We start from the raw sequence: 57671 nt of genomic DNA, 5'->3' as shown, positions 1-57671 counted from the left end.
AGGCAAAACCGATCCCCTGGTTCCTTACGAAGAGTCGTTTCGATCGTTTCAAATGCCGCTGCATTCCCGGGATTTTGCCGTCATTTTGTTTGTTATCGAGAATGAGGATCGTCTCTATGACAAGCTGCCCGGTGTGGGCCTGAACGAACGGAGTAAACTGATTCAGCTCATCATTTCCAACGTAGTGGAGGAGCTCGTCGTAAGTCGCGGGCATGCCGGATACGTTGCAGAGGCGGATGAGATGATGGTGTGCCTGGTGAATCTGAGGGCGGATTCCTCCCGATGGAGTCAGGAATTAAGCGAGATCGCGACGGAAGCACAGAGGTTTCTGGAACGGTATGAGATGGAGTTGACCATCTCGATCAGCGGTCGTCATCCATCCTGGATCGGCATTCACGAAGCGTTTCAAGAAGCGGTGGACGCGATGGAGTACAAGATGGTTTTGGGCAAAAAAGGCATCATTGCCTATGGAGATATCCGTCAAGAGTCAGCGGAAGGTCCGTACGGGTACGATTATCCGCTGCAAGCCGAGCAGCAGCTTATCAATTTCATCAAAGCCGGCGATGCTGAGCAGGCCGGCGGCTACATGAACGAGATTATGAAACGTAATTTGGAACAGCCGGTGATGTCGCTCAACGTTGCGAAATGCCTCATGTTTAATCTGGTGAGCACCATGATCAAAGTCATTCATGAATTAGGCGGTCACGATGATGATTACCGTCTGGCCGGTTATCCGCTCTGGATCGACGATGTGCTGGCCAGCGATACTGTTCAAGAAATGCAAAGCGCATTGCATCGCTTGTTGGAAGAGGTCTGTGCGTTTGCCGCCGCTAAACGCGTTAGCCATCTCTCAAGGGAGCGAGAGGATTCGCTCCGTAGCCTGACTGAGCAAGTGACCACTTATATTGCGGCTCGTTACAGCGACGTGAATTTGAATGTGAATGCGATTGGGGACCATTTTGGCATGAAGGGGAGTTATCTGTCTAAGCTTTATAAGAATCAGACGGGCGAAGGGTTGCTGGACAGCATCCATCGATGCCGGATCGAGAAGGCGAAGGAGCTTATGCGGTCTCAAACCGATTCGATCAGCGAGCTCTCCAAGGTCGTGGGTTATAATGATGCGGCCACATTTATTCGGGTGTTCAAGAAATATGAAGGGATCACGCCCGGCAGATATAAAGAGATCAGCGGAATGAATGGGAAGGAGGCTACGGGATGAATCGGACGGGTAAGCGAAACCGGGGGTTAGCAGTGACGCTGATGTTGACGATGCTAATCGTTCTGCTAGGGGCCTACGAATCTTACGAAAGGTTACCTCGTGTGAACTCAACCGCCTCCGAAGGAAATTCGCGGATGTTGTGGCCAAGCGAGGACAAAGCTCGCGACAAACCACAGCTCTCGTTTACCTACTGGGCAGAACTGAACGGAAATGCGGCCAGCATTAAATCCAAATTCGAGGAAGTGCCCTTCTTCCAAGAATGGCAGCAGAGAACCGGGGTCAATTTGGATTTCATCCAGCCCCCTGGCAATCAAGGGAAGGAAGCGCTCAGCGTGTTGCTGGCTTCCGGCGAGCTGCCGGATTTGATCGAATATGAATGGATCCATTATCCGGGCGGTCCTGAGAAAGCGATCAACGATGGATATATCCTGAGACTGAACGAGGTCATGGATCAATACGCTCCTCATCTGAAAAAATACCTCAGCGAGCATCCCGACATCGATCTGCAGGTTCGCACGGCCAACGGAAGTTATTACGCTTTCCCATTCATTCAAGGCGATAGACGGCTCCGCACTTACCAGGGGCCCATTATTCGTAAGGATTGGCTGGATGAGCTTGGACTTGCGGTGCCGGAGACGATTGCGGAATGGCATGACGTGTTGAAAGCGTTCAAGGATCATAAGGGGGCCCAAGCACCGCTGACCTTTCTTGGCGTACCAAATCCACTGTTCGGCATAGAAGGTGGCGGATTTGTTGGCGCTTTTGGAATCAAGAAGGACTTCTATCAGGAGCAGGGGAAGGTGAAATTCGGGGCGGTCGAGCCGGAGTATAAGACGTTTCTAGCCTTGTTCCGCGACTGGTTCCAGGAAGGGCTGATCGATCCCAATCTCGCAGCCGTTGATTCGGAAACCCAGGACACCAGCATGATTCTCGGACGCAGCGGCGCAAGTATTTGGAATGCCGGGGCGGGGATCGGGACCTGGCTGCCTCTGATGCAAGCGAAGGACCCCTCTGTAGAGCTGGCGCCGGCGCCGTATCCGGTACTGAACAAAGGCGATCGTCCGAAATTCGGCCAGTTCGCCCCCGCCGTTGGCGCTAGCGGCGGCGTTGCGATCTCGACAAGCAACCCGCATGTGGAGGAAGCGGCTCGGATGCTGGATTACGGCTATAGTCAGGAAGGTCATCTGTTGTTCAACTTCGGGGTGGAGGGAGTCAGCTACGAAATGAAGGACGGGTATCCCACCTATACGGAGCTCATCTTGAAAAATCCGAACCAATGGGCTCCGTCACAAGCCCTGGCGATGTACACCCGAGCCAGTTATTTCGGTCCATTCGTGCAGGATGTGCGTTATATGGAGCAGTATTATACGCTGCGGGAACAGCAGGAGGCGACCCGGATCTGGTCCGATACGGATGCCGCGCTCCATACTTTGCCATCCCTGCCTAAAACCGAGGAGGAGAGCACGGAATTCTCTTTGATTATGCAGGACGTGAACCGAATCGTGGATGAGATGTCGCTTAAGATCATCTATGGAATCGAACCGCTCGATGCGTTTGAAGGTTATGTGGAGCAAATTCATACCCTGGGGATTGACCGGGCGCTCCAAATCCAGCAGCGTTCCTTGGACCGATTCAATGAAGGGCTGTCGGCCAAATGAATGGCTGAATAGCCCAATAATCAGGCCCTGACTCCCTCCACTTTGGGTCAAATTGATCATTCGTTGGCCTTCCTTTTTGTGTTAATCTCATTCTGAATCGAATAATCCTGTGAGAGGGATGTAAACTCCCTTAACCAGAGTGGGAGAAATACGAGAAGGAATGGAGTGTAGAGGAACGAGATGAACCGAGTGAAGAACAAGGCGGTGCTGCTGTTACTGGCGATCTGTCTGACGTTGGCAAGCGGAGTTTCCTCTCCCGTCCACGCGGAGGAGCAGAAAACCAAGGCGATTTGGGCATGGGATTTTTATGAAGCAGCTTCGAACTCGAACAAAATTACGGTGTTATTGAAGTTCTTGAAGGAACAGGACATCAATCTGTTGTTTATCGGAACGAGCAAGACTTTGCCCGATCAACCCGCTACTTACGAAGAGTTGATCCTCAGAGCGCATGAAGAAGGAATCCGTGTCTTTGCGCTGGTTGGAAGAGCGGAATGGGCCTTGGAGGGACGCCATCGTGAGGCGTTAGCGGAGCTAGAGCAGGTGCTGTCGTTTAATGAAACCCATCCGGCTAGCGTCTTTGACGGGATTCAATATGATATCGAACCTCACACTTTGGCGGAATACAAAACGAAGCGAGGTTCGGTCAACTATCAATACATCCAGGTGTTAAAGAAAATTGCACATGAAATCAAAGCAAGCGGCGATCCATTGGAATTTAACGCAGCGATTCCCTGTTGGTATGCGTCGGGGGAGAAACCCGTGATTGTTGAAACCGGTGGACAACGAAAGCCGCTCAGTTACTTCGTGTTGGATATCGTGGATACCGCATCCTTGATGGCCTATCGTGATACGGCCGAGCGGCAAATTCGCGCATCGCTGGCGGAAGCGGATTACGCTGCCAAATTGGGGAAGAAGGTGTACGTCGGTGCGGAAACCAGTGCGCCAAACGGGTCTACAATTCCGAACGAGATTACGTATTATAACAAAGGTTCGGTCTACATGAACAAGCAGATCAAAGCGATCAACGCCTATTATGCCCGGCACGAAGGATTTGGCGGAGTTGCGATTCATCAGTATCCTGCTTTCAAAAAATTGATGCAGGGGCGCTAAGATCAAGGTCGATCAGGAGAGAGAAATCCTGATCGACTTTTTTTGTATGGAATAAGAAGCGGCTTTCTCTGCTTTACAGAAGATTAACATGCGGATGATACCGGCTTGATGTTTGGAATATACCATAAGAGACATGTGGGACCGTTCCCAGTCGGGAAGATATCCTAATGCAGTTACTAAATAAGAGGACGGTGAGCCAATTTGCATTTACCGGTTCTAGATGTGAAGGGACGCGTCACGCCGGAGGATTCGAAGACGCATATCCGCATTCCGTTTCAAATAGATCAGGACTGCAGTCTGCTGCAAGTGCGGTTTGAGTATGCACCGAAAGTGTTGGAGGACCGTGACCGGTCGCTCATGCTGCTTACGCAAAGCTTCGAGACCTACCTACTGCCGGAACAAAGAGAACGGGCGTTAAACCAAGTAGACAGTTACTTCCCTCTGAATAACCTTATTACGCTCTCGCTGGACGATCCGAACGGTTACCGAGGGGCATGTCATCGCCATGACGCGTCGTTAGAACTCCAGCTGTCGGCGGAGCAGGCCTCACCAGGGTTGATGCCTGGCCGGCTGCCTGCCGGAGACTGGCAAGTCACATTGAGCATTCACTGTATCGTGATGGACTCGTGTGAATATCGGTTACAAATTGGGGTGGAAAGGAGCTGAGGGTGAGGTGAGATGGTTAGCTTGCGAGCTGCATACGCATACACTGCATAGCGACGGCGTCCAAACGCTGGAAGAATTGGCGGCAGGCGCTGCCGAACTTGGCTTTGATGCGATCGCCCTGACGGACCATAATACGATGTCTGGACTCGCCGGGAAGGAATCCATCTCTAATAAATACGGGCTCTTCATTCTCCCTGGTATGGAGTGGACGACGTTTTACGGGCATATGGTCACATTAGGGTTAAGCGAGTATGCCGATTGGCGAAGAGCCGATCGAAGCCGAATCGTGGAAGGGATTCAGGCGGTGCATCGCCTTGGCGGTATTGCTGGCTTGGCCCATCCGTTTCGGATCGGGAGTCCGGCTTGTACGGGATGTTATTGGGAATATGAGGTGAAGGATTGGTCCGTCGTTGATTATATCGAGGTCTGGTCCGGCACGTTCGCTTCCATCCACACTAACAACCGGCGAGCTTATGCTCTCTGGACCGACAAGCTGAACGAAGGTTTGCGGATATCCGCTACTTCGGGACGAGATTGGCACGCGCAGAAGACAACGGATGAACCGCTGTCGATCACGTATCTCGGTATCCCGGAAGGCGAGGAGACGACAGAGGAACATCTCATTGATTCGCTGCGGAAAGGGCAGGCCACCGTTACAATCGGGCCGCTGCTAACCCTTGCGATCAGTGCCAACGGCCACAATTTCGAGCTGGGCTCTGTGGTCTCGTCACAGTTACATGCGAAGGATCTGGGTGCGTTGAAAGCCAGCGTAACCCTCGACTTTACGGTGAGATCCGGATTATGGATCTTGCCCGATCAAGCCTTCAAGCTAATTCTCTGCTCCGATCGGGGCCAGGAATTAGAGAGGGAGGTCATGTGGAGCCGAAGCAATCCGAAGGATCCGATCCGTCTATCCGGATTGCCGCTTACACCTGAGCCCAGAAAATGGCTGCGAGCCGAGCTTTGGGGCATCGTGCATGGGGTTCACGCTTTAATCGCTTTTACCAATCCGGTTTATTTTGATTAAGGAGGTCCTTTACAGTATGAAGCAATTTCCATTCGTAACAGCCCATACCGGATGCATGGGCCATCCGGATCATTCCCTGGCCTCCTTGCGCGCCGCGTTGACGCTAGGGGCGGACGTTTATGAAGATGACATCCGGGTGACCCGCGATGGGGGACTTGTACTAGCTCACGACGATGAAGTATCTTTGGCGGGCGGGCTCTCCGGGAGATTATCAGACATGACCGTAGCGGAGTTGGATGAACTAACGGTTGAAGCGCGGCTTCCCTTAGAGTCGGTTCTATGGCGGATCAAGGAAGCCGGTATCACGATGAACCTAGACATTAAATCTGCGGCTTGTCTGGAACCTACAACTGCGTTGCTCACCAGAATGGAGATGACCGATCAAGCCTTCTTTAGCGGTTGCGAGTACCAAGTTGCGCTGGAAGCCGATCGCAGCGCCCCACATATCCGCAAGCTGTTGAACGTGAACGTCGACAGCTTCCTGACTAGCTCTTATGCCGAAGCCGTTGCCAGAGCCTGTGAAGAAGGCCGCGCGGCTGGATGTTTCGGTTTGAACGTCCCGTACCAACTCATTCGACCAGAGTTCATGGATGCAGCGAAACGAGCAGGGCTAGCCATATATGTATGGACTGTTTCGGAACCGGCAGATATGCAGCGAATGGCCGATATGGGTGTGGATTCGATCACGACACGTGACGTTGCTGCGCTTCTAGCGGTGAAAGCGGAAGCGATAAACGGAGAAGGAGAGAACGTACGTTGACGAATAAGCCAAACCATGGCCTTCGGGAGTTAGCCCAGCTGGCCGGGGTGTCGAAATCCACGGCGTCCCGGGTCATCTCCGGCAACGGATATGCCAGTCCTGAGGTGAAGGAACGCGTTCTGCAAGCAGCGGAGGCACTCCGCTACAAGCCGAACGCCGTAGCCCGGGCTATGGTCACGAAACGAACAAATAACCTAGGGGTGATCGTATTCCGCGAGAATCCGCCGATCGTCTCGCATCCGCTGTATGGCAAGATCATTGACGAAATTCTAGTTGCCTCCGAAGCTCGCGGATATTCCGTTTTCCTGAAGACGGATCGGGAGATGAGCTTGCGTTCTACGGATTATTTGCTGGAACAGCGGGTAGACGGATTGATTCTGGTCAGCCGTCTGCAGAAGAATGTGATCGATTACGTCAAGAAATTCAATCTGCCATACCTGATGGTCAACGGTTCGACCGATGATCCCGATGTCATTCATTTGGTCAGCAACGATGAGACCGGAGGTGCCCGGGCTGCCGATTATTTGCACGGATTGGGGCATCGTAAATTTTTCGTCATTGCTGGTCCAGTCGAGCACCGCAGCCATTCCCTTCGCTTAGCGGGGTTCACCCGGCGGCTGGAGCAACTCGGCATCTCCCCGCAATCCGGGGCCGTGCAAATCGTCCCTTCTCCGGAGTCCAGTTTTGCATACGGGATGAAGCTGATGGAAGAGCACTACGCGACGTTTCGGAATCAAGGTTATACCGCTTTATTTACAACCAACGATATGCTGGCGCTGGGGGCCATGAAGCTGCTGCTGGACCGCGGGGTTCGTATTCCACAAGAGACGGCGGTGATGGGCTACGACGACATCGAGCTCGGGAGTATGTATTCGCCGTCACTGTCCACGGTCAGCGTCGATGCATCTGGGATCGGCAGAGACGCTGTGGAGTTGCTCGATAAGCTGATTCGAGGTGAAATGGATTTGCCGAAGCTGGTGGAATACAACAGCAATGTCGTCATACGCCAGTCTACAGAAAGAAGGGAGTGATTGAAATGCTCTGGTATTGGAAAAAGGTCGGGGTAAAGAGAATCATCGAGTTTGTGTTGCTGACGGTGTTTGCGATATTTTTTGCCGGGCCGCTCTTGAATTTGCTTGTGCTCGCGTTTTGTGAGAAATGGAACTACCCGGACGTGCTGCCGGAAGCCTGGGGATTCAAGTGGTGGAACTTCGTCCTGGCTAAGGATGATATCGTCTCCTCGATCTCGTTGTCGTTCTTCATCGCGGCAATCGTGACGGCCTTATCCATTGTGATCTGTATTCCCGCAGCTTACGCATTTGCAAGAATCCAGTTTCCGCTAAAGCGAATGTTCCTGTTCTCGTTCCTGCTGACGCATGCGTTCCCAAAGATGGGGTTGTATGTCTCGATTGCGGTATTGTTCTACCGGATTGGATTAATGAACACCTTGCTGGGGGTCGTATTGATTCACATGATCAACGTGCTGATGTTCATGACCTGGATTCCGACGGCATCCTTCCGCAACGTGCATCGAGCCCAGGAGGAATCGGCACGGGATGTCGGAGCTAGTCCGTTCCGGGTGTTCCGCAGCATCACGTTACCGATGGCGATGCCTGGGATTATGGTTGCTTCGGTCTTTACGTTTCTGAACTCGTTGGATGAAGCGCAAGGGACGTTTCTTGTCGGCATTCCCGATTTCAAGACAATGCCGATCGTCATGTATTCCATTATTTCGGACTTTCCTAGCAGCGCCGGTGCGGTCTTCTCCATCATTTTGACCTTACCTACGATCCTCTTGCTTCTCGCCGCGCAGCGGTTGGTTAGCGCCGATGTGCTGGCAAGCGGGTTCCAAACGAAATAAGCCGACCACACGAGAAAGGGGCAGTATCTAACATGATATTAGCGGTACGCGGTTTGACAAAACGCTACAAGACAGGAGACGGGGTCAGCGATATCAACTTAACGGTGGAACAAGGCGAGTTGGTGACGTTGTTAGGTCCTTCGGGTTGCGGTAAAACGACGGTGTTGCGGAGCATTGGCGGTTTTCTCGAGCCGGATTCGGGCGACATTCGGATTGAAGGTCAAAGTGTCATCGGGCTGCCGCCCGAAAAACGGCCGACCTCGATGGTCTTTCAGAGCTACAATTTATGGTCGCATATGTCCGTGTACGATAATTTAGCTTTTGGCCTTAAGATCCGCAAAGTTCCCAAAGCGGAAATTCGTGCAGCGGTCGCCGATGCGCTTAAGCTGGTCCGACTCTCGGGTTATGAGAAGAAGTATCCGGCCGAATTGTCGGGCGGTCAACAGCAACGCGTTGCTTTGGCTCGGTCTTTGCTGCTCAAGCCGTCCGTGCTGTTGTTGGACGAGCCTTTCTCAGCGCTGGACGCGAAGCTGCGTCATGAGATGCGCGAGGAGCTTCGCGAAATCCAGATGCAAACCGGACTTACGATGGTATTCGTTACGCATGATCAGGAGGAGGCCTTGTCGCTCTCTGACCGGATCGTTGTTATGAATCACGGGCGTATTGAACAGATTGCCGGTCCACAACAGATTTATGATGCGCCCGAGTCTTTATATGTTGCCGGATTCATCGGCAAAATGAACTTTTTGGAGGGGGTGGCGGATGAAGGGTGCATCCGGATCGGCGCGCTTCATTTTCCGAACGAGAAGCGGCTCAGCGGTAAAATCACCGCGGCAATCCGGCCGGAGGACGTAGTCTTAAGTGATGTTATCGAGAATGGCGAGAGGTTGGAAGGGAAGATCAAGCAGGTGATGGTCCTCGGTCATTACGCTGAGGTCACCGTTGAATTGGCCGGATGGGGGATTCTGCGGACGTTTCAGTCGAAGGAAGCCACTCAGCATCTCTTCATCGGGAAAGAAGTTAGCGTACAGATCGTTAAATTGATCGGGTTTCCGACAGGCGAACCCAACTAAGGGAGGATAAACGAAAATGCGATCCAAAAAACCATGGTTAACCCTATTATCTACGGTGTTATTATCGATGACGGTACTCTCCGCATGCGGCGGTGGCGGCGGAAACGGAGCGGCGTCGAATACGTCAACCCAAGGTGAATCAACGGCGGCACCTGCAGCAGCCAGCACGCCGGTCAAGTTTAACTTCTATTTTACGGGTTCGCAGAACGTCAAAGATCTGTGGGACACGCTCGTTCCGATGTTTGAGGAGAAAAACGATCAGGTAGATGTGAACCTGGTTTACATTCCGTCCGGAACCGGCGCAGAGCCAACCTACGACCGCATTCTGGCTGCGAAGCAAGCCGGCAAAGGTTCGGGCGACATCGATTTGTACGAGGACGGAATCGGCGTCGTTGCCCAGGGCACCAAAGATGGGGTATGGAAGCAATTAGATACCAATGCGATCCCTAACCTGGCCAATGTCAATTCTGACACAATGAAGGACGTGGACAATTACGCGATACCTTATCGCTCTTCCGCCGTTGTCTTAGCTTATGACAGTACGAAAGTGACGAATCCGCCAAAAACATTAGACGAGCTGCTGGCTTGGATCAAAGCAAATCCGGGGCAATTCGCTTATAATGACCCGTCCACCGGCGGTTCGGGGAGTTCGTTCGTGCAGACGGTGATCTACAAGGATCTTCCCGAAGAGGATATTCACAATTCCGATCCATCGGTAATGGATAAATGGGGTCCGGGGTTCCAAACGCTGAAGGAGCTTGGCCAATATGTTTACGGAGACGGCATTTACCCCAAGAAAAACCAGGGCACGCTGGATCTGTTGATGAACGGCGAGGTTTCACTTATTCCGGCATGGTCGGATATGGTATTGCAACAACTTAATGAAGGGCTGCTTCCCGATACGGTCAAAATGCAGCAAATTACACCTGGCTTTAACGGGGGGCCAACTTATCTGATGGTGAACGGGGAATCGGATAAGCAAGAGGCGATTTATCAGTTCCTGGACTTCGTTCTATCGCCGGAAGCTCAAGCGGTTATCGTTGAGAAAATGAATGGGTTCCCGGGCATCGAATTGGCCAATATGCCGCAGGAAACCCAGGATAAATTTAAGGGCGTTGCCGAAGGCTTCCGTACCTTTAACATCGGGGATTTGGGTACAGAAATCAACAAACGCTGGCAGAGCGACGTTGCTGCGCAATGAGTAAAGAGTGGAAACAAGCGTTGGCGGGGCTGGCGATGGTCCTCCCCTCCTTCGCGATTTTATTGGTCGTCGTCATTATTCCGATCCTTCAATCCCTGATGTTAAGCCTCACCAACGAGACGGGCGGATATGACCTGAGCCGATACCACGTTCTGTTTACCGATAAGGGGATGCGGGCGAACATCTTGTTTACGCTTCGTATCACCGTAATCACCTGTGCGTTGGTGCTGCTGATCAGCTATAGCTTGGCGGTATACATGCGCTTCAATCAAGGACCGATCGTCGAGTTGATTCGGAAAACCTATATGATCCCTTTGTTCATACCGGGGGTCATTGCCACCTACGGATTAATCAATCTTCTCGGCAACCACGGGTGGCTGGCACGCCTGCTAGAGCATATCGGAGTCACGCTGCCGCGTATCATTTTCGATGAGAAAGGGATCATTATCGCGAATCTCTGGTTCAACATTCCGTTTACGACGATGTTGCTCAGCTCCGCGTTGGCCGGGATTCCCTCGTCGGTCATCGAAAGCGCCAAAGACGTTGGGGCAGGGAGGTATAGATTGTTTGCGAGGTTTATTTTCCCGCTGTCTTATAAAACGTTCTTGGTTGCCCTGACCTTTGTATTCATGGGGGTGATCGGTTCGTTTACGGCCCCGTTCTTGCTGGGCGCAAACTCCCCGCAAATGCTGGGGGCCTCGATGCAGCAGGTGTTCAGTGTTTTCCAGGAACGTGAGCAAGCGGCGGCGATGGCTTTTTTTACTTTCCTGCTTTGTTCGGTGCTTGGGGCATTTTACATTCGCTCCATGGCCAAAGAGGAAAACGTCAGAATGTAACGATCTTAATCTTCTGCCTAACCCCGGCGAACGGGGTTATTTTTTTTATAGTCATCTATTCCATTGTTTGGGGAATCAGGTTCGATTAAAGTATAATAATACCTAAATGAATGAATTGGAAGGGGATGGCCGTGAATAACGCAGACAGGTCAATTCAATCGGCACCGAAGGAACAGTGGAGAAGGAATATTGTTCTCTTTCTGAGCAGTCAAACTATCTCGTTGTTTGGTTCTTCGCTAGTGCAGTATGCCATCATGTGGTACATTACGCTGAATACTAAATCGGGGATCATGATGACCCTATACATTCTATGCGGTTTCATCCCGACGTTTCTATTATCTCCTGTGGCGGGGGTCTGGGCAGACCGATACAACCGGAAAGTCTTGATCATGCTGGCGGATGGCATGATTGCAATGTCCACGCTGGTGATGGCAATCCTGTTTCTTTTTGGCTACAAAGAGGCTTGGTTGTTGTTCGCGATCGCCGCAATCCGGGCGCTTGGTTCGGGCGTGCAGACACCGGCAGTTGGGGCCATTTTGCCGCAGATCGTACCTGCTGACCGGTTGACCAAGGTGAACGGGATCAACGGAAGCATCCAGGCGGTAATTATGTTTGTCTCCCCGATCGTCAGTGCCGCGCTGCTTACCATAGCGACAATCGAAGCGATCTTCTTCATCGATGTGGTTACGGCGGCGATTGCGATACTGACGTTGCTGCTTTATTTTCGGATACCGTCTCATCCCAAAGCCTCCGACCAACCCTCGACCAGTTACTTCAACGATCTTAAAGAAGGTTTGGCATACATAGGTCGACAAGCTTATTTGAAATCCTTCTTTAAGTTTATGGCAGTCTTCTTTATTTTGATGGCCCCGGCCGCCTTCTTAACCCCGCTTCAGGTCACTCGGAGCTTTGGCGATGAGGTTTGGCGGCTCACGGCGATCGAAATCGCCTTTTCCGTGGGGATGATGGCAGGAGGGGGGCTGATTGCGGCATGGGGAGGTTTTCGGAACAAGGTCCATACAATGACCTTAGCTACCGTTCTCATGGGCGTGTGCACGTTCTTGCTAGGTATCGTCCCTGTCTTTTGGATCTACTTGGCGTTTATGGCCTTGTTTGGCGTGGCGATGCCGGCTTTTAATACCCCGACGATGACGATGATTCAGGAAAAAGTCGATGAGAACTATATGGGCCGAATTTTTGGCGTATTCAGTATGATCTCCACGTCGATGATGCCGATAGGAATGCTGATCTTCGGCCCGATCGCCGATGCGGTTGATATCGAGTGGCTGTTAATCGGCACCGGCGTTCTAATTCTGTTCCTATCCATCTTTCTCGGACGCAACCAACCGCTGCTGGAAGCTGGCAAACCGGCTGTGCAGGAATCTTCGGCTTCCTCATGATATCAAGCAGGCCCGTAAGGGGCCTGCATTTTTAATTGAGCTAGGCATTCCGCAAGGAGGATCTTGGTGATCAAGTCGAATTATGGGGAATAAACCGGATTTTTGGCGGGCAACATGTAACCACAAAGGCGTTCAGGACTAGGAAAGAAGGGGAATATGTGAAGCTGAACCTTCTGTTGAATCCGCTGTTAATCAAACAAGTGCAGGGGGAGGTTGAACTGGACATCAGCGGAATCGAAATCGATTCGCGGCAAGTGATGCAAGGGTGTTTGTTTGTATGCTTGCCAGGTACCGTCCATGATGGGCACGAGTTTGCTATTCAGGCGGTTCATGCCGGCGCAATCGCGTTGATCACAGAGAAGGAGCTGACAGATATCCCTTCTCACATTACGATCGTGCAGGTTCCAGATGCGCGGCGGGCATTGGCCATTCTGGCGGATGTATTCTATGGCCAGCCGACAAGCCGGTTAAAGCTAATTGGGGTTACAGGCACAAACGGAAAAACGACGACAACCCATTTGGTCGAACATATCTTTAATGAAAATAATAAACGAACCGGACTAATTGGTACGTTGTATATGCGAATCGGGAACTACAGGGAACAGACCGTAAATACCACGCCGGAGTCCCACATGTTGCAGCGAAATTTCCGCACGATGTTGGAACATGGCGCGGAGTATGCGGTGGTTGAGGTGTCTTCTCACGCCCTGGATATGGGCAGGGTAAGGGGGTGCCAATTCCGCACGGCGGTTTTGACAAACGTCACGCATGACCATTTGGATTATCACGCATCGATGGAACGATACAGCGATACGAAATCACTGCTGTTCTCACAGCTGGGCAGCGCCTACGGGGATGAGTCGAAGGTTGCAATTCTCAATGCGGATGATCCGGTATCCCCCTTGTATGCCCGCAAAACCGCTGCCCAGGTCATCACATATGGAATTCAGAACGACGCTGACATTCGTGCGAGTGAAATCCAGATGAAGCCGGATGGAACGTCACTACGGGTGGATACCTTTCAGGGATGGACCCATCTAGATTTGAAGCTGCTGGGGATGTTTAATGTATATAACGTTCTGGCGGCCATCGCGGTAAGCTTGGCGGAGAGAATACCGCTTCAGCAGGTGAAACAGAGCCTGGAAATGTTTGAAGGGGTGACGGGGCGATTCGAACCGATTTACGCCGGACAAGATTTTACCATTATCCTGGATTACGCCCATAATCCGGACGGATTGGAGAATGTGCTGCAAACCGCTAAGACGATGACACAAGGCAGATTGTTCTGTGTATGCGGGTGCGAAGGGGACAAGGACCGGATGAAACGCCCGATCATGGCCCGAGTAGCGGCATCTTACGCAGATTTCGCAATCTTTACGTCGGACAATACCCGTTCGGAAGAACCCGACTCAATTCTAAGCGATATGTTGGAAGGGGTGAAGGGAGGACCGATCCCCAGTAACGGTTATACGGCCGTCGTGGACCGTCGGGAGGCTATTTCGCAGGTCATTGAACTTGCACGTCCCGGAGACTGCGTCGTTATTGCGGGCAGAGGACATGAGACTCATCTGATCGTAAAGGACCAGCGGATCCCGTTTGACGATCGCGAGGTCATTTTGGAATTGTTGGGATCCAAGACCAATCCAGCGTTGTACCCGGAGAAGTGGGTTGACGACGATGTCGGAGTCCGCGCACCGGAAGCCTCCTTGTGAGATTATCGCATGTTGATTTGAGAAGGACGTGAAAGTGAAGGGTCTTTATGCTAAAATGAAGGGGATTTATGGAAAGGTTGGTGTTATCCATGATTTATCTCCAAAATGGCAAACTCGTTAGGGAACTTCGCTCCGTACACATGTTCAGGATGAAGCATTGTGCGGAGCTTAATCGGGAAGCTTAGCTTCCTGCATTCATCGATCTAAAGCTAGGCGCGGATTGCATAGGGAGAAGAACCTACGCTTATTCAAGTGCGGCTTTAAATCGATCTATGCATGAATTAAGGACCAAGGACAATGTTTTGTCCTTGGTCCTTTGTGTTTTTTTGGGGTTCCCCAGAGCAGAGGACTGGCGCCGTTAGGCGCTTGTTTCTCTGCTTTTTTTATTCCTACAGAAGAGAGGTCTTTGACATGAGTTTATTAGAAATGAGCGGCATTACCCATCATTACGCGGACAAGGAACTTTACCGTGAGGTATCGTTGGAATTACATGCAGGAGAACATATGGGACTCGTCGGACAGAATGGTGCGGGAAAAAGCACATTGATTCGCATGCTAACCGGCGAATTGATACCCGATCAAGGCCTCATCAAATGGCAACCGCGTCTACGTCTGGGGCATCTCGATCAATATGCCCGAATTCCGGGAAACATCACGATCCGCAGCTATATGCAAACCGCCTTCGAAGAGCTGTACGCGTTGGAACGGAAGATGACCGAAATTTATCGGGAGGTTGCGAACACGGGGGATGAAAGCAAGCTGAAGCAGGCGGCGTCATGTCAGGAGAAGCTGGAGGCCGGCGATTTCTACGGGATCGACAGCCGAATTGAACAGACCGCCATGGGCCTAGGCATTCATGCGATGGGGATAGAGCGAACGATGTCGGAGTTAAGTGGCGGGCAAAGGGCCCGTGTCATTTTAGCTAAGCTGCTGCTCAGTGAGCCGGATGTATTGCTGCTCGATGAGCCAACCAATTTCCTGGACCGGGAACATGTGGAATGGCTGGCCGACGCGTTGGTTGCATTCCGGGGCGCCTACGTCATTGTTTCTCACGATGCTTCGTTCCTCCAGAAGGTCACGAACTGCATCTGTGATATTGAGTTTGGTTCAATCCGGAAATACCCGGGAAGTTACAATGAATTTGTACGGCAGAAGGAACATTTGCGGCGCGATTACGAACGACGTTATGAAGCACAACAGAAGAAGATCGAATCCACCGAAAGTTATATCCGCAAAAATATTGCTGGCGTTAATAGTAAAATCGCCCAAGGTCGACGCAAGCAGCTGGAACGGATGGACCGTCTGGGACCGCCGCTCCAGACTCATCCTCCGGCGTTCCGATTTCAAGAGCTGGCGGCACCCGGCCTGGTCGCGTTAGAGACACGCCGACTTGTGGTCGGATATGGTCAGCCGCTGCTACCGCCGCTTAGTTTCAAGGTGCCAGGTGGTCAAAAGCTCGTGATCACGGGCTTTAACGGTATCGGCAAATCGACGCTGCTGAACACGTTGGTTCGGCGGCTGGCTCCCGTGTCCGGAGACGCTCGCTTTGCGGATCGTGTGCATACCGGCTATTTTGAACAGGAGCTCGCTTGGGAGAATCCGGTTCTAACGCCGATCCAATATATCTCTAACTATCGTCCTGATTTAGATGGGAAGGATATCCGCAAACATTTGGCCCGCTGCGGGATCAATCAGACGCTGGCGTCACGAGCGATCGAAACGCTGAGCGGCGGGGAACAGTCCAAGGTGAAGTTATGCCGGTTGCTGCTAACCCCTTGCAACTTTCTGATCCTGGACGAACCGACCAATCACTTGGATCAGGAAGCTAAGGAAGCGTTGCGTCAAGCATTAATTGAATTTCGAGGCAGCGTACTGCTGGTTTCCCACGAACAGTCCTTCTATCAGGACTGGGCAGATCGTGTGATGCGCATCGGGAAGTAAACCGTTTGAAGAAATCGCAATAGAGTCGCAATAGAAAAGGGTGCCCCGATCCTTAATTGGGGCGCCCTTTTAGGATAATATTGGTCGCCTTGCCGAAATCGAGTGCCACCTTACCCGTGAGAGCTGCAATCTGTTCGGACAGAACAACTGCACTCACCCCGCAGGAGATCAAAGCGATGTCAAAGCTATGCTTATGTGCAATAATCCATTTCATCGTATTCCGGTATTCCTGCCACTGACTAAAAGTCAAGGCGTGCACGATATTTTGCTTGTACGGTTCCTTTTCGAGCCGTTCCTTGATCTTATGAGCTTCTCGCGTGATAATTAATATTCTTCGGCCGGATAAGAGCGACCAGAACTCCTCCATACGGGCCAGCTCCCGGTTAACACCAGCATGGCATATCTTTGAGGGCTGAATTTTGTAATGGTCAAAGATTTGATCGGTTAAGGGTCTCTTTAAATAGTCCGGCGCATTTATCGTGATGTCCCCTTCGGGTAGAATCCCTACGACGGTTGCCTTCTTCACTGAAGAAATCACAGCGTTACGCAGCGGGAGATTGGGCAATGTGACGCCTTTTTCCCCGCGATTAGCTTTAATCGCCCATCTTTCCTGAAGTACCTTCGACAGGGGCCAGATTGTATTCTGAGACATGATCAGATTTTCTCCATCGCCAATCCGTACTAATGATAAAGGTTTCTGGTTTTCGACAGCGTCTTCGATTCTCTTGAGCAAGTCTCGAGTTTCCAAGTAGATTTGGTGCATCGGACATTTCATTCCTTTCAAATGCTTGATTATTCCAGTTTATGATTGGAAATGCGTTTCGAATTGTGTGCTTGCACCACTATGCTCATGGGTAAGGTTCTCTTGACTATTTTCGACGACAATTAAGGAATACGTCCTGTCCGTTGTTTTGTCTCTAGCATATAGTGGAAGATCGGTAGTCCCGCATTTGCGAGATGATGATCATGACATGCTGGAGTGGGACTAAAGAACAAGGAGGGGCAAAAATGTCGAAAAAGATAGTTATCGAGAGCAATTTCAATACGTTTGGATTTAATCCGCAACGACTTACACGCACATGGTTGGAGAGAAGAATCGAGATATTCCGCAACTTTACTCTGAAGTCACTACAGGCTCAAACCAATCAAAATTTTTTGGCGATTTTTAAGATCGTACCAGAAACCGAGAGCATCCTAATTGAAATTCTGGCCAAGTACCCGCGCCTTCCGCGCAATGTAATGTTTGTGACGCCTCAAGATGGTATGGAGCGTATTAAAGAATTTGTTGGTTCATGCGAAAATTTGTATCTCGTTCGTATGGAGTCTGATGATATGTACCACAAATCTTACATTCAACAATTGGTTGATTGTCGGCCCAAAGCGGGTACACTCGCTTTGATCAATCAAAACGGATACGCGTTAGACTCTATAAATGGAGAAATGGTTCCGATGTTCCGAACTTCCCCGCCTTATTATGTGTTTTTGTACAAGACATCGGAATATTTGTCCGGATATCGCTTCAAGCTTCCAGGCCGAGGTACGCACGGTAATGTCATCGAATTACCTCACGAAATACTAACTCCTCGCAACTTTGTGGAGGTTATTCATCACTACAACTCCCTACCCAGACAACTTCCAGTTAAAGGTCGTATGAGTAAGGCGGAACAACAGAAGGTGCTGAAGGAATTTATGGCTTAAATCGAATCGACGGAAAGTATGTCAAGAATGGAGGTGGTCAGGATGGTCATACATGATCGGGTAAATGAACGTTACTACGGTCTTGTGAATTCGATAGAATCACACGAAGCGACACGAGCTCGGGTTCATTGGATATGTCGTTCGGTTGTTGGCAGCACGGTACTTGACGTGGGTTGCAGCCAGGGAATTATTTCGATTTTGCTGGCACGTGAAGGGTTGCGGGTCACCGGTATCGATCTGGAGGAAGAGAGCATTCGTTACGCTAAACGGGAACTTACCAAGGAATCTGGCTCGGTACGAGAAAATGTAAAGTTCCTTTTGACCGATGTCACTGAATGGAAAACTAACACACTTTTCGACACGGTGATTTTGGGAGAGATTCTGGAGCATTTCGCCAACCCTTCGATTTTGCTGCGACAAGCCTTCCGCTTACTTAAGGATGACGGCACCTTAGTGGTTACGGTTCCTTACGGATACCACCCCTTTTATGATCATAAACAAACGTTTTATGCCGGAAATCTCGGAGCCAGTCTCGATCCATGGTTTGAAGTGAATCAGATCGAATTGCAGCATAAATACTTATGCTGCAAGGCTCGTAAACGACGAGTTATTAAAGAAGACGTGTTACCCGACACTTCAAATTTGATGGCATGGATAGAGTTTGATAGTAAACAGTTTAAACAGTTAGAGAAGAAGTACCAGGATACGATGAATTATCGTAAAGCAGCTTACGATCAGGCTATGCAACAGCTGAAGAAACAAAAAAAATAAGACGGAATCAAGATATATCTCGGAATCCTAGGGTATCATTCCAATCGTTTAAATTCAGTTTACCTAAATCGGTTAACCTCCTATCTGTAGATCAAATAGGCTTGAGATAGGAGGATAATACAAATGAGTACGAAAACTTCAGTCATAAGAGGAGGCCTTAGCGCTCCAGCTATCGAAGCTGAGGGACTCGTAAAAGTATTCGGAACCAACCGCGCCGTGGATGGAGTGGATCTGCGGGTGGATAGCGGCAAGATTTACGGTGTGCTAGGACCTAACGGGGCCGGGAAAACGACGACGATCCGCATGTTAGCCACCTTGCTTCGACCGGATGAGGGATCCGCCCGCATCTTTGGTCATGACGTCGTCAAGGAGCAGCATATCGTCCGCCAACTGATCGGTGTGACCGGGCAATATGCATCGGTGGATGAAACACTGAGTGCTACGGAAAACCTCGTTATTTTCTCCAGACTGCTAGGCTTGGGACGCAGCGAAGCCCGCCAAAAAGCGGCAGAGCTCTTGGAGGAATTCGGCTTGACCGATGCAGCCAAGCGGCCGCTGAAGCATTTCTCCGGCGGGATGCGGAGGCGGCTGGATTTGGCGGCAAGTCTGATCGCGCAGCCGCCGCTCATCTTCCTGGATGAACCTACGACGGGATTGGATCCGCGGACACGGACACAGATGTGGGAGACGATCCGCCGTTTGGTCGCTTCGGGCTCGACCGTGCTGTTAACGACGCAGTACCTGGACGAAGCGGATCAACTGGCGGATCGGATCGCCGTGATCGATCGAGGACAGGTCATTGCCGAAGGGACCGTCGACGAATTGAAGTCTTCAGTTGGTGCCTCGTCGCTGCAACTCAGAATCAGCAACCCGCTGGATTTAATGGAGTCTCGCCGGATCGTAGAACAGGTTCTCAGGGTAGCTACCAATGTTTCGGCGGAAGCCGGTAAGATCACCGCCCCGCTGACGGAAGCCGATAAAGTTACCGACTTATTGATCGCCTTACGCGATTCGGGGATCGCTTTGACGGAGCTTAGCGTACAAAAGCCGACGTTGGATGAAGTGTTTTTGACGCTCACCGGGCATGGGGTCGAAGGAGACACTGCAGAAACGAACGGATCCGTCCTCAATCAGAAGGAGGTAATGGCATGAACAGCACGGCAGTCAACTCCAAAGCCCCACGGCCTTTGAAGAACCACACGAGCTTCCGTCAAACCCTCCGCCATTCGTTAACCATGGCGTATCGGGGGTTACTTAAAATCAAGCGAACACCGGAACAACTGTTTGACGTGACGATCCAGCCGATCATTTTTACATTGATGTTCACTTATATTTTCGGTGGGGCGATCTCAGGAGACGTGCTGAGTTATTTGCCGGTCATTATCCCGGGAATTTTGGTGCAAACTGTCATCTCGACGTCAATCGTCACTGGGGTGCAATTACGCGAGGATATGGAGAAGGGCGTCTTCGACCGCTTCAAGTCGCTGCCGATCGCCCGGATTGCGCCGCTGGCCGGCGCCTTGTTGGCCGACACGGTCCGCTACACCATCGCTACCGTCTTAACGTTCGCAATGGGATACCTTATGGGTTACCGGCCTGAAGGTGGCCTCGGTTACGTCGCCCTTGCCGCGCTGCTTGTCATCGTCTGTTCCTGGTCGATCAGTTGGATATTCGCTTTCTTTGGGGTCATTGCACGGACCGCATCCAGTGTGCAGGGGATTTCAATGATCGTGTTGTTTCCGCTGACGTTCTTATCCAATGCGTTTGTTCCGGTCGAAACCATGCCGAAATGGCTGGGGTGGTTTGCGAATGTGAATCCGATCTCGAATCTGGTCACTGCGGTTCGGGAACTGGTTAACACAGGGACCGCAGGCGGGGATTTGGTGTCTTCATTGGTCGGCGCTGCCGTCATTGTGGCGGTGTTTGCTCCGATAACGGTTCGCGCGTACATGCGGCGCACCTAAATAACAAAGCCGGAAGACAATGGTCTTTCCGGCTTTGTTAGGTTCTCAGGTACCTGTTGTTGCACCTGGTCTTTACACGTGATGTGCTTTAACCGCTGAGCAAAATCGCTCCAGCGCCTCTTGCAGCAACGAATGTGGGCACGCGAGATTGATCCGAAGGAAACCTTCGCCATCCCGGCCATAAACGGAGCCTTCGGTAAAAGCGACTTTGGCTTCTTTATACATCACTTGCTTGATCTGAGTTTTACTCCAACCAAGTGCGCGGTAATCTACCCATAGCAAGTAGGTGCCTTCCGGGAGGATCGGAGTCGCCGCTGGCAGGTGCTCCGCGAGATAAGAGATCGCGAAGTCACGGTTCCCGCGGATATAGTCCAAGACGGCATCCAGCCAATCCTCACTTTGCGTGTACGCGGCGATGGTAGCAGAAGGGCCGAAATAGTTCAGCGATCCGATAGCCAGCGTTTTGATGCGCTCCGCAAAAGACTTGCGGATTGCACCATTTGAAATAAGGGTATAAGCCGTAGACAGACCGGGAATGTTGAACGTTTTGGAAGGGGCCGCGCAGGTGATCGTGATGCCGGCGTGAGCTTCGGAGAGCGAAGCAAACGGCACATGGCGGTGTTCCTTGAAAACCAGGTCGCCATGTATTTCGTCGGAGACGACCTTCACCTCGTATTTCAAGCAGAGCTCGCCGAGCAGCTCCAGTTCCTCCCGGGTCCAGACCCGGCCGCCGGGATTATGGGGGCTGCATAGCAGCATCAGCTTGGCACCGCCCTGCATCAGCGACTCCAGATGGTCGTAATCCATACGATAACGTCCATCTTCAAGAATCAGCGGATTCTCGGCGATCTCGCGTCCGTTATTTCGAATGACATCATAGAACGGATTATATACCGGGGATTGCAGGATTACCCGATCTCCCGGTTCGGTTAATATTTGTACGGCTACGCCGAGCGCAGGGACGACACCTGGGGTATCGGTCAACCACGACGCGTCGACCTTCCATTCATGTCGGCGTTCCATCCAGCCTGTGATGGCATCAAGGTATTCCTTAGGCCGGCTCGTGTAGCCGTAGATACCATGCTTGGCCCGTTCGGTGACTGCTTGGACGATGGCCGGGGCGCATCGAAAGTCCATGTCGGCCACCCACAAAGGCAGTACATCGGGATCTCCAAACAGCTCCCGTCCAAGATCCCATTTCTCGGAGTAGGTTCCTCGCCGCGGCAATCGTTCATCGAAATGATAGGTCATCTAGTTGCTCCATCCTTTCCCCAGGCAAACGGGTTCTCTCGACTCTTGGTTGCGTGTACTACTTAAGCGGCTGGTACCCATCGATCACGAGTTCCAGTTCGCCTGTTGTGGAATTAATCAACATCCCGTGAACCGGGATATCGGCAGGGAGCAGGGGGTGTTTCTTGACGATATTTACCGTCTGAATCACGCCTTCCTTCTCGTTATCGAAGCCACGCAACCACTTATTTAACTTAATGCCGGAGTTCTCCAGCGTGTTCAATGTGTCGTCACTGATTCCCCGATCCCGCATGGAACCGATCATCCGGTCTGAATTCAGCGCGGCCATCCCGCAGCCGGTGTGACCGACAATAAACACTTCTTGCGCATGCAGCTCGTAGATGGCGACGAGCAGACTGCGCATGACGCTTCCGAAGGGTTGAGAGATGACCGCGCCGGCGTTCTTGATCAGCTTCACGTCGCCATTCCGTAAATTCATCGCTTTAGGCAGAAGCTCTGTAAGCCGAGTATCCATACAGGTAACAATGGCCATCTTCTTCTCGGGAAATTTATCCGTCACATATTTCTCGTATTCCTTATCTTCCACAAACTTGCGGTTAAAATCCAGAATAGATTGCAGCTGATTCATTTGACCTGCCTCCTTAGGGTTTGGGTAGCGAATAGCGCCTAGATTACCGGCGATCAATCAAAGGGATATTCGATTAGTAAAATTGAGAGGGTCCATCTGACCGGAACGTACCGGTGTTTTCTTCCCCCTTCAGGGTAAGCTCTTCTTCGAAAAAGATCGCCTGCATCTTATCGATCCAGAACGGACAACCCTCATTCTCCATCGGAATGTCGTAAGCGCCGGGTTCGGACACAATATGGAGTACTGGACAGCTCCTTTACCTGAAAATGAAATATCTCAAAAAAAGGGAATCAAGTCCGCTTAAAATTTGATTATACGGTTTGTTAAAAGTATCATCAAGAGTAGCAGTAAATTTAACCAGTAAAGGCGGGAGTTGTCATGAAGCAGGAAACGGTTGAAAAATGGGAGCTCTTTCGAGAGCTTCTGCAAAAGATTCACGGGTACGGGGAAGCGGTCGCGCTGATGAATTGGGATTTGCGCACGGGCGCACCGCGGAAAGGCGCGGAGACCCGGGCAGCCACCATCGGCCTATTGTCCACGGAGGCCTTCAAACTGCAAACCTCGGCGGAAATGGGCGAATATTTGGCTTATTTGAATCAACCTTCCATCCTGAATGAACTGGATGATGTCAAACGCCGGATGGTCCTTGACGTTCAAGAGGAGTACGACCGTAGCGTCAAGATTCCGCCGCAGAAATTCCGCGAATATACCGAACTCACGGCCCACTCCGAAACGATGTGGGAAGATTTCAAAGAAAACAGCGATTTCGCCGGGTTTGAACCCTATTTAACGCAAATTGTGGAAAAAACACAGGAGTTTATCGACTACTGGGGTCCGAAAGCCACTCGTTATGATACGTTGCTACATATGTATGAACCGGATCTGACCGTCGAGAAGCTCGATCAGGTATTCGGTCAACTGCGCAACCGTCTGGTACCGTTGGTCGAGGCGGTAGCTGCCGCGAAGAACAAACCGGAAGCGCCTTTCCTGGATCAACTGTTCGATACGGGGCAGCAGGCGAAATTCAGTCGGCTCCTCCTCGAGCAAATCGGCTACGATTTCGAAGCCGGGCGGATCGACGAAACGGTGCACCCGTTCCAAACCACGCTGAACCATGGAGACGTTCGGATCACCACCAGCTACAAGCAGGATGATGTCACCAGCGCCATCTTCAGCTCCTTGCACGAGGGAGGACACGCCCTCTATGAACAAAATGTTTCTCCGGAGTTGGCCGGTTCACCGCTGGGCCAAGGCACGTCGATGGGTATCCACGAGTCGCAGTCCCGCTTCTGGGAGAACTTTGTAGGTCGCAGCCTGCAATTCTGGCAACGATACTTTGGCGAGCTCCAGCAGCACTTCCCGGAACAACTCAAGGATGTCACGCCAGAGTCGTTCTTCCGTGGTATCAATCGAGTGGAGAACTCGTTAATCCGGATCGAAGCGGATGAACTGACTTATAATTTGCATATCATCATCCGTTACGAAATCGAAAAGCTGTTGTTCAATGAGGCCTTGCCGGTAAGTGAGTTGCCGAAAGTGTGGAACGAGAAGTACCGCGACTATCTGGGCTTGACGCCGCCCAACGATGGGTTAGGCGTGCTGCAGGACGTTCACTGGTCGGGCGGTCTGTTTGGTTATTTCCCGTCCTATGCGCTCGGCAACATGTATGCGGCCCAAATCGCGAACACGCTGCGGAAGGAGCTGCCGCAGTTCGAAGGCTTTATCGCGGACGGCAATTTCCTACCAATCAAGGAATGGCTAACCGATAAAATCTACAAATATGGGAAGAGCCGTAAACCGTCGGAAATCATCCTGGCGGTCACCGGCGAAGAGTTGAACCCGGATTATCTCGCAGATTATCTGGAACAAAAATTCAAAAGTATTTACGGCATCTAATCCATAAACCATGAAAGGCTGTCCTTAGGCGGAATCCGCCCGGGACGGTCTTTTTTGTGCTCTTAACCTTTTGCTGGGCCATCGCATACTATTTAGTATGTTCTGGCCAACCGCTAGAAATCAGTTGGCTATGAAAATCCATGAAGAAGGAGAGGTGAACGGTATGAACAACGCTCGCAAGGTGTTATGGCTCGCGCTCATCGTTCTCCTGACAGCAGCCCTAAGCGGTTGTGGAGGAAGCGGCCAAGCACAAAAGGTGAAAATCGGGGAAGTCACCCGTTCCGTATTTTATGCCCCTCAATATGTCGCTTTGGAAAAGGGATTTTTCAAAGAGGAAGGACTTGATGTGGAGCTGCAAACGACGGCGGGTGGCGATAAAACGATGACGGCGTTGCTGTCGGGAGCGATCGACGTGGCGCTGGTCGGAGCAGAAACGTCGATCTACGTGTACCAGCAAGGCTCGGAGGATCCGGTGATTAATTTTGCCCAATTGACGCAAACCGATGGTACCTTCCTGGTTGCCCGTGACGCCGGAGAATTCGATTGGGAGAAGCTGAAGGGCAGCGTCTTCCTTGGTCAGCGAAAGGGTGGCATGCCGCAAATGGCTGGTGAGTTCACCCTGCGCAAACACGGGATAGATCCGCACCAAGATCTGGAGCTGATCCAGAATGTGGATTTTGCCAACATCACGGCGGCATTCGTATCAGGGACCGGACAGTTCGTCCAGTTGTTCGAACCGCAAGCTTCTATTGTTGAGAAGGAAGGAAAAGGCCACGTTGTCGCCTCCTTTGGCACGGAGAGTGGAAGGCTGCCTTACACCGTATTCATGACTAAACAAAGCTACATGAAAGATCGTCCGGAAGTCGTTCAGAAGTTTACGAATGCGGTCCATAAAGCCCAGCTTTGGGTTCAGGCTCATACCCCGGAGGGAATCGCTGAAACCGTCGCTCCTTATTTTAAAGATACGGATATGGACATCTTGGTCAGTTCAATCAAGCGTTACAAGGAGCAGGGGAGTTATGCCGAAACACCGGCGTTGTCAGAGGATTCGTGGAACAACCTGCTTGACGTGATGGAAAGCGCTGGAGAGCTGAATGAACGGGTTGATGTTGGTGAGTTGGTCGATAACAGCTTCGCTGATAAAGCAGTTAACTCGGTTAAGTAAATGACTATAACGGAAAAGGAGCGTGAGCGCTTTTGTCTTCTGTCGTGGAACTGAAACACCTGGATCTAGTCTATGTGACGGACCGGGAGGCCGTCCTCGCTTTGCAAGGGATGAATTTAACGGTGGAGCCGGGTGAATTCATCAGTCTGGTTGGTCCCAGCGGTTGCGGAAAGACCACGCTTCTCTCCGTCATGGCAGGTCTACTTTCTCCAACTCGGGGGGAGGTGCTGCTGCACGGCAAACCGGTGGCGGGGCCTACCCCTCAAGTCGGTTACATGTTGCAGCAAGATTATTTGTTCCCGTGGCGGACCATTCTGAGTAATAGCGTGCTGGGGCTTGAGCTGACGGGACGGTTAACAACGGAAAGCACCGAAAATGCCCGGAATTTGCTCGCTGAAATGGGTCTTGGCGATACGGCGAACCTTTATCCTCACCAGTTGTCGGGCGGAATGCGTCAGCGGGTAGCCCTTGTGCGAACGTTGGCGACCGATCCTGAGCTGCTGCTGCTGGATGAGCCGTTCTCGGCACTTGATTATCAGACGAAGCTGCAACTGGAGGATTTAGTGTGGGGGACCCTGAAGCAGCGTAAGAAAACGGGCGTCTTGGTGACCCACGATTTGTCTGAAGCGATCGCGGTCAGCGACCGGGTGATCGTTCTGGCACCGAGACCCGGCCGGATCCGCAGTATGTACAAAATCCCGGAGCAGATCCGGAACGCGCAGCCGTTTTATGCTCGGGAAGCCGAAGGCTTCAATGAACTGTTCCATGAAATCTGGCGGGATCTTGAAACGTCGGAAAGGGAGGAGGGATAGCCCGTGGCACAACCCGTAAGCAAAACGGACGCCAATCAGGAGGCCTGGCTGCAGGAGAAATGGCATCTGTACCGCAGACGCAAACGGCGGATGAGTAACTATGTGGTCAGCGTGCAGGCTCTGATCCTTGTGTTCTTTATCGGATGTTGGGAGCTCGCAGGCCGTCTGCGATGGATTGATGTCCTGATCTTCAGTTACCCGTCCAAGGTTGGGCGGCAAATTGTCAAAGATGCGGTTAGCGGCGAATTGTGGCCGCACTTAGCAATGACGGTAGGCGAAACGGCGGTAGGTTTCCTGCTTGGGACGCTGATCGGTACTTTGTTGGCGGTCCTCATCTGGTGGTCACCGTTTCTATCCCGCGTGCTGGACCCCTACATGGTCGTGTTTAACAGTATGCCGAAGGTGGCACTCGGCCCGATCTTTATCGTCTTGTTTGGAGCCGGCTTCACGGCTATTGTCGTGACGACGTTGTCAATTACCGTCATTGTAACTACGCTGGTCGTGTTTAACAGCTTTAACGAGGTGGACGCTAACCTGGTCAAGGTGATCCGCACGTTTGGCGGTTCGCGGCGCGACGTATTTCTGAAAGCGATCCTGCCCGCATCGTTCCCCACTATCGTATCCACACTGAAGGTGAACGTGGGCATGGCCTGGGTCGGCGTCATTGTCGGAGAATTCCTCGTTGCCAAGATTGGTCTTGGATACCTGATCGTTTACGGGTTTCAGGTATTTAACTTTACATTGGTGCTGTCGAGCCTGGTCATCATTGCGATCGTGGCGACGGCGATGTACCAGTTGGTCGTCTATATCGAACGGAAGTTGGTAAGGGAGCGGTGACGCTCCCTTTTTTTGCGTGGGTTTGATGGGGTTGGTTCGGGAGACGCTTTGCGCCGCAATCCAACCCTAGGTTAGATCGCGAAGAGTGAAAGATGAAAAATGGCATTGTATGGAAACGTGAAATCAAGTAGGATATTTTCATAAGTTGGTTTCGACAAAAAGGGTGGGGTTTCATGGGATTTCGAGTCATCAAAACAGCGATTGCCACACTGATGGCCATCTTCATTGCGGATTTTGCCGGCGTGGCGGGGGCCAATTCCGCGGGACTACTCGCGATACTAGGGGTGGACGTCACACGCAAGCGCAGCCTGGCTTCGATATCGGCGCGGTTTTTCGCTTCCATTCTCGGTTTGTTACTGGCTTTTGGAGTCTTCTACTTCCTCGGCTTTCATATTTGGGTACTCGCCATTTATATTCTTATCGCATTTCCATTGATCGCCCGTGCGGGTTTCAAGGAAGGGATCGTCACCAGCTCCGTCGTTGTGTTCCGTGTGTTCGGCGGTGCGGAAATTTCCTGGCATGTGCTATTGACTCAGGTGGAGCTTCTGATCATCGGACTTAGTTCGGCGATGGTCGTTAATTTTCTGTATATGCCGAAGACGGAAGACAAGCTCCTGGGGACTCGGCGTGAGGTGGACGCCTTGTTTTCGCGTATTTTTCAGGAAATTGGCGCTACACTACGTGATCCTTACCGATTATGGGATGGCAAGGAGTTGACGGAAGCCGCCCGGCTTGTCGAGGAAGGGCATGCGATTGCCAAGCGGGCGGCGGAGAATCAAATGATCTCGCCAAATGAGGCTTGGATCGCGTATTTCTTCATGCGGAAGGAGCAATTAAGCCGAATTGAAGGCATGCTGGAGCTGATTGCACAGGTGTATCAGCGCATGCCTCAAGGGGAATTTGCCGCCGTTTTGTTCGACCGGCTAAGCGTGGACGTCAATCAGGAAGAATATACCGGGATGACCGAACAAATGCTGGCTGAGTTGGAAGAGGAGTTCAAGAAAATGGAGTTGCCCTCCACTCGCGAGGAATTTGAAATCCGTTCGGCTATCCTGCAGCTCTGCCGGGAACTTTCCTTATATCTAGCCGTTTCCAAAAAAAATAAAGCCCCCATTCCTCGAATGGCGGCGAATCGGTCGCGGAAACGAAATCAGACAACGATAAAATAGTTGTCACCCTAGACGAATGTCCTGCATACACTTTTATTGAATGATGTATGGAGGAGGTTCTAACATGTCATTGAAATATCAAAGTAGAGAGATCATCACGAAAGCGATCTGCGGAAAAGGTCGTAAGTTCTCTACCGTAACACATACCGTGACTCCCCCTCATAAACCGTCGAGCATCCTGGGGGCCTGGATCATCAACCACCAGTACGAAGCGGTCGCTGCGGGAGACGGAATTGAAGTTATTGGTACTTACGATATTAACATCTGGTATTCGTACGACAAGAACTCGCAGACCGAGGTCGCCAAGGAAACGGTATCTTACGTCGAGAATGTTCCGCTGAGCTACCTGGATTCCAGACACCGTTCGTCGACGGTGGAAGTGTCTGCGGAAGCTACGCAGGAACCAAGCACCGTCGAAGCCACAGTTACTGGTGACGGCCGCGTATCCATTCGAGTGGAACGCGAATTCGCAGTGGAACTGGTTGCCGAAACGAAGTTGAACGTCCTTGTGGTGCCGAGCAGCGGCATCGAAGATAAGGACTATGATTTTGGCTCCGAGCTCGGCGATTATGAAGATTTGGATCCGGATCTCCTCGACGACGAACTGTGATTCGTGTTGGAAGCAAGAAGGCAGATGGGTAAGCACCAAATGTTTCAGGCTACAGTGTAGCATATGCGGCAGGGGCGTCGTCGAAGAGGGCGGCTGCCCTCTTTTTGTTTTTATTTATGAGAAGACGGGGGATGAACTCGGTGGTGAAGGATGTGCATCTCGTGCTGAAAATCCGTCAGGATTCCAGTGCGTTCAAGAGGCGCCTGTTACTGGCGTTGGAGCGCTTGGGCGGTCCTTATCGGGTGTTGAAAGGTCCGGCTTCAAAACCCATCTCTACCGGCTCGGAATGGATCTATTACGGTCCTGAGGAAGCTTATTGGGGCGGCAGGGTTCAGGAGCTTGTGCTGGGTCGACCCAAAGCCTCGCTTGGAGACTGGCGGCGGCGTCTTGAAGCGGCCGGACTGATGACAACACCGCAGGATCATCTCCCTCCAGCAGTCAGAAGCAAGGATGTCTCCTACACACGCCGTTTTGCCGTTACCGTATTCCACTTGCGGGTATGGGAAGTACGGCCGCTTGGCAAAGCCGGGCAAGCCCTGCCGCTGCTGGGTGAATTACCGGCGTTGGACTCACCGCTGCATAAACGCCTGGCGAGTACGGCCATTCGGGCGTTATATGCCGTTGGACTCGATTTTGGCGAAGTGGTGATCTCGGCCGGGGAGGAAGGTCGATTTACGGTGGATTCGCTAATTCCCTCCTCGGAAGCTGGCAGCACCGCTGCCGCCGGGATCGCTCGAGCCATGCGGGAGACTTTGGCGGAAGAGGAACGCCTGCTAGAGACGCCGGCGGAGCGTCTGATCGGGATGGACCCGGAATTTCTACTATTTGATCCGGCCCACGGTAAAGTTGTCCCGGCTTCTCGTTATTTGCAATTCCACGGAGAGGCGGGATGCGATGTGCTGCGTTACCGCGGGCAGCGCTTGTTCCCGCTTGCAGAGCTCCGGCCTCGGCCCGGAAAGGAGCCGCGTGAGGTTGTCATTCATCTGCTGCATGCGTTCCGTGAAGCCCGTGAGGCCATTGAAGACCGGGAGCTGATTTGGCAAGCGGGGGCTATGCCGCAACGCGGATTTCCGCTGGGCGGACATCTGCATTTTAGCGGTGTGAGCTTGACGCCTGAACTATTGCGGACGCTCGACAACTACTTGGCTCTGCCGCTTGCCTTGCTGGAGGACGCCCGAAGTAAACCACGTCGGCCGAAATACGGCTTCCTCGGCGATTTCAGGCTTAAGGAATACGGTGGTTTTGAATATCGCACCTTGCCAAGTTTCCTGGTTTCTCCGCTCGTGACCAAAGGCGTGGTAGCATTGGCCAGTCTGCTCATAGACAACGCGGAACGGCTTGGCGCAAGACCATTGGAGAAGGAGGAGATCTGGACCGCGTTTTATGCCGGCCGAAAAAAGCCGCTCCGGGCGATGCTTCCCCGCCTGTTGACCGATATCCAAAACGTTCCCGACTATTCCCGCTATCAAGGTTATGTCGCTCCACTGCTTGAAGCTATTCAGTCCGGTCGTACCTGGGATGAATCCGCCGATATCCGCTCCGCTTGGAAATTGCAAAATCCTTCATAACCGCGCTGCCCTTTTCTGGTATAATAGGATTCTATGAAAGACCTGACAGCGCAGGGTTAAATGGAGGGGAATCATGGCTACCTATACGCCGATGATTGAACAATATTTGCGGATTAAGGCGGAAGCGCAGGATGCGTTTCTGTTCTTCCGGCTGGGCGATTTCTACGAAATGTTCTTCGATGACGCGATTCTAGCCGCGAAAGAGCTTGAGATCACGCTGACCGGGCGGGATGGGGGCGCCGAGGAGAAAATTCCCATGTGCGGCGTTCCTTACCACTCGGCTGACAACTATATTCACCGATTGATCGAAAAAGGCTATAAAGTGGCCATCTGCGAGCAGATGGAAGACCCGTCCCAGACCAAAGGGATGGTCAGACGTGAAATCGTTCGGGTGATCACCCCCGGGACGATCATGGAAGGGAAAACCATCGGTGAACGGACGAACAACTATATCGTATCCGTCACCGAGCGGCAGGGGCTCATGGCCTTGGCTGCCTGCGACCTGTCCACCGGTGAGTTGTACGCGACTTCAGCGCCGTCGAATAAGGAGTGGCTGCGCGACGAAATCGGATTGTACGACCCGGCGGAGATTATCGGCGATCCGGAGCTGCTGGATTGGATCACCGGACAAGCCGCTCCGCTTGGCAAACCGGTGGTATACACGCCATGGGCGAAAGCAAAGGAAGAGTCGGCGCGTGCGCAGTTCGGCGAGGCGGAATGGATTCGTCTGGAGCCGGAACGTCGCGACAATATCTCGCTGCTGGTCGGTTATCTAAGCGAGACCCAGAAGCGCTCGCTCGGCCAGCTGACGAAAATAACGGCGTACGAGCCTGAGCATTTTATGATTCTGGACCCGTTTACGCGGCGGAATTTGGAATTGGTTGAAACGGTCCGCGAACGGTCCAAGAAAGGTTCGCTCTTGTGGCTTCTTGACCGCACGGAAACTTCGATGGGCTCCCGATTGCTGCGTCGCTGGATTGACAAGCCCTTGCTGCAAAAATCGCGGATTGAGGAACGCCTGGAGGCGGTCGAACATCTGCATGGTGCGTTTATTCTTCGCGAGGACTTACGCGGGGCGCTCCAGGATATATACGATTTGGAGCGGCTGGTGGGCCGCGTTGCCTTCGGCAATGCCAATGGGCGTGATCTGCTCGCGTTGAAGACCTCGCTGCGCCAGGTGCCGGCAATGAAGGATCTCTGCGGCGGATCGGCATCATCCACGTTGCGACGAATTGCCTCTGCGATGGATGAGTGTGAGGATCTGGCCGGGATGATCGATGCGGCGATTGCGGATGACCCGCCGGTTTCGGTGCGGGATGGAGGTATCATTAAGGCCGGATATCATGAGCGGCTGGACGAGCTACGTGAGGCGGGAATGAACGGCAAACGCTGGATCGCCGAGCTGGAAGCGGCCGAACGTCAGGCAACCGGGATCAAATCGCTGAAGATCGGTTACAACAAGGTGTTCGGATATTATATTGAGGTTACGAAATCGAATCTGGCTTCGCTGCCGGAGGGAAGATATGAGCGGAAGCAAACGCTGGCGAATGCCGAACGTTTCGTCACGCCGGAGCTGAAGGAGAAGGAAACGCTCATTCTGGAAGCGGAAGAGAAGACGGTTGATCTGGAGTACGCGTTGTTTAACGAACTGCGTGAACGGATCGCTGCTGACATCCCTCGCTTGCAGAAGCTGGCCGAACAAATCGCCGAAATCGACGTGCTGCGCTCGATGGCGGCCGTGGCATCAGACAACGGCTTCGTGAAGCCTAAGTTGACCGACGGCTACGACCTCGTCGTGGAGCAAGGTCGGCATCCGGTGGTGGAGTCCGTGATGAAGGATACGGCATTTATCGCCAACGGAACAGCACTTCGCAAAGACGAGGCTAGCATCCTACTGATCACAGGGCCAAACATGGCGGGAAAAAGCACGTATATGCGGCAGGTCGCCCTCATCTCGATCTTGGCGCAAATCGGCAGTTTCGTGCCTGCGGGCAAGGCGGAAATTCCACTGGTCGATCGCATATTTACGCGGATCGGGGCGGCGGACGATCTCATTGGCGGTCAGAGTACCTTTATGGTGGAAATGGCCGACATCCAGATCATGACGGAAAAGGCGACTCCCCGCAGCTTGATCATCATCGACGAGCTGGGCCGAGGCACGTCCACGAGCGAAGGGATGGCGATCGCGCAAGCGGTGATCGAATACGTCCACGACCGTATCGGCTGCAAGGCGCTGGTCTCGACGCATTTCCACGAGCTCGCCCATTTGGAACACAGTTTGACTGGGCTAAGCAACTACAGCATGGCGGTGCAGGAGAGCGGCGACAAGGTGCATTTCTTGCGCAAGCTGATCCCGGGCGCGGCGGACACCAGCTATGGCATTTATTGCGCGCGGCTGGCCGGCTTGCCGGAGGAGATCATCGGCCGAGCCTATGGACTGTTGATAGGGCTGGAGGAAAAGGGCCCGAAGCTGACGGGCACTGGCGCAGGGGTTGCTAAGGCACCACTGGCAGATGTACCGCAGGCGAAGGAGGACGCTGGTCAGGTCGTGCGGGAAACGGCCGCGGCCGCCCTCTTGACGGAGGATGTGGCTTCGAAGGAAGCTGCGGCCGCAGTGGAAGCTGTGGCAGAACCGCTTGCCAGTGAAGGCGGGCCGGTGGTGCAGCTTTCAATTTTTGGCGATGAGGAACCGTCTGTACAAGCGAAGGCGGCCGCCCGGGTAGCCGAGGATCCGGGAATGAGGACGCTCATCAATCTGATCAAGAACGCTGATTTGATGAACATGACGCCGCTGCAAGCGATGCAGTTGGTGAATGATCTGAAGATGAAGGCGAAGGATTTGTAGGCTGGCGGGTAGGCTGGCCGAAGTAAGGGCAATGGGAAAGGCAAGGTCAAGGCGAGCTCAAGGCAACTGACAAGTCAAGGTCAAGGGAATGGCGAATGCAACGACCAGGACATGATCAAGACCTTCCGGGCCTTCCTCGAACGTTAACGCTTGGGAGAAGGCTTAAGAGGGTCTATATCGCTGTGTTGTCATTTTAACGCTTGCCACGATGCTTAATAGCTCGTTTTTCGGGCAAATACCGGTATTTTGGTGGGAATAGCGTTGCTCAGCGTCGTTAGCGATTGTTAACGTCGGAATTTACCTGAATAGCGTTGCACATCAGCGTTAGAGCTGCGGTAGGCGGCGAAGTGTATTTTATAGTAATCAAGCGTAGGGTCTACAGGTACGGGAGGGAATAGCAATGGCAAAAATCGCAATATTGGACGAGCATATTGCCAACCAGATTGCTGCCGGGGAAGTAGTGGAGCGCCCGGCGTCGGTGGTTAAGGAATTGGTGGAGAACGCGATTGACGCGGGAGCAACCAAAATCGAAGTCGCCGTCGAAGAGGGGGGCCTACAGCTCATCCGCGTTACGGATAACGGCTCCGGAATCGAATCGGAAGACTGCGAAACGGCCTTTTACCGCCATGCGACCAGTAAAATCACCTCCGGCCGCGACTTGTTCCAGATCCGCAGCCTTGGATTCCGCGGCGAAGCCTTGCCCAGTATTGCGGCCGTCGCGAAGGTTCGTCTCGTCTCCTCAAGTAACGATACGGGACTTGGGCGGGTGATTGAGATTGAAGGCGGCTCGCTGAAGCTGAACGACGATATCGCTGCGCCGCAAGGGACAGATATTGCGGTGAAGGAATTATTTTATAATACCCCGGCAAGGCTGAAGTATATGAAGACGATCCAGACCGAGTTGGGTCATATCTCGGACGTGATGTATCGGCAGGCGCTGGCGCATCCCGAGATCGCCTTTGCCCTGCGGCATAACGGGAATACGTTGCTGCAAAGTCCGGGAGGCGGCGATTTGTTGCAAGTCATCGCGGCCATTTATGGCGTGAACGCCTCCAAAGGGATGGTGCCGATTGAAGCGGAGGATCTGGATTACCGGATCACGGGATTTATCGGCCGCCCCGATTTAGCCCGTTCCAACCGCGGCGGCATGTCAACGATTGTCAACGGGCGCTACATCCGCAATCAAGGGCTGCATCAGGCGATCCTACGCGCGTATCATACGTTACTTCCGATCAACCGCTATCCGCTGGTGGTGTTGATGCTGGAGATGCACCCGTCGCTGGTCGACGTGAACGTCCACCCGGCCAAGCTGGAGGTACGCTTTAGTAAGGAGCCGGAACTTAACGGCTTCGTGGAGAACAGTGTGCGCGCTGTGCTGAACGGCCAGGTCTTGATCCCGCAAGTCGTGCGTCAGACGATCGGGAAAGGCCCGAACCGCTCCGTGATTCAGGAGCAGTTCCATTTCCCCGCGCCGCCATTAGGCGCGGAGGAGGGCGCTTCCACCGCCGGCCAGACGGCTGCGGCGGCGGAAAACACGCTCCGGCCGCCGGGCGCGGAGCGTGACCCTGGCGCGCGGTCCGCTGGGCCGGACCGCGGCTGGGGCGGCGCGCCACAGCGCAGCACCGCCGCCTTTGGCGCTCCCGCAGCGGCCGAAGGCCTGACGCTGCGGGAGCGCGGCGCAGCCGGCGCCGGCACGTACGGCGCCGCGCCAAGCCCAGCCAAGCCGCCGCAGAGCGGGCTTGGCTCATCCAGCGCCGCCGCCTACGCGGGCGGCGGCGCGGCGGAACGGCAGCCGCTGCCGGCTACGCGGCTGCAGGAGATGCCGGAAGCATTGTACGGCTCGCCTGGGGCAGAGCCGGAGCTTCCGGCATTCCCCGAGCTGTCCTTGATCGGACAGCATCATGGCACCTACCTGATCGCACAGAATGATCAGGGGTTGTATTTGATCGACCAGCACGCGGCGCACGAGCGCGTGAATTATGAATACTATTATGAGAAGTTCGGCCGCCCAGCGGATGCGTCGCAAGAACTGTTAATTCCGATCACGCTTGAATTTACGCCATCCGAAAGCGCCAAGTTGCAGGAACGGTTGCATTGGTTTGAACAGGTTGGGGTGGTTCTCGAGCATTTTGGCGGCAACACCTTCCGTGTTGTGGCGCATCCGTACTGGTTCCCGCAAGGGGAGGAAGCGAGCCTCATCGAGGAGATGGCTGAATGGGTACTTAGCGAGCGGGTCATTGACCTGGCTAAACTGCGTGAAGCTTCGTCCACGATGGTTTCGTGCAAAGCGTCGATTAAGGCCAACCAAAAGCTGACGCCGGAAGAGGCGAACACGCTGATTCGTCGGCTGGCGGCTTGCAAACAGCCATATACCTGTCCGCATGGGCGGCCGATTGTCGTCTCGTTCTCCGCGTATGATCTCGAGAAGCTCTTTAAGCGGGTCATGTAATGTCAGCAAACGGAGGAATTCATCATGTTAATTACTACCGGAGACCATGAAACCCCTGCCGCCGTCCGCCGCGCGCGAGAACTGGCAAGCTTATCCGGTGTCCCTTATGTCTCGCGCAGTCGGACCTCACTTCCGCGTTTAGCCGAGCAATATGGCGACAGCGATATATTGGTGGTCCTGGAGCGCGGAGCTCGGCTGCACCGCTCCGGTCGCGAACCGATGACGTTTCACCCAAGTATGGCGTATGTCCGGGCGAAACGGCTGTTTAAAGGCGAAAACGATGCGATGTTGGACACCGCCGGGGTGGTTCCCGGCGACGTCATCATCGACGGTACGGCAGGTCTTGGTTCCGATGCAATGGTCTTTTCGATTGCTGCAGGAGCTGAGGGGAAAGTGCTGGCGCTGGAGGATTCTCTGCCGCTTTGGGCTTTACTGTACGAAGGGTTGAAGTTTTACGTCTCGGGCCTGCCTGCCTTTGACGAAGCGTTGCGGCGCATCGAACCCATACATAAGAACCATTTGGACGCGCTGCGGGCCATGCCCGACAAAAGCGCGGATATCGTCTATTTCGACCCGATGTTTCGCGATCCAATTGCGGAATCGTCATCCATTTCACCGCTGCGGTCATTCGCTAATCCGAATTCCCTAGATCTGGATGCGGTGAAGGAGGCTTGCCGGGTTGCTCGAAAATCCGTTGTTCTGAAGGAGCAACGCGGGAGCGGGGAATTCGATCGGCTAGGGTTTACCGCGAAGAGCCGTTCCCATACTAAAATTGCATATGGAGTGATTTCGCTTGACCCGAAACGATAAACCGAAACTGCTTGTGCTTCTCGGGCCAACCGCGGTCGGCAAAACAAAGCTCAGCATCGAACTGGCCCGAGCGTTGTCCTGCGAAATCATTTCCGGTGATTCCATGCAGGTGTATCGGGGTATGGATATCGGGACCGCCAAGATCACCAAAGAAGAGATGGGCGGCGTTCCTCATCATCTCATCGATGTGTTGGATCCGGATGAGCCATTTTCCGTCGCGTTATTTCAGGAATGGTGCCGCAAGCTGATCCCAGAGATTACAAGCCGTGGGCGACTTCCTTTTATCGTTGGCGGAACGGGGTTATACATCGAGTCGGTCTGTTATGAGTTTCAGTTTACGGAAGCCGGAGCGGACGAAGACTTTCGGGCTCAGCAGCAGGCCTTTGCGGATACCCATGGCGCAGAAGCGCTGCACGCAAAATTAGCGGACGTTGATCCCAAATCTGCAGCCCGTCTGCATCCTAACGATGTGCGCCGAGTGATTCGTGCATTGGAGGTTGTTCATCTGACTGGGGAGACGTTATCGTCGCAGCTCGAGAGGCAGCAGAAGCAGTCGCCATATGAGCTTTGCCTCATCGGTTTGACAATGGACCGTCAAATGCTTTATAACCGTATTGAACGGCGAATTGATGAAATGGTAAGGCTAGGCCTTGTTGAGGAAGTGCAAGGACTCCTCCGTAGAGGCTACAGTCGTGAAGCGGTTTCCATGCAAGGATTGGGGTATAAAGAAATCGTCGAACATCTGAATGACCACGTTCCGTTTGAAATCGCGGTGGAGAAGTTGAAGAGGGATACGCGTCATTTTGCCAAGAGACAGCTTTCCTGGTTCCGTCACATGAAGGACATCGCTTGGATTGATGTAGGAGACGGCGAAAATTTTTCCGGGATTTTGAAGGCGGCCCATGCTATAATAGCAGGAAAGTTTCCCGCTGATCTTGAATATAATTCTAAACACTAATTGATTCCTATTGGGGGTACGGCTATGAATAAGACCATTAACATCCAGGATACATTTTTGAACCAATTACGGAAAGAGAGCATCCCGGTCACCGTATTTTTGACGAACGGCTTCCAGATCAGAGGGACGATTAAGGCATTTGATAATTTCACGATCGTCATCGACAGCGACGGCCGCCAGCAGATGGTGTACAAGCACGCGATCTCGACGTTCCAGCCGCAGCGGAATGTATCGCTCATGCAGGAATCGCAAAACGAGGATTAAATCAGGCTGAAACTTTTTGTATTTCAATACGTTAAGAGTATAGGATGAGAACAGAGCAACCTGAACCAAGGTTGTTCTTTTCTTTCCGGGCACTTTTAAGCCAGGCGCTCAAGCAGGAAGGCATTATCAGGAACAGGTATGTTCAAAAAATCACTCTCACGTCATTGAATCCGTCATCGAACCCGCGCTCGTGCAGTGATATGATAATTTTGACGGATCACTTCACATCGTGATCGAGAGTTCACTTTTGAACCACCACTTTAATGAAGTTCAAAAATGGACTATTCAGCACCGAGAAGGTTGGATGAAGCTAGGGGCTGAGCAGCGGAGCGTACGTTTTGGGTACGTGAGCAGCGGAAGACCCGGCTGAATTCAAGATTCGACGTCGAATCATCTTCAAAGGCTACACATCGTGATCAATAGTTCACTTTTGAACCACCTTGTTCAAGCAGACTGGCAGGAAGGGAGTCAGAATAAACCATGTCTAGCAAAAGCCCATCAAGGCTGCAAAGAAGCGGCAAGCCGGACAATAAGGGAAAAGCGCCGAAAGCGCCCAAAAAGAGAAAGCTTACGGCCAAACGCGTGTTATGGACATCATTTTTTACGATTGCTTTTGCGGTGTTTTGCGCAATTGCAGGCTATATGTACATTACGGTCAGCGGCGAGAAGATCCTCTTGCAGAACGAGGACAAGCTGACGGTTTATGAAACGACGAAGGTATATGATCGCACCGGAGTATTGATGGGCGAACTGTCCATCGACAAGAGCGAACCCGTCGAAGCTGACCAGATTCCGGAGCTGCTGAAGCAAGCTTTCGTTGCGACGGAAGATAAACGGTTCCGTGAGCATAACGGGGTTGACTTGTGGTCGATCGGGCGGGCGGCCGTCAAGGATATCGTGGCCCGTTCCCTCGTGGAAGGCGGCAGTACGATTACGCAGCAGCTCGCCAAGAACATTTTCCTAAGCGCGGACAAAACGTTCTTCCGTAAAGCAACCGAGATGTCGATTGCCATGGCTTTGGAACGCCATAAGACGAAGGATGAAATCCTGACGTTGTACTTGAACCGGATTCCTTTTGGAGGAACCGTTTATGGCATTAAGGCTGCATCTATTCGTTACTTTGGGAAAAGTGATTTGAATAAACTCGAGGTGTGGGAGATCGCGACGCTGGCGGCGATGCCGAAGGCACCATCCCGTTACAATCCTCTGAAAAATCCCGAGTTATCCAAAGAACGGCGCGCAGTGGTGCTCGATCTGATGTTCCAGGAAGGATATATTACCTCAGAACAACGGGACGAAGCCAAGACCGTGGATTATAACTACGAACCGCCGGTGAAAAACCAAAGTTATTTAGCTTTTAAGGATTATGTGGTTGAGGAAGCTGAAGAGAAATTCGGGTTAACCGAAGATGAATTAAACCGCGGCGGCTACAAAATTTACACGACGATGGACGCGAAAGCGCAGAAAGCGTTGGAGAAAGCGTTCGAAAACGATGATTTCTTTGAGAAAAGCAAGGACGACCAGCAGGTTCAGGCCTCCATGGTTATCATGAACCATGAGAATGGCAGTCTCATCGCATTGCTTGGCGGCCGGGATTATCAACGCAAAGGCTTCAGTCGCCTAGACAGTCGTCGGCAGCCGGGTTCGGCCTTTAAGCCGATCGTATCGTATGCGCCTGCTTTGGAATCCGGCAAGTTTACACCGAACTCGCAGATTAGCAATGAGAAGCAGTGCTTCGGCGATTATTGCCCGTCGAACCTTCATGGCTACTCCAAGACGATTAACTTGACCGATGCCTTGACGAAATCGGAGAATATCCCAGCCGTCTGGCTGCTTAACGAAATCGGCGCGGGCACCGGTGTCAAATATGCCGAAGCGATGGGCATCAAAATGGACAAAAACGACCGCAACCTGGCCATTGCGCTGGGTGGCCTGACTTACGGCACGAACACACTGGAGATGGCCGGAGCGTTCAGCGTGTTTGCCAATGGCGGTTCGTATAATCCACCGTATTCCATCAAAACCATCGTTGATCACAGCGGTGTGGAGAAATATAAATACAACGCGCCGAAGCCAAAACAAGTCATCAGCGAACAAACGGCTTATTACATGACAACGATGCTGCAAAACGTCGTTAATGACGGTACAGGGAAACGGGCGAAGTTGGACCGTCCCGTCGCCGGTAAAACGGGGACAACACAACATGGGATTCCGGGGCTGAAAAGCAGTAAAAACCGCGATGTCTGGTTTGTGGGTTATACGCCGGAATGGACCGGGGCGGTTTGGATGGGGTACGACAACCCCGACAAGAACCATCTGCTGAACGGCAGCAGCGGTCAAACGGCGGCTTTGTTCGCCGCTGTGATGAAGGAAGCGTTACAAGGCGTGCCTGTCAAGTCGTTTCCGGTACCGGGAAACTTACAACAGGAAGAGCCGGAGGACCAAACGGAAGCGGCGGCTCCTACTGGATTAACCGCTGCCTATAATCCGGACAGCGGAGCGGTGTCACTTCAATGGACCGGTGTTGAAACCGCCGATGCTGTCTATCATGTATACCGTCGTGAGGCGTCCGAAACGACGTTCACCCATATCATGGATTCCGTATCGACAGCTGCGGAAGATATCAGTGTTACGCCAGGTACGGGTTACGTTTATTACGTAACGGCTTATGATCCGGTGAACGCGGTGGAAAGCGAGCCATCGAACAACGCCCAGGTCTTGATTGATAACGTGGAGCTGCCTTCAGACGAAGAGCAGCCAGGAACAGAACCTGGGACCCCCGTTGATCCGAACCTTCCAGGCGGCGGAAACGGCAACCAAGGTACCCCGCCAGGCAACGGCCAAAACAATGGCGGGAATGGGAATGGCAATGGGAACAACGGAAATGGCAATGGGAACGGGAATGGGAACAACGGTAACGGTCATGACAATGGGGGAGGCGGCAGCGGGAACGGCACGGAGCTGCCCCCAATGGATGGAGATGATGGTGGCGTCATCGTTCCGCCGGTTGACGGCGGGGACGGAACCGGCGGTGCGGATGTCCCGGCGGGAACTACGGATGGAACCACGGGAGTCGGCGGATAATCGAATTTATCGGATTCGCCCTATTCTCCGAGATCACCTCTCAGCCCTGCGGGAACGTGGAGCTGGGAGGTGTTTTTATTTATGAAAATGGTTTTTGTGACTCTCTTTCAAATATGGTAAGCTGATAGTACATTGTGTTGAAAGGGAACTTATTTATGAAGCGAAAATTCGGAGACCGCGCGAATTGGCGCCGTGTAACGCATCGTCAATTCAAATCCAGGTATGTGGAAAGCGATGATTTTACGGGATATGTCACGCTGTACAGCATCTTTGCCTTGCGTGATCCGTTATGGAAGACCTATGGAGGTCACACGTTCCGGATTGCTGACAAGGGTTACACCTGGTTGCAGTATTATCCCAAAGGGGCTCATTTCGTCGTTACGGCGATGTTTGACGATCATGGCGAGATCGTGGAGTGGTACATCGATATTTGTAAGACCCAAGGAGTCACCGATCAAGGAGTGCCTTGGTTTGATGATTTGTATCTGGATATCGTCGTACTGAAAAATCGCGAAGTGTTCCTATTAGATGAAGACGAACTGGATGAAGCGTTAACGAAAGGCCTCATATCGGTCAAAGACTATGATCTGGCAACGGAGACGGCCCAGCAACTACTTCATGACATTAAGGAGCGGCGTTTTCCCTATTTCCGCCTGTCCCTGGATCATTACCAGAGCGGGTTCATGACTTCGGAGCCGAATTAGCCAGGGGGATAAAGCATGCGTTATGCCAAACCAAGCGAGAACGGTCTGTTAGGCAAAACACAAAAGAAACGTAGTGGCAGTGTCAGGAAGCGAATGTTTCGATGGGGACTCGTGATCTTCCTGCTCGGAATAGGTTGGATGTTGTTCACATTAGCCCAGATCGGCAGCGTAGAGCGGAATCCGGCAGCCAACTCCGCAATAAGTGAACCGGCTGATGTAGGGATTGTCCTCGGGGCGGCCCTGTGGGGGGACGAGCCTAGTCCGGGACTTCGGGAACGACTGGAACAAAGCTTAAAGGATTTTGAAGCGGGTAAATTCCATTTGTTTCTGCTGACCGGTGGGTTGGATACGCCTCACTCCAAATATACCGAAGCGGAAGGGATGGCGAATTACCTGGAGGCTCATGGGGTTCCTCGGGACAAGATGCTGCTCGAGAATAAGGCGACCAGTACCTACGAGAACCTCAAATTCAGTCGGGAATTGATGATGGAGCGGGGGCTTACGTCAGCTTTGATCGTGACGCATACCTATCATGGCAACCGCGCGCTTGAAATCGCCAGAGCTTTGGATTACGAGGAACCTAGACTTTCGTTAACCGAAACCAAGGTTTTGAAGCCTATCCCGAACACCGTGAGGGAAATTTTGGCGTATACGAAATGGAAGCTCGATCAAATAGGACTTGCCATCGGCCTGATAAGATGACGAAACTTCTAATAACGGACAGGGAGAGAGAATACATTTAGATGTGTGTTCAACAAGACGGCTTTGTGTAATTCCTCTTAGCCCTACCTTTATAAAGAGGTGATTTCTTATGTCTGGGCGTGTCATGGCCAGAAACGGCTCTTCCGATGAGAGACCGTCGCGTCAGATCAACGTGATTCTCCGCAGCACCGAACCGCCTGTCGTCTCGCAGGCGATTGCCGATAGCGAACCTCAGGCGTCGTCCAAAGGGTTGCCGCAGCAGGGACTTTTTGCCGAAATCCAAAAAGAACTGGATCACCTGATCGGTTTAGATCATATTAAGGATTTAATGTACGAGATATATGCACTTTTGCAAATCGCCTCGATGCGCTCGGAAGCGGGATTGTTATCCGGTGCTCAAGTGTATCACATGGTGTTCAAAGGCAATCCAGGTACCGGTAAAACGACCGTAGCACGAATCGTCGCTAAAATGTTTCAACGTATGGGTGTGCTTAGTAAAGGCCACTTGATTGAGGTGGAGCGTGCCGATTTGGTTGGCGAATATATCGGTCATACGGCACAGAAGACGCGTGATTTGGTCAAGAAGTCACTTGGCGGTATTTTGTTTATTGATGAAGCTTACAGCTTAGCACGTGGGGGCGAGAAAGACTTCGGCAAGGAAGCGATCGATACGTTGGTCAAAGCGATGGAGGATCACAAGAATCAATTTATCCTGATCCTGGCCGGGTACTCGGATGAAATGGATTTCTTCCTGTCGACCAACCCGGGGTTGCCCTCACGGTTCCCGATTCAGATGGACTTTCCGGACTATTCGATCGACCAGTTGATCCAAATTGCCGAGGGGATGGCGAAAGAACGCGATTATATCTTGATGCCGCAGGCGATACTCAAATTAAAGCAGCATTTGCTGAGGGAGAAATGCGAAAGCGAGCAGGTGTTCAGCAATGCCCGTTATGTCCGCAATGTGATTGAACGGTCCGTACGTCAGCAGGCTGTGCGGCTGCTTAATCAATACGGAGGCGGCTCGCCGGGCAAGCTAGAGTTGATGACCATTCGTACCGAGGACCTAAAGCTTGATGCCAAGAAAACGTGATGGGCCGTTTTTTTGATACCCGTACAAATGAAAAGCAAAAAAGCGGGGGGTCAGCACCGAGAAGGTTGGATGAAGCTAGGGAACGAGTAGCGGAGCGTAGGGAAACCTACGTGAGCAACGGAGGTCCCGGCTGAATTCAAGATTCGACGTCGAATAGACCCCTTGAACAAGCTTCGTGATGGGCCGCCGTTTTTTTTGATACCCTTTAAGGAGTAGTGATGATGCCAAGGTTGCATTTGCATGAGACTACCACCCACCGCCCGGACGTGGCCGTATTGGTCAGTTTGGTTACGCCGGAGACGAAGCAAAGCGGAATCGACCCCGAATATTCCCTAGCCGAACTGGTGCAGCTAGCTGAAACGGCTGGGGTCGAGGTTGCCGAATCCATCGTACAGAAACGTGATAAACCTGATCCAAGGTGGTTTATAGGGAAAGGGAAAGTGCTGGAGCTTCGTGAAGTAACACAGCAACGGGGAGCAAACACCGCAATATTCGATCAAGAATTGTCCGGTGCTCAGGTACGCAACTTGGAAGAGATGCTGGATGTCAAAATTATTGACCGAACTCAGTTAATCCTCGATATTTTCGCGCAGCGGGCCAAAACGCGGGAAGGGATCATCCAGGTGGAGTTGGCTCAATTAACCTACCTGCTCCCGCGTTTATCCGGGCATGGTAAGAATCTGTCACGTCTTGGCGGCGGAATTGGCACACGGGGACCGGGGGAAAGCCAGCTGGAAACGGATCGGCGTCATATTCGCCGGCGGATCGGCGAGTTGAAGCGTCAGTTGGAGGAGGTCACTCGGCACCGACAGTTACACCGGGCACGTCGGAAGGAAACCGGGGTGGTGCAAATTGCCCTGGTCGGTTACACCAATGCCGGCAAATCGACGTTGCTTAAAGCAATGACCTCAGCGGATGTATTTGTGGAGAATCAGCTGTTTGCTACGCTGGATCCGACAACCCGGCTTCTTCCGCTCTCGGGCGGCAAGGAAGTGGTGCTGACAGATACGGTAGGGTTCATTCAAAATCTACCGCACGACTTGGTCGCGGCCTTCCGCGCCACGTTGGAAGAGGTTAATGAGGCGGACCTCATTCTGCATGTTGTTGACGCATCCTCGCCGATGCGCCAGGAACAAATGGAAGTGGTCGATCGAATTCTCAACGATTTGGGGGCCGGGGGAAAACCGCAGATCGTGTTGTTTAACAAGAAGGATATTTGTCCGCCTGAACAGCTGCAAATGCTGCCGACAGGCGAGGGGTACTTGAAGATTTCCGCGTTCGACGTTAAGGATCTGGTTGCGGTTCGTGAAGCCGTGCAGCGCAAGCTGTCCGGAGGTACCAAGACGTTCCGGATTCCCGCAGAACGAGGAGATCTCACCCCGGTGTTGTATCGGGTAGGAGAAGTGGTGGACAAGCAGATGGACGAGGATGTCATGATTTACGAAATCGATGTGAACCAAGCGGATTTCGATAAGTACGGGTATCGACTAGCTCCTTATGCAATTCCTAAACCAGTTCTCCATGATGAAAACACGACAAACGATGGAATTGATTAAGGGAGTGATAACGTAACGATGGCAGCATTTTCAGAAGAAATCGTACATTGGCTGGAAGCCGCAGAACAACAAGCGGAAAGCCGGTTTCGAGAGATTGATCGGATTGTTGATCAGAACCAATGGAAGGTGATTGAAGCTTTTCAACGCCACCAAGTCAGCGATTATCATTTCGCAGGATCAACAGGTTATGCTTATAACGACCGAGGCCGTGAAGTGTTGGATCTCGTATATGCGGACGTATTTGGTGCGGAGGCCGCACTGGTGCGGCCGCATTTCGCTTCCGGCACGCATACGATCGCCACGGCGCTATTCGGGGTCTTGCGACCCGGGGACGAACTACTCTATATCACGGGACGTCCTTATGATACACTACATAAAGTAATAGGGACGCCCGGAGACGGGAGCGGCTCGTTGCAGGATTTTGGAATTACCTATAACGAAGCGGCATTGCTCAGCGATGGATCGGTCGATTGGGAGATCGTAAGCGCAAAAATTACCGATCGGACCAAAGTGATCGGCATCCAGCGCTCCCGTGGTTACGACTGGAGGGACTCATTTACCGTCGCACGGATCGAGGAGATGGTTCGTCGGGTTAAGGAGATCAAGCCAGATCTGATCGTCTTCGTGGATAATTGCTACGGCGAGTTTACCGAAGAACGCGAACCAACGCAGGTTGGAGCCGACCTGATTGCCGGATCCTTAATTAAGAATCCAGGCGGCGGCCTGGCGGAAACCGGGGGATATATTTGCGGGCGGCAGGAGTTAGTCAACCTAGCCGCATACCGTTTAACTGCGCCGGGAATCGGCGGTGAAGTCGGGGCAATGTTGGGGACGACTCGTGGAATCTACCAAGGGCTGTTTCTAGCACCAACGATTGTTGGACAAGCGGTTAAAGGCAGTATTCTGGCGGCAGCTTTGTTTGAGCGGGTGGGATTCCAAAGCCGACCAGGTTGGCAGGATGCACGTACCGATCTCATCCAGGCGATTGCCTTCAGCAAACCGGAGCAGTTGATCGCATTTGTACAGGGCATTCAGCGAGCAGCCGCTGTAGACGGGCACGTCGTTCCTGAGGCTTGGGACATGCCGGGGTATGAACACCCGGTCATTATGGCGGCGGGGACCTTTATTCAAGGCGGAAGCTTGGAGTTGTCTGCCGATGCCCCGATCCGTGCTCCGTATATTGCGTATATGCAAGGCGGATTAACCTATTCTCATATTAAATTTGGACTCCTTACCGCACTCCAGACGATGAAGGATCGCAACTTGTTGTGAGTTATCCTAACATAACTATTGACATGTTAGGATAACTCACATATGATTAGGTCATGAGAATCTAACTGGAAGGTTGATAGCGATGAGTGAGGAAATTCGCAGAAATATGGCCTTGTTTCCTATTGGTATCGTCATGAAACTTACGGATTTAACGGCAAGACAAATACGATATTACGAGCAACATGAATTGATAGTACCCGCTAGAACCTCGGGAAATCAACGTATGTTTTCCCTCAACGATGTCGAACGCTTGCTGGAAATCAAGGGTCTCATCGATAAAGGCGTGAATATCGCAGGGATCAAGCAAGTGATGAATCCGATGTCCCGGGAATCCCAGGAAGCAACCGTCATCACGAAGGACACGGAAGAGAAGCGGAAGGAAATGACGGATTCCCAAATCTACCGCATGTTGAAGCAGCAGTTGGTGCAAGGGAGCAAGCCGGGGCAAGTTTCTTTGATCCAAGGCGAACTGTCCCGATTTTTCAAAAAATAATCTAAATGTTGGGAGAGGTTAGGGTGAGTTACACGAATTACACCAAAGAAGACATTTTGCGCATCGCCAAGGAAGAGAATGTGCGTTTTATCCGTTTGCAGTTCACGGATTTGCTGGGAACGATTAAAAACGTGGAAATTCCGGTCAGCCAATTGGAGAAAGCGCTGGACAACAAGATGATGTTTGACGGTTCTTCCATTGAGGGGTATGTTCGCATCGAGGAATCCGACATGTATCTCTTCCCGGATCTGGACACTTGGGTCATTTTCCCTTGGGTAACCGAGGATCGCGTTGCACGTTTGATTTGTGATGTTTACATGCCTGACGGTACGCCGTTTGCCGGCGATCCTCGCGGGATTCTGAAGCGCGCGCTCAAGGAAGCTGAAGAGATGGGCTACACATCGATGAACGTTGGCCCGGAACCTGAATTTTTCTTGTTCAAAACCGATGACAAAGGCAACCCGACAACCGAACTGAACGACCAAGGCGGATACTTCGACTTGGCTCCGACGGACTTGGGCGAGAACTGCCGCCGCGAAATCGTATTGACGCTGGAAGAAATGGGCTTCGAAATCGAAGCTTCCCATCACGAAGTGGCGCCAGGTCAACATGAAATCGACTTTAAATACGCTAATGCGATTAAAGCCGCAGACCAAATCCAAACCTTTAAGCTGGTCGTCAAAACGATTGCCCGCCAGCATGGCTTGCATGCGACGTTTATGCCGAAACCGCTGTTCGGCGTGAACGGTTCCGGGATGCACTGCCACCAATCGCTGTTCAAAGGCGACGTGAACGCTTTTTATGACGAAAGCGATAATTTGGGGCTAAGCAAGGAGGCCCGCCATTACATGGCTGGTATTCTGAAGCATGCCCGCGCATTCGCCGCGATCACGAACCCGACGGTAAACTCCTACAAACGTCTCGTTCCAGGGTATGAAGCGCCTTGTTACGTTGCCTGGTCTTCGAGCAACCGCAGTCCGATGATCCGGATTCCGGCTTCCCGTGGTCTTAGCACGCGGGTCGAAGTGCGCAATCCGGACCCGGCAGCCAATCCGTACCTAGCATTGGCCGTAATGTTGAAAGCCGGCCTGGACGGGATCAAGAACGAGTTGCCGCTCGTCGATCCGGTAGACCGCAACATTTATGTCATGTCCGAGGAAGAACGGGTCGAAGAAGGCATCCCAAGCTTGCCATCCGATCTGAAAGAAGCGTTAGGCGAACTGCTGCGCAGTGAAATCATCTGCGATGCGCTCGGCGATCACGCATTAACCCATTTCTTCGAACTTAAAGAGATCGAATGGGACATCTTCCGTACGCAAGTTCATCAATGGGAACGTGATCAATACATGACGTTGTACTAAAATCTCACACTAAAAGCCGCAGGACGCTGGAGTAACCTCCAGACCTGCGGCTTTTTTTGTGTTTGGATTAACAAATTTTGGTTTTCAATAAACATGCCATGATTTACTTAGATCGGGACATCTTATAGATGAGATAAAGGAGGTTGAAATTCATGATCGTGACGGAATTGAAAAGATATCAACGTCGGCGATATCGGCTGAAACAGTGGTGGATTGCAGAACGCGCCGGATTTGGCTGGGGCACACGCGGCCGCCGCGAAAAAAACGGGTACAATCCGATGAACTTCCCGGATCTTGATTGGGATTAATAGGGGATGGCATAAGACGGATAAACCAAACAGGACGAAGTCGATATCCATCTATCGCGCTTCGTCCTGTTTAGTTAATCGCTGCTGCGTATTTAGTGAATTAGTGCAAGTCGCGGAACAGACCGACGACTTTACCCAGGATGGTTACATGCTTCAATCGAAGCGGTTCCATCGTTGAATTCTCCGGCTGCAGGCGGATATGATCTTTCTCCTTATAAAACGTCTTGACCGTCGCTTCGTCATCCTCCGTCATAGCTACAACGATCTCTCCGTTGTTGGCCGTCTGTTGTTGGCGGACGATCACATAATCCCCACTATGTATTCCGGCTTCGATCATGCTGTCGCCAACTACGGAAAGCATGAAGACTTCTCCGTCGGCTGCGTAGTGCTCGGGCAATGGAAAATAATCTTCAATATTCTCCGTTGCCGTGATCGGCATGCCTGCAGTTACCTTTCCGACGACGGGAACGCGGGCAATGCTATGTGCAAATAGATTGTAATTCTCCGACTCTTCTTGGCCTAGCAATTCGATGGCACGAGGTTTCGTCGGGTCGCGGCGGATGAATCCTTTCTTCTCCAGACGGTCCAGATGGCCGTGTACGGTGGAACTGGACGCCAATCCAACGGCTTCGCCTATCTCACGTACGGAGGGCGGATAACCTTTGGCGCGTACTTCGTTGCGAATGAATTCAAGAATGGCCTGTTGCCGGCTCGATACCTTTGACATGTACGGATCAACCCCATTTAGTAACGTTTGGAAAAATTATAACATAGAACTTCCGTTCGTACAAACATTAGTTCTAAAAAGAGCGGACAATACCTGAAAACAAAAAAATAAGAACAACCGTTCGAAAAACACTATTGAAACAAACAAATGTTCGTGTTATATTGATTACAGAAATCAGAACACTTGTTTGGAGTGATGGTTAAATGTTGAAGTATAGTTCCTATCAAAGCATCTACGAACAACCTTCTTTTCGTCGTCCTGTGGAGAGAAGATTACATATGAACACGTTCCTGAAGAGCAGATTATCCAAGATCGCCGTGCTTCTGATCATTCTCAGCATCACATGCACCGGTATGGTACAGGCGTTCGCAGCATCCAACGACAATACCGCAGCGGAAGAACAGAAATACGTTGTGGTTATGCCAGGAGACACCTTGTGGGAAATTGCCGTGGCGCACAAGCCTCAGGGTCAAGATACGCGAGTCTATATTCAGAAGTTGATGCGGACCAATGGGCTGGGAACCAGCTCGATTCAAGCCGGAGATACGCTAATGCTGCCAGCCAAACATTAGAGGTTCATCGAGGTTGTATTATATAGGAAGATCATGAGCTTGTCTTAAGGATACGGAGGGGTTGCCGTCGCCTTGACAAGCTCTTTTTCTCATGTCAAAGTATGAATTAATGCCCTGTGTTACACCATGGGGAGCATAGTATATATAGAAGTGGGAGGAACTTATGGACATTGATGCGTTGGTTAAGCGGATTAACGAGCTGGCTCGTAAAGCGAAGCAGGAAGGACTATCACAGGACGAGCTATTGGAAAGAGCCCAGCTCCGGGAAACGTATCTGCAAAACGTTCGCAGGAATTTTCGGCAACAGCTCGAGTCGATCGAGATTGTAGATAAATAGGGAGGAACAGGTATGGGTTCGTTTGATCGTAAAGTAGAACGTAATCAAGTTAGAATGAATAAGAAAGGCAAGGGACCCAAAGCCGGGCAGACGACCCGAAATTCACGGTCAACGCTTGGCGCAAAAGGAGAAGGCGACGTATTTAAAGGGCGCAATATCATTTTGCCCTTTGCTTTGTTCTTATTGGCTCTGCTGTATGGCAGCGTTGGGATCATCGGCAATTCTGCGGAAGTGAACTCGGTGCTGTATTGGGCGACGATCTTTTTGTATATTGTGCTGGCTTTGGCCATTTTCCTTCGCAAGCCTTATTTGCGCATTAACAAGAGCTGGCTGTACACTTCGAAATTTAATCGTGATCGTATGCTCGATGCCGGTAACATTAGCAAAATCAAGGTTAGCCGGAACAAGATTGTGATTGAACCGAAGACCCGGGAACCTAAGTGGGTGTTTTACCGCACACGCAACCGTTTCGATACGGAAGCGATGGCCACACGGTTGGAGCTGTATGCCAATACCCATCAGGTAAAGCTGGAAAGAGAATAAAACAGTTGTAAATCTAAAGCGATCGAACGGAGAGGGCTGGGACGAATGACGATCAAAGCGGTATGTTTTGACCTGGACGACACGCTGCTCTGGGATGAGCGGAGCGTAAGAGAAGCTTTTGCGGCGACATGTGAAAGCGCGGCGGCCAAGTCGGGGAAGTTGAATTCGGAAGAATTGGAAGAGGCGGTACGCCGGGAAGCCCGGAGCTTGTATGAATCCTATGAGACCTATCCTTTCACAACGATGATTGGTATTAATCCGTTTGAGGGGTTATGGGCAACGTTCTCTGCAGGGGAACAACCGGAATTTCGCCAATTGGAGCAGTTAGCCCCGATCTATCGCAAGGAATCTTGGCGGCGTGGTCTGCTTGCACTTGGAGTGGATGACGAGGAGTTGGCCGGCGTGTTGGCGGAACAATTCGGACGCGAACGCCGCTCCCGTCCTCACGTATATGAGGAAACGTTCCAGATTCTCAAGGAATTGAAAGGCAAAGTGAAGCTATTGCTGTTGACGAATGGTTGTCCGGCGCTTCAGCAGGAGAAGCTGGATGGGGTGCCGGAATTGGCACCGTACTTTGATGAGATCGTTATTTCCGGAAATTTCGGCAAAGGCAAACCGGATCCGTCTATTTTCCGGCATGCGTTGGAACGTCTGGCGATCGAACCCGGCGAGGGGATCATGGTTGGGGATAAGCTGACGACGGATATTAAGGGTGCGCTCAGTGTCGGAATGACGGCGGTTTGGGTTAATCGGGACGGCAAAACGTTAAGCGGTGAGATCGTGCCGGACTATGAAATCAAACATTTGTCCGAATTGCACGGACTCTTGGACAAGCTCGCTTAAGGCGGATCTAAGCTTTGATAGATGAGGCGTGAGCCGCGCGGAAGGGGGGGAATCTGTATGCGAAATCAGAGGATAACGGGGCTGTTCGCCACCCTCATGTTTATTTTGGTCGTCATCGCTGGATGCGGCAGTAACAAATCGACGTCTGCTCAGACGGACACGATGCTGGTACCCATACAAGTTGAGCTTGAGGTCGCGCCATCTCCCATCAAGACCGGGGATTCGGTGAAGTTTACCGCGAAAGTGACTCACCAAGGTGAGAATGTAGACGATGCGAAGGAGGTCATGTTCGAATTTTGGAACACGGCCGACGACAATGCCAAACATAACCAGGTTCAAGTTAAGAGTGCCGGGAACGGTACTTATGTGTTGGAGCATACGTTTGAGGAGCCGGGGACCTATGAAGTGATTTCCCATGTCACCGCGCGCGATCAGCACTCCATGCCATCGAAGCAATTTACGGTGGAATAAGCTCGCGACTTACCATGAAGTTTAGCTGCTGCACCCTGAGGGGGCAGCGGCTTTTTACGTTGAGGGGATTTCCGAATTTTCACAAAGGGTGAACTTCAGTTTGTTCGGTTTTTAATACTGAGTTGATCGATGGGATAACAATTCCTTAAATTAGGCGAGGAGAGCATTGAATTCGCCAACGTCTCTTTCCTTCAACGCTTTATTCTGTTAAACTAAAACGTAACGTTTTACGGGAGGGACATGATCATGAGTAAACCAAGCCTGCTCGAAAAAATGAAAGAACGAATATTAATCCTCGATGGCGCCATGGGCACCATGATTCAGCAGGAAGACCTGACTCCGGCCGATTTCGGCGGCGAAGAGCTGGACGGCTGCAACGAAATGCTCGTGCTCACCCGTCCGGATGTGATACGCGGCATCCACGAGAAATATCTTGCGGCGGGTGCCGATTTGATCGAAACGAATACGTTTGGCGCGACCTCTGTCGTGCTGGCTGAATACGATATTCCGCAAAGAGCACGTGAAATCAATTTGGCTGCGGCCAAGCTGGCAATCGAAGCCGCGGAAAAATATAGTACACCGGAACAACCTCGCTACGTGGTGGGCATCTTGGGACCAACGACAAAGACCTTGTCCGTCACCGGCGGCGTTACGTTCGACGAATTGACAGCCAGCTATGCGGAGCAAGCAGAGGCGTTGATTGAGGCTGGCGTTGATGCGCTGATGTTGGAAACCTCACAGGATACTTTAAATGTGAAGGCGGGAAGCATCGGGATCAAGCAAGCTTTTGCCAATACAGGAATTACGTTGCCGATTATGATCTCGGGCACAATCGAGCCGATGGGCACGACGCTGGCGGGTCAAAATATCGAAGCCTTTTACATTTCATTAGAGCATTTGAATCCGATCTCCATCGGTCTGAACTGCGCAACCGGGCCGGAGTTCATGCGCGACCATATCCGTACCTTGTCGGGGCTTGCGCAGGCAGCGGTCAGCTGCCATCCTAACGCTGGTCTGCCGGACGAAAACGGCACTTACCACGAATCTCCGGATTCGCTTGCTCAGAAAATGTCCGCATTCGCCGAGCAAGGCTGGCTGAACATTGCCGGCGGCTGCTGCGGAACGACGCCAGCTCATATCGCCGCGTTAGCGAACACGCTGAAGGATTATCAACCTCGGGAGCTGACAGGCAGCCATCTGCCGGCGCTTTCCGGGATCGAGCCGGTCTATATTGAATCGGAGAACCGTCCTTACTTGGTCGGTGAGAGAACAAATGTTCTGGGTTCGCGTAAATTTAAACGGCTGATCGTAGAAGGCAAATACGAAGAAGCTTCGGAAATCGCCCGTGCTCAAGTGAAGAATGGAGCGCAGGTCGTGGATGTTTGCGTGCAGGACCCGGATCGCGATGAAGCGGAGGATATCAAGAAATTCCTTGAACTGGTCGTCAAGAAAGTCAAGGTGCCGCTGATGATCGATACGACAGATCCGAAAGTACTGGATTTAGCGCTTCAATATTGTCAGGGCAAATCCATCATTAACTCCATTAACTTAGAGGATGGCGAAGAGAAATTCGAACTTGTCACACCGCTGATCCATAAATACGGAGCGGCTGTGGTTGTGGGTACCATTGATGAACGCGGGCAAGCGATCACCCGGGAAGACAAGCTTGAGGTCTCGAAACGTTCGCATGATCTGCTCGTTCATAAATATGGACTCAATTCGGAGGATTTGATCTTTGATCCGCTCGTGTTCCCGGTAGGTACAGGGGATGAGCAGTATATCGGCTCGGCCAAGGAAACGATCGAAGGGATCCGTCTGATTAAAGAGGCGCTTCCGAAAGTCCACACTGTGCTGGGAATCAGCAACGTGTCGTTTGGCTTGCCAGAAGCCGGTCGGGAAGTATTGAACTCGGTATTCCTGTACGAATGCACGAAAGCCGGGCTTGATTACGCGATCGTAAATACGGAAAAGCTGGAGCGTTACGCGAGAATTCCGGAAGAGGAGCGCCGTCTGGCGGAAGAGCTGATTTATCATACCAACGACGTGACGTTGGCTGCCTTTGTGGCCGCTTTCCGTAACAAGAAGGTCGAGAAGGTTGAGAAGTCCACTCAGCTCTCTCTCGAGGAACGTTTGGGTTCTTATGTTGTGGAAGGGACGAAGGAAGGGCTAATCCCCGATCTGGAGGAAGCGCTGAAGAAATACACCGCGCTTGAAGTAATCAACGGTCCTTTGATGGCCGGTATGGAAGAGGTCGGTCGGTTGTTTAATAACAACGAGCTCATCGTCGCCGAGGTTCTGCAAAGCGCGGAGGTAATGAAAGCATCGGTGGCCTACCTTGAACCATTTATGGAGAAGAACGAAACCAGCGTCAAAGGGAAAATTATGCTGGCGACCGTGAAGGGGGATGTGCATGATATTGGCAAAAACCTGGTCGAGATCATTCTCTCAAATAATGGTTACCAGATCGTCAATTTGGGCATAAAAGTACCACCGGAGCGCATTATTGAGGCGTATCGCAAGGAGAAAGCGGATGCGATTGGCCTTTCCGGTCTGTTGGTGAAATCGGCCCAGCAAATGGTGACGACAGCGCAGGACTTGCGCAATGCCGGTATCGACGTCCCGATCCTTGTGGGCGGTGCGGCGTTAACCCGCAAGTTTACCAAGACGCGGATTCGGCCCGAATACGACGGCATGGTCGTATACGCCAAGGACGCAATGGACGGCCTTGATTTGGCCAATAAGCTGATGGATCCGTCCGCCCGGGAGCAAATGCGTCTCCAAATGGAAGAGGAGAAAGAAACGGATCGGGCGGTTGCCGTTGCTGAACCTCTGCCTGAACTGACCCGTGTGGAGCGATCCAAAATATCGACGGATGCGCCGGTTTATCTTCCGCCGGATCTAGAGCGGCATGTGCTTCGCGATTATCCGATTGGTCATATCACGCCTTATATCAATATGCAAATGTTGCTGGGCCATCATCTTGGGCTTCGCGGTTCGGTGGAGCAGCAATTAGCCGCAGGCGAAGCAAAGGCGGTACAGCTGAAGGAAACGGTCGATCAAATCCTGCTGGAAGCGGTAACGGACGGCATCATTCGCACGCAGGCGATGTATCGGTTCTTCCCGGCGCAATCGTCCGGTAACGATATTCTTATTTATGATCCGGCCGAACCAGGCAAAGTGTTGAAGCGGTTCAGCTTCCCGCGGCAAAAGGTCGAACCTTACCTGTGCTTGGCAGATTTCTTGAAGTCCGTGGACAGCGGAGAAATGGATTATGTAGGCTTCCTGGTCGTCACGGCCGGCCAAGGTGTCCGGGATTTGTCCGAGAAGTGGAAGGAACAAGGCGACTATCTGCGTTCACATGTGCTGCAGGCGGTAGCACTAGAACTAGCGGAAGCTCTAGCAGAGCGGGTGCACCATATCATGCGGGATACCTGGGGGTTCCCGGATCCGGCGAACATGACGATGAAACAGCGGCATGGCGCACGTTATCAAGGGATTCGCGTGTCGTTTGGTTATCCGGCCTGCCCGGATCTCGAGGACCAACAGTTGCTGTTTGACCTCATGCAGCCAGAGGACATCGGCATCACGTTAACCGAAGGCTTCATGATGGAACCGGAAGCTTCCGTTTCCGCGATGGTTTTTGCTCACCCCGAAGCGCAATATTTTAACGTAGACAAAGCTGGGGTATAATCTCATAAAGAAGCTCCTTGGAAAACCCTCCGAACTTCGGAGGGTTTTGGTAATCTGTACGTCATGCGAACCATTCTAGCGTAAAGGACGATAAAGGCATGGAACTCTATTTTTTGGGGACGAACGCGGGGGTACCGTCTTTGGAACGGAATGTGACCTCAGTGGCTTTGCGTCTGCTGGAGGAGCGACGCTCTCTCTGGCTGTTCGATTGCGGTGAGGGCACCCAACATCAGATTCTGCGTTCACCGCTGAAATTAAGTAAATTGGAATTCATATTTATCACCCATCTTCATGGGGATCATCTCTTTGGCTTGCCGGGGCTCATTTCGAGCCGCGCCTATCAGGGGGGAGACACTCCCTTGGTCATTTTCGGTCCAAAGGGTTTAAAGAAATTCGTAGAGACGACGTTGTCGCTTAGTGAATCGCGTATTAACTATAAGCTGGAGATCGTGGAGCATCAAGGCGGCGTCTTGTTTGAGGATGAGACGTTTCGGGTTGAAACGGCGCTGCTGGAGCATCGGATTGACAGCTACGGCTATCGGGTGATTGAGAAGGATTTGCCCGGTAAGCTGGACGCCGCCGTGTTGGAACGGTATGGCATTCGTCCCGGACCGTTGTATGGCAAGCTCAAACGCGGGGAAAGCGTAGTGGCTCCGGGCGGAGAGACGCTGCATGCAAAGGATGTGCTAGGGGAACCCAAGGCCGGGAGGATCGTGACCATTCTCGGCGATACACGGCCTTGTAAGACTGTATTAACCTTGGCCGAAAACGCCGACTTGCTTGTGCATGAGGCTACCTTTCTGGATGAACTGGCGAAAACCGCCCACGATTATCACCACAGCACCGCCAAGCAAGCTGCAGAAGCCGCCAGGGAAGCCGGTGTACAGCAGCTGCTATTGACCCATTTCAGCTCACGCTATAAATCGGATGACCAGCTGTTACGCTTGCAAGAGGAAGCCCATGAGGTATTCCCAAACGCGCAGCTGGCCCGGGAGCATGTGCTATATCCGGTAGCGCGACGCTGCGGGAAGAAATAATTATTTTCCGGGAAAGCGCAGGAAATGACAGGGCGTTTCAAAGTTTGGCAAGGGAAAAAAGTCCTGTTACCACATCGTTCGTGTTGGTTCGACGCTGTGCGGCGGATCGAAGCTCTTTTTTGACAAAACTTCGGATGGGTAACGGAAAAATTTGCCTGATCCCGGGTTTCCTAGGTACAATAAAAGGTAACACCGTTGAATGGAAAGGATGAGAATTTTGCCAAAGGGTTGGAAGGCCTATCTCATTGATTTGGACGGCACTTTATATCATGGGCCTAAGATGATTCCCGGCGCGGACGATCTGATCTCTGCCTTGCGAGCCAAGCGGATTCCCTTTCTGTTCGTCACCAACAATTCCTCGCGGACGCCCGAAGAAGTCGCCGCGCATTTAGAGGCGATGGGTATATCGGCCCGGGCGGAGGAAGTCTGCACGTCGGCGGTTGCAGCGGCCAAGTCCATTGCCAAGGATCGGCCGGGCTGCAAGGTGGCGGCCATCGGTGAAGCCGGACTCACGAAGGCGCTCATCGAAGCTGGACTCCAGTTGACTTCGGAAGAACCGGACGTGGTGGTCCAGGGCATTGACCGCCAATTTACATATGAAACGTTAACTCAAGCTGCAAGGTGGATTCGGGGTGGGGCCCATTATGTCTTAACCAATCCCGACTTGCTGCTGCCCTCCCAGGAGGGTTTGATGCCTGGGGCGGGAACTCTATCTGTAG

Annotated in this window: 52 protein-coding genes (2 of these 52 only partly in view); 47 read left to right on the top strand and 5 right to left on the bottom strand. The window is 52.2% G+C overall.

The window, feature by feature from the left end; all coding sequences use genetic code 11:
* The 14 genes from M0651_RS06800 to M0651_RS06735 form a co-directional block, all read left to right on the top strand.
* On the top strand, positions 1–1219 hold the 3' portion of the coding sequence (locus M0651_RS06800; protein ID WP_248551085.1) for a helix-turn-helix domain-containing protein. 1154 nt of this gene lie to the left of the window's left edge; the window shows 1219 of its 2373 coding nt (coding positions 1155–2373); its start codon lies beyond the left edge, outside the window; the stop codon is at positions 1217–1219.
* The gene (locus M0651_RS06795; RefSeq protein ID WP_248551084.1) at positions 1216–2877 is read left to right on the top strand and encodes an extracellular solute-binding protein; all 1662 of its coding nucleotides are present in this window, start codon (positions 1216–1218) and stop codon (positions 2875–2877) included. Before M0651_RS06800 ends, M0651_RS06795 begins: the two co-directional genes overlap by 4 nt.
* 180 nt (positions 2878–3057) lie before the next feature.
* Positions 3058–3987 carry a hypothetical protein gene (locus M0651_RS06790; protein ID WP_248551083.1) on the top strand — a complete coding sequence of 310 codons (930 nt, stop codon included), beginning with the start codon at positions 3058–3060 and terminating at the stop codon, positions 3985–3987.
* 201 nt (positions 3988–4188) lie between these two features.
* The gene (locus M0651_RS06785) at positions 4189–4653 is read left to right on the top strand and encodes a hypothetical protein (protein WP_248551082.1); all 465 of its coding nucleotides are present in this window, start codon (positions 4189–4191) and stop codon (positions 4651–4653) included.
* 7 nt (positions 4654–4660) lie between these two features.
* Positions 4661–5680 (top strand): CehA/McbA family metallohydrolase, encoded by a 1020-nt coding sequence (locus M0651_RS06780; protein WP_248551081.1) that lies wholly within the window; start codon positions 4661–4663, stop codon positions 5678–5680.
* Positions 5681–5696: 16 nt separating this feature from the next.
* On the top strand, positions 5697–6440 hold the full coding sequence (locus tag M0651_RS06775; RefSeq protein WP_248551080.1) for a glycerophosphodiester phosphodiesterase: 744 nt from the start codon (positions 5697–5699) through the stop codon (positions 6438–6440).
* On the top strand, positions 6437–7471 hold the full coding sequence (locus M0651_RS06770) for a LacI family DNA-binding transcriptional regulator (RefSeq protein ID WP_248551079.1): 1035 nt from the start codon (positions 6437–6439) through the stop codon (positions 7469–7471). The genes M0651_RS06775 and M0651_RS06770 overlap by 4 nt, the downstream gene beginning before the upstream one ends.
* A gap of 5 nt (positions 7472–7476) precedes the next feature.
* Positions 7477–8301 carry an ABC transporter permease gene (locus M0651_RS06765; protein WP_248551078.1) on the top strand — a complete coding sequence of 275 codons (825 nt, stop codon included), beginning with the start codon at positions 7477–7479 and terminating at the stop codon, positions 8299–8301.
* A 32-nt stretch (positions 8302–8333) separates the two neighbouring features.
* Entirely contained in the window at positions 8334–9374 is a 1041-nt protein-coding gene (locus M0651_RS06760) for an ABC transporter ATP-binding protein (RefSeq protein ID WP_248551077.1), read from the top strand.
* A gap of 16 nt (positions 9375–9390) precedes the next feature.
* Positions 9391–10575 (top strand): extracellular solute-binding protein, encoded by a 1185-nt coding sequence (locus M0651_RS06755; RefSeq protein ID WP_248551076.1) that lies wholly within the window; start codon positions 9391–9393, stop codon positions 10573–10575.
* Positions 10572–11411, top strand: a complete 840-nt coding sequence (locus tag M0651_RS06750) for an ABC transporter permease (RefSeq protein ID WP_248551075.1) — start codon at positions 10572–10574, stop codon at positions 11409–11411. Before M0651_RS06755 ends, M0651_RS06750 begins: the two co-directional genes overlap by 4 nt.
* Before the next feature lie 131 nt (positions 11412–11542).
* On the top strand, positions 11543–12811 hold the full coding sequence (locus M0651_RS06745; protein ID WP_248551074.1) for an MFS transporter: 1269 nt from the start codon (positions 11543–11545) through the stop codon (positions 12809–12811).
* Positions 12812–12969: 158 nt separating this feature from the next.
* A complete protein-coding gene (locus tag M0651_RS06740; RefSeq protein ID WP_248551073.1) occupies positions 12970–14523 on the top strand; it encodes a UDP-N-acetylmuramoyl-L-alanyl-D-glutamate--2,6-diaminopimelate ligase in 1554 nt (517 codons plus the stop codon).
* Between the two features lie 411 nt (positions 14524–14934).
* Positions 14935–16464, top strand: a complete 1530-nt coding sequence (locus M0651_RS06735; protein ID WP_248551072.1) for an ABC-F family ATP-binding cassette domain-containing protein — start codon at positions 14935–14937, stop codon at positions 16462–16464.
* A 52-nt stretch (positions 16465–16516) separates the two neighbouring features.
* On the opposite strand, the gene M0651_RS06730 is transcribed toward M0651_RS06735, so the two are convergent.
* Entirely contained in the window at positions 16517–17227 is a 711-nt protein-coding gene (locus M0651_RS06730) for a GT-D fold domain-containing glycosyltransferase (RefSeq protein WP_248551071.1), read from the bottom strand.
* A 245-nt stretch (positions 17228–17472) separates the two neighbouring features.
* Here M0651_RS06730 and M0651_RS06725 point away from each other — a divergent pair, with 245 nt between their 5' ends.
* The 4 genes from M0651_RS06725 (at position 17473) to M0651_RS06710 (ending at position 20897) form a co-directional block, all read left to right on the top strand.
* On the top strand, positions 17473–18162 hold the full coding sequence (locus M0651_RS06725) for a glycosyltransferase (RefSeq protein ID WP_248551070.1): 690 nt from the start codon (positions 17473–17475) through the stop codon (positions 18160–18162).
* A 42-nt stretch (positions 18163–18204) separates the two neighbouring features.
* Positions 18205–18933: a class I SAM-dependent methyltransferase gene (locus M0651_RS06720; protein WP_248551069.1), complete on the top strand. Its 729-nt coding sequence runs from the start codon at positions 18205–18207 to the stop codon at positions 18931–18933.
* Positions 18934–19056: 123 nt separating this feature from the next.
* A complete protein-coding gene (locus tag M0651_RS06715; RefSeq protein ID WP_248551068.1) occupies positions 19057–20085 on the top strand; it encodes an ATP-binding cassette domain-containing protein in 1029 nt (342 codons plus the stop codon).
* Positions 20082–20897 carry an ABC transporter permease gene (locus M0651_RS06710; protein WP_248551067.1) on the top strand — a complete coding sequence of 272 codons (816 nt, stop codon included), beginning with the start codon at positions 20082–20084 and terminating at the stop codon, positions 20895–20897. The genes M0651_RS06715 and M0651_RS06710 overlap by 4 nt, the downstream gene beginning before the upstream one ends.
* Positions 20898–20969: 72 nt before the next feature.
* Here the strand turns inward: M0651_RS06710 and M0651_RS06705 are convergent, their stop codons facing one another.
* The 3 genes from M0651_RS06705 to M0651_RS24250 all read right to left on the bottom strand — a co-directional run bounded on the left by M0651_RS06705 (position 20970) and on the right by M0651_RS24250 (position 23008).
* Entirely contained in the window at positions 20970–22148 is a 1179-nt protein-coding gene (locus M0651_RS06705; protein WP_248551066.1) for a MalY/PatB family protein, read from the bottom strand.
* Positions 22149–22206: 58 nt separating this feature from the next.
* The gene (locus tag M0651_RS06700; protein ID WP_248551065.1) at positions 22207–22776 is read right to left on the bottom strand and encodes a beta-class carbonic anhydrase; all 570 of its coding nucleotides are present in this window, start codon (positions 22774–22776) and stop codon (positions 22207–22209) included.
* 73 nt (positions 22777–22849) lie between these two features.
* Complete coding sequence (locus tag M0651_RS24250) at positions 22850–23008, bottom strand: iron-sulfur cluster biosynthesis family protein (RefSeq protein WP_372490893.1); 159 nt, start codon at positions 23006–23008, stop codon at positions 22850–22852.
* A 146-nt stretch (positions 23009–23154) separates the two neighbouring features.
* Here M0651_RS24250 and M0651_RS06695 point away from each other — a divergent pair, with 146 nt between their 5' ends.
* The 21 genes from M0651_RS06695 to M0651_RS06595 all read left to right on the top strand — a co-directional run bounded on the left by M0651_RS06695 (position 23155) and on the right by M0651_RS06595 (position 48732).
* Positions 23155–24672 (top strand): carboxypeptidase M32, encoded by a 1518-nt coding sequence (locus M0651_RS06695; protein WP_248551064.1) that lies wholly within the window; start codon positions 23155–23157, stop codon positions 24670–24672.
* Positions 24673–24835: 163 nt separating this feature from the next.
* A complete protein-coding gene (locus M0651_RS06690; protein ID WP_248551063.1) occupies positions 24836–25837 on the top strand; it encodes an ABC transporter substrate-binding protein in 1002 nt (333 codons plus the stop codon).
* A 32-nt stretch (positions 25838–25869) separates the two neighbouring features.
* On the top strand, positions 25870–26649 hold the full coding sequence (locus M0651_RS06685; protein WP_248551062.1) for an ABC transporter ATP-binding protein: 780 nt from the start codon (positions 25870–25872) through the stop codon (positions 26647–26649).
* A 90-nt stretch (positions 26650–26739) separates the two neighbouring features.
* Positions 26740–27486, top strand: a complete 747-nt coding sequence (locus tag M0651_RS06680) for an ABC transporter permease (protein ID WP_248551206.1) — start codon at positions 26740–26742, stop codon at positions 27484–27486.
* 173 nt (positions 27487–27659) lie between these two features.
* Positions 27660–28655: an aromatic acid exporter family protein gene (locus M0651_RS06675; RefSeq protein ID WP_248551061.1), complete on the top strand. Its 996-nt coding sequence runs from the start codon at positions 27660–27662 to the stop codon at positions 28653–28655.
* A 64-nt stretch (positions 28656–28719) separates the two neighbouring features.
* Entirely contained in the window at positions 28720–29265 is a 546-nt protein-coding gene (gene cotE / locus M0651_RS06670; RefSeq protein WP_248551060.1) for an outer spore coat protein CotE, read from the top strand.
* A 131-nt stretch (positions 29266–29396) separates the two neighbouring features.
* Positions 29397–30833, top strand: a complete 1437-nt coding sequence (locus M0651_RS06665; RefSeq protein WP_248551059.1) for a putative amidoligase domain-containing protein — start codon at positions 29397–29399, stop codon at positions 30831–30833.
* 73 nt (positions 30834–30906) lie between these two features.
* A complete protein-coding gene (gene mutS / locus M0651_RS06660; RefSeq protein ID WP_248551058.1) occupies positions 30907–33678 on the top strand; it encodes a DNA mismatch repair protein MutS in 2772 nt (923 codons plus the stop codon).
* Positions 33679–34078: 400 nt separating this feature from the next.
* Positions 34079–36127: a DNA mismatch repair endonuclease MutL gene (gene mutL, locus M0651_RS06655; RefSeq protein ID WP_248551056.1), complete on the top strand. Its 2049-nt coding sequence runs from the start codon at positions 34079–34081 to the stop codon at positions 36125–36127.
* A gap of 24 nt (positions 36128–36151) precedes the next feature.
* Positions 36152–36937, top strand: a complete 786-nt coding sequence (locus M0651_RS06650; protein WP_248551055.1) for a class I SAM-dependent methyltransferase — start codon at positions 36152–36154, stop codon at positions 36935–36937.
* The gene (gene miaA, locus M0651_RS06645; RefSeq protein WP_248551053.1) at positions 36921–37895 is read left to right on the top strand and encodes a tRNA (adenosine(37)-N6)-dimethylallyltransferase MiaA; all 975 of its coding nucleotides are present in this window, start codon (positions 36921–36923) and stop codon (positions 37893–37895) included. The genes M0651_RS06650 and miaA overlap by 17 nt, the downstream gene beginning before the upstream one ends.
* A gap of 24 nt (positions 37896–37919) precedes the next feature.
* Complete coding sequence (gene hfq / locus M0651_RS06640) at positions 37920–38159, top strand: RNA chaperone Hfq (RefSeq protein WP_016312028.1); 240 nt, start codon at positions 37920–37922, stop codon at positions 38157–38159.
* 480 nt (positions 38160–38639) lie between these two features.
* Positions 38640–41243: a transglycosylase domain-containing protein gene (locus tag M0651_RS06635; RefSeq protein WP_248551052.1), complete on the top strand. Its 2604-nt coding sequence runs from the start codon at positions 38640–38642 to the stop codon at positions 41241–41243.
* Between the two features lie 155 nt (positions 41244–41398).
* Positions 41399–41947 carry a ribonuclease FAU-1 family protein gene (locus tag M0651_RS06630; RefSeq protein WP_248551051.1) on the top strand — a complete coding sequence of 183 codons (549 nt, stop codon included), beginning with the start codon at positions 41399–41401 and terminating at the stop codon, positions 41945–41947.
* Between the two features lie 15 nt (positions 41948–41962).
* Positions 41963–42649, top strand: coding sequence for a YdcF family protein (locus M0651_RS06625; RefSeq protein WP_248551050.1), 687 nt, complete (start codon positions 41963–41965; stop codon positions 42647–42649).
* A gap of 109 nt (positions 42650–42758) precedes the next feature.
* Complete coding sequence (locus tag M0651_RS06620) at positions 42759–43742, top strand: AAA family ATPase (RefSeq protein WP_248551049.1); 984 nt, start codon at positions 42759–42761, stop codon at positions 43740–43742.
* A gap of 221 nt (positions 43743–43963) precedes the next feature.
* A complete protein-coding gene (hflX, locus tag M0651_RS06615; RefSeq protein ID WP_248551047.1) occupies positions 43964–45298 on the top strand; it encodes a GTPase HflX in 1335 nt (444 codons plus the stop codon).
* Between the two features lie 18 nt (positions 45299–45316).
* A complete protein-coding gene (locus M0651_RS06610) occupies positions 45317–46570 on the top strand; it encodes a methionine gamma-lyase family protein (RefSeq protein ID WP_248551046.1) in 1254 nt (417 codons plus the stop codon).
* A gap of 82 nt (positions 46571–46652) precedes the next feature.
* Positions 46653–47063, top strand: coding sequence for a MerR family transcriptional regulator (locus tag M0651_RS06605; protein WP_059042966.1), 411 nt, complete (start codon positions 46653–46655; stop codon positions 47061–47063).
* Positions 47064–47068: 5 nt separating this feature from the next.
* Entirely contained in the window at positions 47069–48424 is a 1356-nt protein-coding gene (glnA, locus tag M0651_RS06600; protein WP_248551045.1) for a type I glutamate--ammonia ligase, read from the top strand.
* 152 nt (positions 48425–48576) lie between these two features.
* A complete protein-coding gene (locus tag M0651_RS06595; protein WP_248551043.1) occupies positions 48577–48732 on the top strand; it encodes a hypothetical protein in 156 nt (51 codons plus the stop codon).
* A 100-nt stretch (positions 48733–48832) separates the two neighbouring features.
* On the opposite strand, the gene lexA is transcribed toward M0651_RS06595, so the two are convergent.
* Positions 48833–49459 (bottom strand): transcriptional repressor LexA, encoded by a 627-nt coding sequence (lexA, locus tag M0651_RS06590; protein ID WP_155605864.1) that lies wholly within the window; start codon positions 49457–49459, stop codon positions 48833–48835.
* A 203-nt stretch (positions 49460–49662) separates the two neighbouring features.
* Between lexA and M0651_RS06585 the strand changes: the two genes are divergently transcribed.
* The 8 genes from M0651_RS06585 to M0651_RS06550 all read left to right on the top strand — a co-directional run.
* On the top strand, positions 49663–50031 hold the full coding sequence (locus M0651_RS06585) for a LysM peptidoglycan-binding domain-containing protein (RefSeq protein WP_248551042.1): 369 nt from the start codon (positions 49663–49665) through the stop codon (positions 50029–50031).
* 163 nt (positions 50032–50194) lie between these two features.
* Positions 50195–50368 carry a DUF896 domain-containing protein gene (locus M0651_RS06580; protein ID WP_178019407.1) on the top strand — a complete coding sequence of 58 codons (174 nt, stop codon included), beginning with the start codon at positions 50195–50197 and terminating at the stop codon, positions 50366–50368.
* A gap of 12 nt (positions 50369–50380) precedes the next feature.
* The gene (locus M0651_RS06575; RefSeq protein WP_248551041.1) at positions 50381–50911 is read left to right on the top strand and encodes a hypothetical protein; all 531 of its coding nucleotides are present in this window, start codon (positions 50381–50383) and stop codon (positions 50909–50911) included.
* Between the two features lie 45 nt (positions 50912–50956).
* Positions 50957–51754 (top strand): HAD family hydrolase, encoded by a 798-nt coding sequence (locus M0651_RS06570; RefSeq protein WP_248551040.1) that lies wholly within the window; start codon positions 50957–50959, stop codon positions 51752–51754.
* 57 nt (positions 51755–51811) lie between these two features.
* Positions 51812–52225, top strand: a complete 414-nt coding sequence (locus M0651_RS06565; RefSeq protein WP_248551039.1) for a FixH family protein — start codon at positions 51812–51814, stop codon at positions 52223–52225.
* 246 nt (positions 52226–52471) lie between these two features.
* Positions 52472–55915, top strand: coding sequence for a methionine synthase (metH, locus tag M0651_RS06560; RefSeq protein WP_248551038.1), 3444 nt, complete (start codon positions 52472–52474; stop codon positions 55913–55915).
* A gap of 98 nt (positions 55916–56013) precedes the next feature.
* The gene (rnz, locus tag M0651_RS06555; RefSeq protein ID WP_248551037.1) at positions 56014–56952 is read left to right on the top strand and encodes a ribonuclease Z; all 939 of its coding nucleotides are present in this window, start codon (positions 56014–56016) and stop codon (positions 56950–56952) included.
* A 217-nt stretch (positions 56953–57169) separates the two neighbouring features.
* On the top strand, positions 57170–57671 hold the 5' portion of the coding sequence (locus tag M0651_RS06550; protein ID WP_372490892.1) for a TIGR01457 family HAD-type hydrolase. It continues 299 nt past the right edge of the window; the window shows 502 of its 801 coding nt (coding positions 1–502); its start codon is at positions 57170–57172; its stop codon lies beyond the right edge, outside the window.

This window comes from Paenibacillus mellifer (genome assembly GCF_023195895.1).
Classification (GTDB): Bacteria; Bacillota; Bacilli; order Paenibacillales; family Paenibacillaceae; genus Fontibacillus; species Fontibacillus mellifer.
The sequence above is the reverse complement of the archived record's forward strand: the minus strand, read 5'-3'. Positions and strand labels throughout refer to the sequence as shown.

Excerpts from the sequence above, each read along its gene's own strand:
- M0651_RS06795 (WP_248551084.1), top strand. The coding sequence starts at position 1,216 with ATGAATCGGACGGGTAAGCGAAACCGGGGGTTAGCAGTGACGCTGATG.
- M0651_RS06790 (WP_248551083.1), top strand. The coding sequence starts at position 3,058 with ATGAACCGAGTGAAGAACAAGGCGGTGCTGCTGTTACTGGCGATCTGT.
- M0651_RS06775 (WP_248551080.1), top strand. The coding sequence starts at position 5,697 with ATGAAGCAATTTCCATTCGTAACAGCCCATACCGGATGCATGGGCCAT.
- M0651_RS06765 (WP_248551078.1), top strand. The coding sequence starts at position 7,477 with ATGCTCTGGTATTGGAAAAAGGTCGGGGTAAAGAGAATCATCGAGTTT.
- M0651_RS06760 (WP_248551077.1), top strand. The coding sequence starts at position 8,334 with ATGATATTAGCGGTACGCGGTTTGACAAAACGCTACAAGACAGGAGAC.
- M0651_RS06755 (WP_248551076.1), top strand. The coding sequence starts at position 9,391 with ATGCGATCCAAAAAACCATGGTTAACCCTATTATCTACGGTGTTATTA.
- M0651_RS06750 (WP_248551075.1), top strand. The coding sequence starts at position 10,572 with ATGAGTAAAGAGTGGAAACAAGCGTTGGCGGGGCTGGCGATGGTCCTC.
- M0651_RS06735 (WP_248551072.1), top strand. The coding sequence starts at position 14,935 with ATGAGTTTATTAGAAATGAGCGGCATTACCCATCATTACGCGGACAAG.
- M0651_RS06730 (WP_248551071.1), bottom strand. The coding sequence starts at position 17,227 with ATGCACCAAATCTACTTGGAAACTCGAGACTTGCTCAAGAGAATCGAA.
- M0651_RS06725 (WP_248551070.1), top strand. The coding sequence starts at position 17,473 with ATGTCGAAAAAGATAGTTATCGAGAGCAATTTCAATACGTTTGGATTT.
- M0651_RS06720 (WP_248551069.1), top strand. The coding sequence starts at position 18,205 with ATGGTCATACATGATCGGGTAAATGAACGTTACTACGGTCTTGTGAAT.
- M0651_RS06715 (WP_248551068.1), top strand. The coding sequence starts at position 19,057 with ATGAGTACGAAAACTTCAGTCATAAGAGGAGGCCTTAGCGCTCCAGCT.
- M0651_RS06710 (WP_248551067.1), top strand. The coding sequence starts at position 20,082 with ATGAACAGCACGGCAGTCAACTCCAAAGCCCCACGGCCTTTGAAGAAC.
- M0651_RS06705 (WP_248551066.1), bottom strand. The coding sequence starts at position 22,148 with ATGACCTATCATTTCGATGAACGATTGCCGCGGCGAGGAACCTACTCC.
- M0651_RS06700 (WP_248551065.1), bottom strand. The coding sequence starts at position 22,776 with ATGAATCAGCTGCAATCTATTCTGGATTTTAACCGCAAGTTTGTGGAA.
- M0651_RS06695 (WP_248551064.1), top strand. The coding sequence starts at position 23,155 with ATGAAGCAGGAAACGGTTGAAAAATGGGAGCTCTTTCGAGAGCTTCTG.
- M0651_RS06690 (WP_248551063.1), top strand. The coding sequence starts at position 24,836 with ATGAACAACGCTCGCAAGGTGTTATGGCTCGCGCTCATCGTTCTCCTG.
- M0651_RS06680 (WP_248551206.1), top strand. The coding sequence starts at position 26,740 with ATGAGTAACTATGTGGTCAGCGTGCAGGCTCTGATCCTTGTGTTCTTT.
- M0651_RS06675 (WP_248551061.1), top strand. The coding sequence starts at position 27,660 with ATGGGATTTCGAGTCATCAAAACAGCGATTGCCACACTGATGGCCATC.
- cotE (WP_248551060.1), top strand. The coding sequence starts at position 28,720 with ATGTCATTGAAATATCAAAGTAGAGAGATCATCACGAAAGCGATCTGC.
- M0651_RS06665 (WP_248551059.1), top strand. The coding sequence starts at position 29,397 with ATGAACTCGGTGGTGAAGGATGTGCATCTCGTGCTGAAAATCCGTCAG.
- mutS (WP_248551058.1), top strand. The coding sequence starts at position 30,907 with ATGGCTACCTATACGCCGATGATTGAACAATATTTGCGGATTAAGGCG.
- mutL (WP_248551056.1), top strand. The coding sequence starts at position 34,079 with ATGGCAAAAATCGCAATATTGGACGAGCATATTGCCAACCAGATTGCT.
- M0651_RS06650 (WP_248551055.1), top strand. The coding sequence starts at position 36,152 with ATGTTAATTACTACCGGAGACCATGAAACCCCTGCCGCCGTCCGCCGC.
- hfq (WP_016312028.1), top strand. The coding sequence starts at position 37,920 with ATGAATAAGACCATTAACATCCAGGATACATTTTTGAACCAATTACGG.
- M0651_RS06635 (WP_248551052.1), top strand. The coding sequence starts at position 38,640 with ATGTCTAGCAAAAGCCCATCAAGGCTGCAAAGAAGCGGCAAGCCGGAC.
- M0651_RS06630 (WP_248551051.1), top strand. The coding sequence starts at position 41,399 with ATGAAGCGAAAATTCGGAGACCGCGCGAATTGGCGCCGTGTAACGCAT.
- M0651_RS06625 (WP_248551050.1), top strand. The coding sequence starts at position 41,963 with ATGCGTTATGCCAAACCAAGCGAGAACGGTCTGTTAGGCAAAACACAA.
- M0651_RS06620 (WP_248551049.1), top strand. The coding sequence starts at position 42,759 with ATGTCTGGGCGTGTCATGGCCAGAAACGGCTCTTCCGATGAGAGACCG.
- hflX (WP_248551047.1), top strand. The coding sequence starts at position 43,964 with ATGCCAAGGTTGCATTTGCATGAGACTACCACCCACCGCCCGGACGTG.
- M0651_RS06610 (WP_248551046.1), top strand. The coding sequence starts at position 45,317 with ATGGCAGCATTTTCAGAAGAAATCGTACATTGGCTGGAAGCCGCAGAA.
- M0651_RS06605 (WP_059042966.1), top strand. The coding sequence starts at position 46,653 with ATGAGTGAGGAAATTCGCAGAAATATGGCCTTGTTTCCTATTGGTATC.
- glnA (WP_248551045.1), top strand. The coding sequence starts at position 47,069 with ATGTTGGGAGAGGTTAGGGTGAGTTACACGAATTACACCAAAGAAGAC.
- M0651_RS06595 (WP_248551043.1), top strand. The coding sequence starts at position 48,577 with ATGATCGTGACGGAATTGAAAAGATATCAACGTCGGCGATATCGGCTG.
- lexA (WP_155605864.1), bottom strand. The coding sequence starts at position 49,459 with ATGTCAAAGGTATCGAGCCGGCAACAGGCCATTCTTGAATTCATTCGC.
- M0651_RS06585 (WP_248551042.1), top strand. The coding sequence starts at position 49,663 with ATGTTGAAGTATAGTTCCTATCAAAGCATCTACGAACAACCTTCTTTT.
- M0651_RS06580 (WP_178019407.1), top strand. The coding sequence starts at position 50,195 with ATGGACATTGATGCGTTGGTTAAGCGGATTAACGAGCTGGCTCGTAAA.
- M0651_RS06575 (WP_248551041.1), top strand. The coding sequence starts at position 50,381 with ATGGGTTCGTTTGATCGTAAAGTAGAACGTAATCAAGTTAGAATGAAT.
- M0651_RS06570 (WP_248551040.1), top strand. The coding sequence starts at position 50,957 with ATGACGATCAAAGCGGTATGTTTTGACCTGGACGACACGCTGCTCTGG.
- M0651_RS06565 (WP_248551039.1), top strand. The coding sequence starts at position 51,812 with ATGCGAAATCAGAGGATAACGGGGCTGTTCGCCACCCTCATGTTTATT.
- metH (WP_248551038.1), top strand. The coding sequence starts at position 52,472 with ATGAGTAAACCAAGCCTGCTCGAAAAAATGAAAGAACGAATATTAATC.
- rnz (WP_248551037.1), top strand. The coding sequence starts at position 56,014 with ATGGAACTCTATTTTTTGGGGACGAACGCGGGGGTACCGTCTTTGGAA.